This is a genomic window from Pontibacter mucosus, assembly GCF_003054055.1.
GTDB lineage: Bacteria > Bacteroidota > Bacteroidia > Cytophagales > Hymenobacteraceae > Pontibacter > Pontibacter mucosus.
The window spans coordinates 346029-403699 of the sequence record NZ_QBKI01000005.1; the positions used below are offsets into that span (position 1 = coordinate 346029).

The following is a 57671-nucleotide window of genomic DNA, read 5'->3' on the forward strand; positions in this document are numbered from 1 at the left end:
GGTGCACTTGCGAGGTTTGCCGTTCTGTGGACTACCGCGACAAGCGCCTGCGCGTGTCGGTGCACCTGCAGGTCGGTGAGAAGAGCATTGTCATTGACTCCGGCCCCGATTTCCGGCAGCAGGTACTGCGCGAGCGCATCAAAACACTGGATGCCCTGGTATTTACCCACGAGCACAAAGACCACACCGCCGGCCTCGACGACATCCGCGCCTACAATTTCTCGCAGCACAAGGATATGCCCGTTTATGGCGAGGAACGCGTACTGGAGCAGCTGAAGCGGGAGTATTCCTATATCTTTGCGGACTACAAATACCCGGGCATACCGCGGGTGGAGTTGTACCCTATCACAGTGGAGCCGTTTGAGGTGGAGGGGGTGCCGTTCATACCTATCCGGGTGATGCACTACAAGCTGCCAGTGCTGGGTTTCCGTATCGGCGATTTCACCTACATCACCGACGCCAACTACATCTCGGAGGAGGAAAAGGAAAAGATACGCGGCTCGAAGGTAATTGTGCTCAACGCATTGCGCCACGAGCACCACATCTCGCACTTTTCCCTGAAAGAGGCCGTCGCCGTACTGGAGGATCTGCAACCTGAACAGGCCTACCTTACCCACATCAGCCACCTGATGGGCCTGCACCGCGAGGTTGAGCTGCAACTCCCTGATTTCATCCGCCTCGGCTACGACGGCCTGCAGATCGAAGTATAATTCTTTGACAAAGGACTGTGTGACATAGGACAAAAGACTTTTGTTGGTTTGTCATAGCGCGTTAATCAAGTATAAATATCCTTTGTCTTTTGTCATTGAGTCCATTGTCATAAAAAAATGCATCTGAATTTTTACTTTTTGCGGCAACTGGCACAAGCCCTGCGTACCAAGGTGGTAGGCATGCAGGTAGTCACGGCTTTCAGCCAGCATAAGGCCGAGCTTATACTTGGCTTTGCCCGCGGACACGAAGAGCTTTATATCAGGGCCCAGCTGGGACCGCACTTTACCTCCCTCTCCTTCCCCACCGAGTTCAAAAGGGCCCGCGCCAATACCATCGAGCTGATGCAGGAGATGCAGGGACAGACGGTGGAGGACGTGGTGCCACACCTGAACGAGCGTAGCTTCTACTTTATACTTTCCGGCGGTTACACGCTGCTGTTCAAGATGTTCGGCAACCGTTCCAACATCGTGCTTTACAAGAAAGGGGAGGCCATCAGGCTGTTTCTGAAGAAATTTCCGGCTGATGCCGAGCTTGACCCGCTGAAGATGGACAGGCCGCTGCAGCAGAACTTCGCCGCCTTTGCGTCTGCCGATGGGAACTTGCGCAAAGTATACCCCACCTTCGGCGATGTGCCCGCTTTATACCTGGAAGAACGCGGCTTCAGCCAGGCCACGCTGGAGGAGAAATGGGAGCTGGTGCAAAGTATGCTGGATATCCTGGAGGCGCCGGAAGTATACTACATCATCCGCTTTCAGGACAAGTTGCGCCTCTCCTTATTACCGCTTGGTGAGGTGGTTTATACTTTTCAGGAGCCTTTGGAGGCTGCCAGCCAGTTTACCCGTTTATACTTATCCGAAACGGGTTTTAAGCAGCAGTACGAGCAGGCAAAGCAGCAACTGGAGCGCAAACGCTACGTAACCCAGACGGTGCTGGAGCAGAGCGAGGAGAAGCTGCAGGAGCTGCGCCACAACCGCTCCTACTCCCAGACGGCCGACGTGATCATGGTCAACCTTACTAACATTCCGCCGCGCGCCACCGAAGTAGAACTCTACGACTTTTATACCGACCAGACCCGCACGTATACTTTAAAGCAGCACGAGACACCCCAGAAGCATGCCGAGCGCCTCTACCGCAAAGCCAAAAACCAGCACCTGGAGGTAAAGCAGCTGGAAGAAAAGGCCGAGCGTAAGATGGAAGAACTCATCGTGCTGGAGGATGCCCTGCAGGCACTAAGCGAAGTGGAAAATTACAAGCAACTGAAGGTCTTTCTGCGGGAGTACAACCATCTGCTGGGCAGCAAGCAGCAAGAGCAGGTTCAGATTCCGTTCCGGGTATTTGAAAGCGAGGGATTCAAGATACTGGTAGGCAAAAGCTCCCAGAACAACGACGAGCTCACCCAACGCCATACTTACAAGGAGGACATGTGGCTGCACGCCAAGGATGTTTCCGGCTCGCATGTGGTGATCAAGTACCAGGCAGGGAAAAGTATACCGAACACGGTGCTGGAGAAGGCGGCGCAGTTGGCAGCGTACTACAGCAAGCGCAAAACCGATTCACTGTGCCCGGTGATTTACACGCCGAAGAAATGGGTGCGTAAGCCGAAGGGCTCGCCCCCCGGCGCTGTGGTGGTGGAGCGGGAGAAGGTGTTGCTGGTAAAGCCGGAGAATCCTTTTGCCAAAGTATAGCGGGCTGCTGAGCGCTGGCTTTCTCTCACTGCTGTAATACTTTAGCTGCTGCCATTTCCTGGCACAAGTCTGAAGCCAATTGCTGGCGCGGGTTTGAAACCCGTGTCTAACTATGGTGTTGGGTTTGCAACCCAACTGGCTTGAAAAGCCATACTTATGCTTCTGCTATACTTCCCTGAACCACCGCTTCCTTCAGCTTGACACAAGCTATCCTTACTAGCTTCTGTTTATCCTCTAGTTCCCACAATCGTCTCGTTTCATCTCTGGCTTTGGAGCCCTCAAGGCCGAGAGGCCTCGCCTTCGGGCATCGCGCGGTGTGCCTGAAGCTGCCTCCGCTCTGCTCCGGCTGCCTCACTTCGTTCGGCACCGCAACATGCACAAGGCGCTCAACCCAAAGGCTGGGATAGGATTCGATAGCCCCTGCTACTACTACTGTCCCCTTGAGGGGACCATAGGGGTGTTAATACTTCGGCAACGAAGCTAATACGTCAGCCAAAGCAGTTACAAGTTCCCCTCCTTGGACAGGGAGGGGTAAGGGGTGGTTGGACCCGGCGTTGCAGAACTCTTCCCTATTGCTAAGGGAGTGGCTAAAGACAGTACAGAGCAGACAGGAAGTTCCAGTACCTGGAGAGTTATACTTTTACACCCCCAACTTCCGCAGCGCCAGCAGGCAGAGGGCGATGGAACCGGCTACGTTGATTTTCCCGCTCGTCACCATACTTTCTACTTCCTGCAGGGGTACCTTCAACACCTCGATGTGCTCGCTGATATCCAGGTCTTGTTCGGCTACTTGGCAGGCATTGCGGGCTATGAAGTAATAAATCTTGTTCGTGTCTTTGGTAGGGTTGTCGATTACCTCCAGCAGTGGCTCCAGGTGATCGCAGGTATACCCGGTTTCCTCCAGCAGCTCGCGGTGGGCGGCTTCCAGGGGCTCTGTTTCGTGGTCGTCAATCACGCCACCGGGTAACTCTATAAATATGTTGCCCGCGGCGTGTTTGTACTGCCGCACAAAAATCACATGGCCATCCTCGGTAAGCGGAAAAACCAGTACCACGTTCGGGCGCACGCTCACGTAGTAGTCATCCATCACATGGCCGTTTGGCAGCTCCACCTCATCGCGGCGCAGTTTATACCACTTCTCGTTCACCACCATGGCCGATTTCCGGATCTTCCAGGGCTGGGGTGCTTTACTCTTATCACTCATACTTGCAAGTTATACTTTATCCACGTAAAAAAGCCACGCTGAGAGCATGGCCTTGGTTTATACTTTGTAACGACTACTTTGCTACTCCTTTTTCCCGTTCCGCCGCACCATGTACTCGTTTTTGCCGGATACTTTTTGCTGCACCGCCTCCTGCCAGTCCTGACCGGTGGCCGAGAGGTACTCCGACTCGTTCCACAGCTGGCTTTGTTTCAGTTGATCATCTGCTTCGAGTATATATAGCTCATGGCCTGGCTGTGCCTTCAGCCGAAAGCCGCAGGAGCGCATCATGGCCAGTATGGCGGCATGGTTAGGAGCCCACCAGTTGGTTACATCGCCGGCCATCCGTTTTTCGATAAAGGCCATTTTGGGCCAGCCCTCCTCCAGCATGCGCTTGCGATCGTTTAGCTCCATATCCTCAGGCACCTCGGCCTGTTCCTGACCGGGCATGGTCAGGGTCTGGAACACCAGCTGACCGCGGCATTTGTGGGAGAGAATATCAAGCGATAGCAACGGGTAGCGCAGGTGGTAGAGCACGCCCATGTACCAGATCAGGTCGAACTGCCGATCGAGGCGCGCTACATCATACACCTGCATCTGCCTGAATTCTATTTTATCCTCCAACCCGAATTGCCTGGCCGCCCACTCCGCTTGCCGCAGGTAATGCGGATCCACGTCGATGGCCAGCACGTTGGCGCCGCGCTTGGCCAGTTCTATACTATAAAAGCCGGCGTTACAGCCAATATCCAGCACCTCCTGCCCCGACAGGTCCTGCGGGATAAAAGGCTCCAGTTCCAGCCACTTAAACCTGGGGAAATCGCCCAGAAAATGCTGGGGGGCCGTCTGCTCTCCGTTAGGCAGGTGCAAATTATGAAACCAGGGTGCCAGCGCTTCTATCTCCGACATATATTCTACTCTTTTATGATTTATATGTGAGAGCTTACGCAGCTGCAGCAGCTAATGATGCATAAAACAAAACAGCCGCCCCGGCACTTGGCAGAGGCGGCTGTTTATCAGTTCTATACGTGGTGTTTATACTTCCTGGCCTACTTCCGCATTCGCGAAAGGATTCTCCAGGGTCATCAGTTCCTCGGCATAGCTAACCAGCTCCTTGGCGCGGTGAGCGGCCGTGTGGTGCGCCAGCACTTTCTTACGGGCCCGCTCCCCAATCAACTTGCGCTCCGATTTGCAGATCTCGCGCAGGTAGCGGAGTGTGTCCCTGGCGTCGTTGGAGATCAGGATCTCTTCCTCTGGCTTAAAGATGGTTTCCAGTCCCTCCCAATAGTCAGAGATTATCGGGGTGGCGCAGGCCGCCGCCTCAAAGAGGCGCACACTCGGCGAGTACCCTGCTTTCACCATGTCGGCCCGGGTGATGTTGAGCGTAAAGCGCTGGCTGTTGTAAAAGTTACGGTGCGCGGAAGGTGGCAGGTGCTGGATATGCTCCACATTCTTCGGCCATTTTATACTTGCCGGGTACTGCGGCCCGGCCACCACAAAGCGCCCGAGCGGCCACTGGCGGGCAGCCTCCAGCATCAGCTTGTCGAGCGGCGGCTGGCGGTCGTCGGAGTAAGTGCCCAGGTAGCCCATGTCCCACTTGCTCTCTAACAGCTCAGGATAGTATAGCTTTGGATCGATAGAGCAGTAGAGCGGCCTGGCCATAGGCGAACCGTACTTTTGCTCCAGCACGTCCAGGATAGGCCCTCCCGTAAACGATAAGTATAAGTCATACTTCGGGATGAGGTTTGGGTGCAGGTACTCGTAATCGCCCCGATCCAGTTTAGCTAGTGTTACCGGTGTGTCGATGTCGTAAAAAGCCTTGATACCGCGGGCCGTTTTGATGACCCACTCCCCTACCGGCACCCCTTCCGGTACATACGATCCGACGATTACCATGTCGGCCTCGCGCACTTCCTCGGCAAAACCGCTCTTCAGCTCTTCCAGGGAGCTATAAAGCTCGGTGCGACAGAACTCCGGGTTGGGTAAATCACGGTTTCCGGCATACCAGGGAACATCCCGCTCCAGAAAAGTAACCTGATGGCCCTGCTTATTTAGCTCTCTTACCAGACCTCGGAACGTGGTGGCATGGCCGTTGCCCCAGCTGGAGGTGATGGATAAGCCAAGAATTACGATATTCATGCTAATGCTTTATTTTTAAATGTAACTTTCGCGTACAGCAGTTTTTCCAGTTGCTCTGCACGATGCTGATAGGTGTGCGCAGCCAGTACTTTCTTATACGCAGCTTCTCCGATTGCTTTTGCCTTTTCTTTAGATAATTCTGCTATAATCTTAGCCACGTCGGCTCCGCTGTGGGCCACGAGTATTTCTTTTCCGGGTTCGAAGAAGAACTCAATGCCCTCCCAGTAGTCGGTGATAATGCAGGCACCTGCCCCCGCCGCCTCAAAAACGCGTGTGGCCGGCGAGAACCCGTAGCGGGCCATACTTTCGCGGCTGATGTTGAGCACGGCCATGGGCGTGCAGTTAAAGGCATTGTGGTCGTTGGTGTATACGTGGCCTGTGTAGTGCACGTTATCCGTCATCTGCTTATCACCCCAGCCGCTGCCGCCAATAATAAACTTCTTATTCAGTTCCAGGGCTGCCGGCTTAAGGAAGAACTCGTCCACGCGGGCCTCGCGGTCGGGCAGGCGGTTGCCCAGGAAGGCCAAATCACAGACAAAACGCGGGTCAGGTTCCACGGGGAAGTGCGTGGTCGTATCCAAGGCATTGTAAACCGGCACGCATTTTTTTGCGCCCAGCGCCTCGTAGGCATTCACCACGGGGTTGCCCCCGCCATAGGTAAGCACCATGTCGTAGCGCGGTATCAGCGGCAGGAACGGGTCGCTTGGGTTGTGGTGCACGCGGTCTAAGGTGGCCGGTGCGTCCACGTCCCAGAACACCACCAGCCGGTCGTCGGTCTGCAGCTTCAGCACTTCGCGCTCCAGCAGCTCGTCGAACACACCCACACCGCTGGCTTTTACCACCATGTCGGCGTGCTGGGCGTCCTCCAGGCACTCGTAAACGCACTCCTCCGTGGCTTTGTAAACCACTACTTTGGCCCACTCCGGGTCGTCCATGTCGCGGTTCTGCTGGCGGTCGTAAGCATCGGGCTCGTAGAAGGTAATCCGGTGGCCACGCTCGCTCAGCGCCCGGATAATGCCCCTGTAGTAGGTAGCCGCGCCGTTCCAGTAGGCTGACACCAGGCTGGAGCCGAAAAATGCTATTTTGAGTTTGTTATTGTTCATGTAAAACTTGCGCTTTGGGGGTGAGATAGATTTTTGATTCGGCTATACCCAGTTCCTCGCATACTTTCTCCAGCTCGTTTACACGGTGGGCACAGGTATGGCGGCTGCGGATCGTTTCCAGGCCACGCGCGGCCAGGGTATTTGCTTTTTCAGGGTTGTGAAGTATAGCTTGCAGGTGCTGTTTCATCTCCTCCCCGTTTCGGGCCACCAGGAAATCCTCTCCGGGCGTGAACAGATGCTCGGCATCATCCCAGGGTGAGGAAATGAGCGGGATACCGCAGGCCATGGCCTCGAAGGGGCGGATGGTCGGGATGCCCGGCAGCGCCTCCACGTAGGGCCGGCGCGGCACGTGCACGGTTACTTTATACTTGGCAAACTCCTCCGCCGCTTTGTAGTTAGGCAGCCAGCCCCCATAGGTTATCCCGGCATCCGCCAGGGCTTTGCGGGCATGCTCCGGGTAGCGCACGCCGTAGATTTTGGCTTTCAGCCCCAGCTCCTTCACAGGGTTTATCAGGAACTCGTGCAGCTCGGCCGTACGCTCCTCGTCGCCCCAGTTGCCAATCCAGATCAGGTCGCCTTCATACGTCTCTTGTTCGCGTGGGTAAAAGACGGAGGTGTCGGCGGCCTCATGCCAGGTCCAGGCTTTCCGGGTCCAGCCTTCCTGCAAGTATAAATCGCGTATCTTCTGCCCGAAGGCCAGCACGCCATCGTAATGGCGCAAATCATACTTGGCCATACTTTCGCGCTCAGTCACGGCGCGGTGGTGGGTATCGTGGAAGAGCAGTCTATACTTGCCGCCGTTGGCCCGGTGTTCCCCGATGCGCTTTACCAGCTCGTGCTCGTTCCACTCGTGCACCAGCACCAGGTCGGCTTCGGCTAACACATCATCCAGGTTTATACTTTCCAACCTATAAAAGTTGGTGCTGAGGCCAGGGTAATACGCCTGCAGCTCGTCGAGCTTCTCCTTTCCGTAACCTTCTACCAGATTTTGCAGGCTCCAACCGTTCTCCGGCTCATATACCTGCACCCGGTGCCCCCGCCCCTCCAGCTCCCGCACAATGCCACGCAAAAAGTGCGCGTTGCCATGGTTCCAGTCAGAAAGTATAGAGTGGTAGAAAAGGACTATATGCATTTCGTTGTTGGTATGTTCGTTTTGGATTTTAGGGATTTGAAGGAGAAACTGAGTGAAGAAATACGTCTTTCAGTGCTGTCATCTTGTAAAGATCCTGGTGGCGTTGTCGCAAAGCAATCGCTACTGGCTAACAAGATCCTTTCAGGATGACATGGAAAAAGGTCAACGTATAAGTTTCACGCATCCACTCATTCAGAATTATACTGTGACTGTTTGCTTGAGCAGCTGCCGGTACACGTGGTCGTAATCCTGGCCCATAGGGTCGGCGGTGTAACCATGGGAACGCTTCACGGCGCGGCAGGCCATGATGTTGCGGCCAAACTCATCCTCAATCAGGTTCTTGATCGTGTCGCGCAACTCGTCGGCATCGTTCGGGTTCACGTACTTGGCCGCGTTGCCCCATACTTCTGCCAGGCTATCGGTTTTACCCACCACCAGCGCGCAACCCGACATGGCCGCTTCCAGGATGGTCAGGCCGAAAGGCTCATACTTGGCAGGCAAGGTATAGATTGAAGCTCTTGACAGCCAGTCCGATACTTCTTTCTCAGTCAGTTGGCCCAGGAAGTGCACATTCTCCAGCTCTATCTCTTTTCCGGTAGCCGGATGGCGCGCATCGCCGGCAATGTATACCGGCCAGGGCAGGTCGGAGGCGATGTGTGCAAGCATGGAGATGTTCTTTGCCTCATCCCACACGCGGCCCATACTGAACACGAAGGGCTCTTTTCTCCCGAACTGGAAGCTGTGCTGTCCGCGGCCGTTGTACACCACTGTGCTGTTCTGGAAAGGCCCGTACAACGCCTCCGCCTGGTGCAGCATGGCCTGTGTTGGCGCCACCACCATCGTGGCGTTCTGAAGGCCTTTGGTCACCATTTCCTTGTACTTTTCCCAGGCCTTCGGGGCCTCCTCGTCCTTCACGGCCCTCCACCACGACAGCACACAAGAGTGCACCACCACCACTGTAGGCACGCCAAAGTTGAGGGCGCCATGCACCAGTCCGTTCAGGTGTACCAGGTCTGGTTGTACTTCTTCTTTGAGTCTGAGCAGCCACTGGCCCGCCTGCTCTACGTCCTGCCAGGGTTCGTCCATCCACTCCAGTTTGTAGTGGCTTTCGTAGAGGGTCATGTTGTCGATGTCCTCCACCTGCTGCCGCTGCTCTTCGGTGAGCGGTGCGCCCATGGTAGCCAGGGCCACATGAGTCTTAAAAGGAGCCAAAGCCCTAATCAGCTCCAGCGCATAGGTCCAGACACCGCCTACGGTGTCGGCCGTCATCAAAATCTTTGAGGGATGTTGTGCCTCCATACTCCTATCTTCCGTAAATATTATCTTCCGTAAATTTTATCTAATACTTCTGCTACTTTTACATACTCTTCGGCTTCCTCGCTAAAACCTTCGCCCTTGGCTACTCGCTCAGCCCAGGCCACGCCGGCACGGCCCATCCACTCGTCAGGCGGGGCGCAGAGTTGCTCGGTTTTGGTGCCGTAGTAGCGCTCGGCCACAAAGTCGTAGAAGGAGCCGTTTACGTTTTTAAACGCCACGCCCCCGTTTGTGCCGTAAAAAGTGGCGCTGATAATGGCCTCTTGTCCGGCCGGCAGGTTCCAGGAGCAGCTCAACTGCAGGAGCGTATTGCCCTCCAGTTCGATGTGCGCGGCGGCATAGTCCTCTACTTTGCCTTCTGCCATACTTATCGGTTTGCCTTTGGCGTAGAGATGGCTCTGCACCTGCTTTACCTCCGGGAAATTCATGCTCCACAGGGCCAGGTCCACCAGGTGCACGCCCAGGTCTATCACGCAGCCGCCACCCGAAAGCTTTGGCTCGTAGAACCAGGCTTTGTCGGGGCCATAGGCGTTGTGGAACACCAGCTCGATGGCATAAATCTGCCCCAACTCGCCACTCTGCACCACCTTGTAAACTTCCTGCATGGCCTTGGTATGGCGATAGGATAAGTCTACCCCTAGGAGTTTATTCTGCGCACGCGCAGCCTCTACCACGCGCTTGGTCTCCTCCACATTGCGCCCCAGCGGCTTCTGGCAGAACACGTGCTTGCCTGCCTTTAGGGCTAGGGTACTTTGCTCGGCATGAAAGGCGCTTGGCGTAGCGATAACGATTCCGTTCACCTCTGGCTGCTGCAGCATGGTCTCCAGCGAGGACACCTGCTTTGCCCCAGGCTCACTTTTCAGTGCCTCTTCGGCGTTTTGGGGTGCTGTATCGGCGATATAGGCTACCTCTCCGGCCTTATACTTTGAGATTGCTTCCATCCGGTTACGCCCGATCCAGCCAACGCCCAGGAAACCGAGCCTTGGTGTATGACCAAAGGTAGTAGAAGAAGATGCTGAAGGGGCTTCCGCCTTGTCAAGTATAGTTTCCGTCATGTTCAGTAGGTTATAAGGGCTTTCACAAAACCGTCCGGGCGGCTTGTGAGGTGTTCGAATGCTTTTGCAATTTCTTGTAACGTATAGGTGTGAGTGTAGAGCTTTTCCGGGTTCATCCGGCCCGACTCCACAGCCGCTACAGCTTCTCTTATGCCTTTGATGTACTCTTTCGGGTCGCGCTCGTGGGCATTGATCACGTCCAGGCCGCGCCAGTTCCAGAGCTGGATGTTCACCTGCCGCATGCCGTCCTGATGGAAACCGGCGATCACCAGCTTGCCGCGCTCGGCAGTAAGCTCACCGGCCAGGTTCAGCGGCCACTCCTTTCCGGTGCACTCTATTACGCGTTCGCAGAAGTTTCCGTTTGTTAGTTCCTTTACTTTTTCTATAATTTTATAGTGATCATCCATTTTAATCACCTCGTCTGCGCCACATTCTTTTGCAACTTCCAAAGAGAACTCCCGCTGCGACACGGCAATAACCCGTGCTCCGGCATCCTTGGCCAGCTGAATCAGGAGCGCCCCCAGGAAACCGATGCCCAGGATGGCCACCGTCTGCCCGGCCTGCAGGTCGCTGCGGCGGAAGATGTTCATGGCGCAGCCCAGCGGCTCACCGGGGAAGGGCTTATCCTGCAAAGAATCGGGCAGTTTCACCACCTTATCGGCATCGGCCACATCATACTCGGCGTAGGCGTTGTAAGACAAAGCAGCCACGCGATCACCGGGCTGCAACTGGTCTACCCCTTCGCCTACGGCGTCTACCACACCCCAGCCTTCATGGCCCGGGTTGCCGGCCGCTACTGGGTAGCTGAACCACTCGCGCCCCTCCCACACCGGGATGTTGGAGGCACAAAGGCCGCAGCCCTGCAGCCGGATGCGCACCTGCCCGGCTTTTGGCTCGGGCAGGGCGGTTTCCTCTATTTTTATACTTTGCGGCGCTACCAGCACGGCGGCTTTCATGGTGGTGGCGTGGGTGCTGGGCACTGCTGGTTTATGTGTTGTAAGCGTTTCTTGCATCATGTTAAGCTACTGCGGCTTTGTTTACAGGTTCTTCTTCTTTTTCCAACAGGGAGGAAAGCGCAATCGGTACTTTCAGGCCGCGGTGCTCGCACAGCCACTGGTAAAGCCTGGCTACTCCTTCCTGCACGTCATGCTTCGGATACCAGCCCGTCGCCTCCCTGAATTTGCGGATGTCGGACACATAATAGTGCTGATCGCCCGGACGCCAAGCGCCGAACTGAAGAGGGACTTTAGCCCCCCGGAACTTGCCGATAGTTTTGAGCAGCTCCAGCAAACTCACAGTGTTCGCAGGTCCTCCGCCTATGTTAAAGGCTTGTCCTTTTATACTATCCATGTGCTCCTGCGCCAGCAGGAAAGCATCCACCAGATCCTCTACAAACAGGATATCCCGCACCTGCTTGCCGTCGCCATAGATGTTGACCGGCTCGCCCTCGATGGCCTTGATGGCAAAGTGCGCCACCCAGCCCTGGTCTTCGTTGCCGTACTGGTGCGGGCCGTAGATGCAGCTCATCCGGAACACCGTCATCGGCAGGTTATAGGTGCGGGCATAGTCTATCACGTACTGGTCGGCGGCACCCTTCGAGCAGCCGTAGGGGCTGTGGAAATCGAGATGGCGCCTTTCGGAAATGCCATGTTGCTTGGTACCGGTATCGGCCGGGTAGTAGCGCGATCCGTTGGAGACAAACTCCATGTCCTCCAGCCCTCCGTATACTTTGTTTGTGGAGGTAAACACCAGTGGCGGCGGGTTTTTCTGTTGCCGGATCGCCTCCAGCACGTTAATGATACCGCGCGCGTTTATTTCAAAATCATTGATAGGAAAATTAAGGGAAGTGGTAACGGCCACCTGAGCGGCAAAGTGAAAGACCTGCTCGGCACGCTTCATTACCTGGCGCACGGCCTGTAGATCGCGGATATCGCCCACGTGTACTTCCAGCCTGTCGCCATAGGTGTGGTGGAGCCAACGCAGGTTCTCCTCCACCCCGTCGCGGCTAAGGTTATCGAACACCAGCACGCGCTTGCCTTGCCCCAGCAGGCGCTTGGCCAGGTTTGTGCCCACAAAGCCGGCCCCTCCCGTGATAAGGATGTAGGGTTCGGTGTTCTCATCCAGGCTGCGCTTCAGGTAGTTGAGTTCGCTAAGCTTCTCGATGCCGTGGCGTGCCCAGAGGCGGTAGAGCAATTTGCTGCTTCCGTCCTCGCGTTTCAATCCGAAATAGTACTCCCGCTCGTCCAGGTGAAAGCCGCCAACAGTGGGCAGTTCCAGGCTTAGGTCTTTTACAGCGTACCAGTAGATGCGGGCAACGTCGGCTTTTAGCACCTCTTTAAACTCCTGCAACTGCTTAAACTCATCGTGCTGCCAGGTAGAGAACCCGGCCTCCGTGATCCAGAGCTCGGCTTTGCAGTTGTTGCGCTCCATTACCTCGCGCACGGCCTGTATCCTGTCCTCCCAGCCGTCCCAAAGCTGATCGAACACATACGGGAAACCGTGGACACCCACTGCGTCGATGTATTGCATCACGCCATGGTCGTACATGGTCTGCAGCCAGTTCGGGTCTATCGGGCTCATGCCGCCGAGCAGGGTTTTCTTGCCCAGTTGCTTGCACCAGTAGGCCGCGCCTCCTACCATCTCGGCAAACTTGTTCCAGCCGTAGTCGTGGGTAAAATCATACTCTGTGATGTTGTTCGGCTCGTTCCAGAGCTCCACCCACTCAAAGTGATCCCCATGCCTGGCGATGAACACATCCAGAAAATCGGCATACGCTTTCTTGTCCTTGGGTGGGGAGGAGGTGCGGGGCTTCTCGCCTATACTTGGCGGGGTATACAAAAAGCAGGGAAGTATGCGTACCTCCCTAGCCAGCGTCGGGATGAGCCAATCGTACCATTCCTGCCCTTCGGGGGTATAGTAGTCGGCCCACGAAACACCGGTGCGCAGCTCTTGCACCCCCAGCTCCCTCAGGCTGGCCAGCGTTTCTTCTACATGCTCATACTCACCGGGTCTGAACCACTCCACCAGGCCCACCACGGGGAGCGTTGGCTTGCTGTTCAAAGTCTTGTCGTCTATTTTCATACTGATTTGAATCCTTTAATTGATGTACACGGAAGGGTGATTAAACGGTGAGGCCGCGGGAAGCCAGCTCAGCACTCGCCTCGCTGACGCGGTCGTAGGCGATCTGGCCCTCAAGCCAGCCAGCCAGCTCTTCCAGACCGGCGTTAAACTCCACCTGCGGGTAAAAGCCCAGCACTTCCCTGGCCAGCGAGATATCGGCGTAGCAGTGGCGGATATCCCCTACCCTATACTTGCCCGTTATCTCCGGAAGGAGGTCTGACTTGCCCATCACCACCGCCAGGCGCTCCCCAATCTCGCGGATGGTGTAGTTGTTGCCGCTGCCCACATTAAACACGCGCCCGTTCGCCTCCTCCTTCTCCATGGCCAGGCGGCAGGCCAATGCCACATCACGCACATGCACAAAGTCCCGCTGCTGGTAGCCATCCTCGAAAATCATCGGAGAGTTGTTGTTCAGCAGGCGCGAAGCGAAAATGGCCAGCACCCCGGTATAAGGGTTCGAAAGTGCCTGCCGGGTGCCGTACACGTTAAAGAAGCGCATGGCTACGGTTGGAATATTGTAGGCACGGCCCACCATCAGGCAAAGGCGCTCCTGGTCATACTTGGAGAGGGCATATACCGAGGATAAGCTAGGGGCTTTTGTCTCCGGGGTAGGTACCGGCTGCAGCTGCTCGCCTTGCGCATTGTACAGTTCCCAATCGGCTGCTTTCAGCTGCTCCAGTGGCCGCTCCTGCGCAGTGGTCTGTTCACCCGCGGCGCTTTTGTAAAGCCCCTCCCCGTAGATGCTCATGCTGCTGGCCACCACCAGCTTCTTCACAGGCTTCTTGATAAGGGCCTCCAGCAACACCGTGGTGCCTATGTTATTCACGTCGGTATACTCGCGCAGCTCGTACATACTTTGCCCTACCCCTACCATCGCCGCAAAGTGGAACACGTAGTCCACACCCTCCAGCGCACGTGCCACATCCTCCGGGTTGCGTACATCCCCAATTAGCAGCTCTACGTCTTCATGCAGGTACGCCGGCCGCTGGCAGTCTTTGCCATGTACCTGCTCGCTCAAATTGTCCAATGCTCTTACGGCATACCCCTGCTGCAGCAGTTCATCGGCCAGGTGAGAACCGATAAACCCAGCGCCGCCGGTAATCAATACCTTGTCTTTCATAGTTTTAAGTTTACTTTCTGTTTAGTTTGTACTTTTATTTTGGGTGCTGATATGGTTAGATAGGCTCTAGCCGGAGTTAAAACACCTGCGCCGTGGGCCTGAGGGTGATGTTGTTGATGGATACTCCCGGTGGCTGACGTAGGGCATATAAGACGGCATCTGCTACTTCTTCGGGGGTGAGGGCACCATACCCTATACTTTCCACCGTCTGGCTGCCGGATAGGGTATTTTCGAAAAAGGCAGTGTCGGTAACTCCCGGTGCTACTACCGTTACCCGGACATTGGGCAATACTTCCTGCCGCAGCGTTTCGGCAATTACCTGCAGGGCGGTCTTGGTAGCAGCGTACACGCCTCCGTACGCGTAGGCCTGTCCTGCCGCTACCGACGACACGATCACGACATCGCCGGCGCCTGCCTCCTGCATGCCCGGTACAAAAGCCCGGATCAGGCGCAGGGTGCCCATCAGGTTGGTGTTGATTACCTGTTGCCACTTTGCCGGGTCTCCCTCCGTAAGTTTCTCGTGCACGCCCAGGCCGGCGCTGCACACAAGTATGTCTGGTGCGCCCAGCTGTTGCTGCACCGCTTCGAAAAGGTTGTCTATGGCTACGGCATCGGAAACATCACAGGTGAGGCAGATGCTTCCTTGGGGTAGGTTATCGGTCAAGTGCAGATCGGCAATGGCAGTTTGAACTCCGTCTTCAGTGAGCTGCGCGGCAATGGCTTTACCTATGCCCGATCCTCCTCCGCTCACTATCGCTCTCTTACCCTTAAGTTGCTGCACGTCTTCCGTTTATTTTTGTCCTCCTACTAGAAATTTATGTGGGTGCTGAAAATTGTTAGGTAGAACGTAGCAGATGGAAATAGGGTTGTAGATGCTGCCGCAAGGCTATATAAAAACAGCCTAATTGTTGTGTTACTGCGCTTATGGAGGGATAAGGCTTTAAAAGATACCACACGCTACACCTTTTCCATTGTACTGATAACAGGTTAGTATGCGCCTGCTCGCAATCAAAAAACTGTTTACTTTGCACCAATCTCCAGCTAAAACATTGTTCTATGAACTTTCCCCAAGACATCCTGCTCCAGGACGATCGCGTGCTGCTGCGCCGCTACCTGCCTTCAGACTTACCTGAGTTAGCCCATATCGCTTTGGATGAGGATATCTGGCGCTTTATGCCTACCCGTATCAGCAACCAGGCGGAGTTGCAGGAATGGGCAAGCAACGTAGAGAAAGGCTACGCCACCGGCACCCGCTACACGTTCCTTATCGTGGACAGGGCCACCGGCAAACTGGCGGGCAGCACCAGCTACGGCAATATCTCGCTGCCCGACAAGCGGCTGGAAATTGGCTGGACCTGGCTGAGCAAGGATTACCGCGGCACCGGGCTGAACCGCCATTGCAAGTTCCTGCTGCTGCAGCATGCCTTTGAGGAGCTACGCATGGAGCGGGTAGAACTGAAAACGGATGTGCTGAACCTGCACTCCCGCCGGGCGATGCTGAAGATTGGCGCCACGGAGGAGGGCATCCTGCGCAGCCACACCCAGATGCACGACGGGCGCCGCCGCGACACGATCTACTACAGCATCCTCCGGCCGGAATGGCCAGGTATAAAACAGCAGGTATTTGCAGATTTAGCTCCGGCCAACATTTCTTAGAACCCAAGCAGCCGCCAAGTGGTATGCAAGGGGTAGGACCAACAGGGCTTTCAATTGGATACTTCCCCCTACCGCATTTTCCTCATCCGCCACGCCAGGCCTAAGGTGGAGCGAAAGGGCTTTTTTAACGCGACGGCTGCCCGGCAGTACATCTCTGACTACGACACCGCCCAGGTGGAGGCCTTTGTACTGCAGCACGAGGCGATACCTTTTAAGGAGATAAAGAAAGTATACTGCAGCACGTTGGTCCGCTCGCAGCTAACGGCACGCGCCATTTTCGGGGAGGACGTGGAACTGCACATCGACGAGACTTTCCGGGAGTTTGAGCGCCGCATTTTCACGCTGCCCTGGCTGCACCTGCCCATCAAAGTATGGCTGCTGAGTGCCCGCCTGCTCTGGTTTCTGGGCTTCAACAACCGCGACATCGAAACCTTCCGGCAGGCTCGCACCCGCGCCAGAAAAGCCGCCGAACTCCTCGACCGTGACGCCCGCCGGAGCCATACCACCGTGCTGGTTGCCCACGGCCTGCTCAACAGCTTTATCCGGCGCGAGTTAAAGCGCCTGGGCTGGCAGGAAAGTATAAAAGGCGGCAGCGACTTCCTTTCTGTAGATATGCTAATCCTTCCTAAGTAAATTTATACTACCCTGCGGGCAACTTCAATCTCGATATATAGTATAATTTAATCACACAATATAATTATAGCCAAAACAGCTGGCCGGGGCAAGTATAAACTACCTAGAAATGTTCCCCTCCGCTACCCCATCAACCTGGTTCAGACCGTGGCAGCGCAGACGGCATTGCCTTACCTGATAACCAGATAAGCCCAATTTCATACTTATTAATCAAACCCATATCCTATGAAGAAACATGTACTGCTCCAATTCCTGCTGCTCCTGCTGGTGCTGCCCCTTGCCTGGGCACAGACGCAGACGGTATCCGGCAGGGTAACCTCTGCTACCGACGGCGCTGCCTTACCTGGCGTTACCGTGCTGGAGCGGGGCACCTCAAACGGCGTTACAACCGGCGCTAACGGTGAGTATACTTTAACTGTGCAGCCCAATGCCACCCTAGTCTTCCGGTTTATAGGTATGGCGACGCAGGAGATTGCCGTGGAGGGAAGGACAACAATAAACGTAGCCCTCGGCTCGGACCAGCAGCAACTGGGCGAGGTAGTAGTGGTTGGCTACGGCACCCAGCTAAAGCAAGAGCTGACCGGCAACATCGCGCAGGTATCCGGCGAGGACATCGCCAACATTCCCACCCCCTCGCTGGAGTCGGCGTTGCAGGGCCGGGCAGCCGGCGTGTACATAAACCAGGGCAGCGGCAAGCTCGGCCAGGGCATCAACATCCGTATCCGCGGCGCCGCCTCCGTGTCGGCCAGCAACCAGCCGCTCTATGTGGTAGATGGTATACCGGTCACCTCCTCCGACCTGGGCACCACCAACGCAGAGCCGCTCAACCCCATTGCCGACATCAACCCCAATGATATCGCCTCGATTGAGATCCTGAAAGACGCCTCGGCGGCGGCCATTTATGGATCCAGGGCTTCCAATGGTGTGGTGATCATCACCACCAAGCGGGGACAGGCGGGCAAGACCAATATCACCTTCAACTACTACACCGGCTTCAGCCGCCCCACCAAGATAAGGGAGTTTTTAAACGCTGAAGAGTATATCGAGCTTTTCTCGGAGGCCATTGAGAACGTGGGCGGCGACCCGGCCACGGTATTCGCCAGAAACGGGCTGGACATCAATTCCCCCTACGACCAGAACTGGGGCGAGGAACCCTTCAGAACCGGCAGTGTGTCGCAGTATGAGGTTGCGCTGAGCGGCGGTAACGAGAAAACGCGCTTTTACATCAACGGCAACTTCAACACCACCGACGGCATCCTGGTAGGAAACGAGTTCGACAGGGCCTCGGGCCGCTTCAACATCGACCACAGCATCAGCGACCGCGTCCGGATTGGCACCAACGTCTCGCTTATCCGCACGCTAAACCAGCGTGTATCCGACGACAACGCCTTTTCCAACGTTATTCAGCTGAACGCCCTCCCCCCTATCCAGCCCAAGATAGACCCGGAGACCGGGGAGCTCAACCGCAGGACCTTGTACTATAACAACCTGATAGACCAGCGTGACGGCTTCAACGATGCCCTGACCTACCGCACCATCAGCACGGCTTTTCTGGAGGTGGACGTGCTGCAGAACCTGCGCTTCCGTACCGAGCATGGTATCGATTTTCTGAACCTGCAGGAGGAGCTGTACCTGGGCAGGCAAACGCAGGATGGCGGCCCTTCGGGCTATGGCTACAACTCGCAGCTGACCTCCTCCAACTATAACACCAACAACACGCTGACCTACAACAACACCTTTGCCGATGCGCACAAACTGGAGGGCCTTTTAGGTATCAGCTACCAGCGCGCCAACACCAGCTCTGCCTCCGTGGAGGGGCGCGGCTTCCCAAGCGACAGGTTCCAGAAAATCGCCAGCGCTGCCCGTATCACCAGTGGCTCCTCCTCTGAAACGGGCTATGTGTTTGCCTCTTATTATGCCCGCGCCAACTACGTGTTCCGCGACAGGTACCTGTTCAGCGGCAGCGTGCGCGTGGATGGGTCTTCCAGGTTCGGGTCCGGCAACCGCTTTGGTGCTTTCCCGGCGGCCTCTGCCGGCTGGATCCTGACACAGGAGCCGTTTCTGGATGGGTCGAGCCTGTTTAGTTTCCTGAAACTGCGGGCCAGCTATGGCCTGACGGGTAATGCCGAGATTAGCAACTTTGCCCCGCTGGCACTTTACAGCGCCGCCGCCTACGAGGAACTGGCCGGCCTGGTGCCCACCAGCCTTCCTAGCGATGACCTGCGCTGGGAAAAAACGAAGCAGCTGGATGTGGGCATCGACTTCGGCTTGTTCAACGACCGGATCACAGGTGAGGTGGACTACTACATCAAGGACACCGACGACCTCCTGCTGAACCTTCCCATCCCGGGCTACAACGGTTATACTGTTATCACCAAGAACATCGGTAAGCTGGAAAACAAGGGCTTTGAGTTTGTGCTGAACACGCAGAACCTGGTGGGCGCATTTACCTGGAACACCAACTTTAACATTGCCTTTAACCGCAACAAGGTAACCGACCTGGGCGGCAACACGATTTTCGGCAACTCCAGGGGCCTGGGCCAGATACGAGAGGGAGAGCCGATGGGCGTGTTCTGGGGACCAAAGTATGCCGGTGTGGATCCGCAGAGCGGTGATGCGCTGTACTACATTGAGGCCGGCAGCGATGAGACGACCAGCAACTACAGCCTGGCGCAGGACCAGCGGCTGGGCAACCCGAACCCTAAATTTACCGGTGGCTTCACCAACAACTTCTCCTTCAAGGGCTTCGACCTGAACGTGCTGATGCAGTTCGTGTCCGGAAACGATGTTTTCAACATGGCGGGCTTCTTCCAGTCGGTAAACGGCGACTATTTCGACAACCAGACCAAAGACCAGCTAAACCGTTGGCAGCAGCCAGGCGATATCACCGATGTGCCGCAGGCCCGTTACCTGGCTAGCAACGGTGGCGGCAGGTCGTCACGCTGGATGCAGGATGGCTCCTTCCTGAGGATAAACAACGTGAACCTGGGTTACCGGCTGCCGGCCACCTTCACCGAAAGGATCGGGCTTGAGTCGGCCAGAATCTATGTGCAGGCAACCAACCTGGCCACCTTTACAGACTACGACGGCTATGACCCCGAGGTGAACACCACCTACTTCGGGCGCAGCAACGTGAACCTTGGCCACGACTTCTATACCCCGCCGCTTGCCAAGACATTTACCATTGGTGTAAGCATTGGTCTGTAACCCTAAACCTGAGAAGACATGAAACTGAGACATAAATTATTTGCCCTTCTAGCCATACTTTGCCTCGGCTCCACCGCCTGCGAAGAGTCGCTGGACATAGACCCCAAGCAGTCGATTAACGCCAGGGACGCCATCACCACAGTGGATGATTTGCAGGGCGCCGTGATTGGGATGTACGCCATACTGGGAGGGGGCGAGCTTTACGGCACCAACCTCCTGCTCTTGCCCGAGCTGCTTGCTGCGGAGGAGAACATAGCCTGGTATGGTACCTTCGCCAGCTACCGCCAGGTGGCCAATAAAACCATGACCTCCGACAATGCCGATGTGCAGCGTACCTGGGTGGCTGCCTACGCGGCCATCAATCAGGCCAACATCATACTGAGCAAGCTCGACATCGTGAGCGACCCTGCTACCCGCGACAGGATTGAGGGGGAGGCGCTTTTTGTGCGCGGCATCATGCACTTTGAGCTGGTAAGGTTCTATGGCAAGGCTTGGAACGACGGTGACCCGAACACCAACCTGGGCGTACCGATCCGCACCACCGCCGTTACCACCGAGGAGCAGGCCAGAACCTTTGCCCGCCGCAACACCGTGGCCGAAGTATACGCCCAGGCTGAGCAGGATCTGGAGCGCGCCAAGGAACTCCTGCCCGAGCTGAACGAGGAGCGGGCCAACACCTACGCTGCCAGCGCCTTCCTGGCCCGTATGCACCTGCAGCGCCAGGATTATGCGGCCGCCCTCGAGGAAGCTAACCGCGTGATTGAGGAGGGGCCGTTTAACCTCAACCCGAGCGTGACCGCCATCTTCCGCAACGATAACACGGCCGAGTCTATCTGGGAGATACAACAGAACGACCAGAACAACGCAGGCACCGCCAACGACGGCCTCACCACCTTTTATGCCGACCTGGAGGGTATTGGCCGCGGAGATGTTGCCGTGCTTTCCTATGACCTCTACGAAGAACAGGACACGCGCCTGACCGAGCTGATTTATGAAGGCTTCCTGTATGGCGACATTCAGTCGGGCAAGTGGACAAACTTTGGGCAGAACATACCGGTGGTGCGGCTCGCTGAGATGTACCTGATCAGGGCGGAGGCTAACTTAAGACTCGGATCGGCAGTAGGCGCCACCCCGCTGGAGGATGTGAACCTGATCCGGGGCAGGGCGGGCGCTACCCCGCTGAGCAGCGTTACCTTGGAGGATGTGCTGCTGGAGCGGCGCCTGGAGCTGGCTTTCGAGGGCTTCAGGATACACGACGTGAAACGTAACGAAGAAACCTTGGACGGCGGCAACTACACCATCCCCTGGGACTCGCCGGATCTGGTGCTGCCTATTCCGAGAAGGGAGATTGATGCCAGCCAGGGCGAACTGACGCAGAACCCAGGTTATTCCGGCTAAAATATTTTTACACAAAAAAAGCGGCTCTTATACTTTTCAGAGCCGCTTTTTTATTTTTTCTCTTTATTAACTAAACTTTTAGTTTTTAAACTAAGTATATAGTTATATATTTACCTCAACACCCATACTTTATACTTCTATGAAAGAACTGACCAAGGCCGAGGAAGAGATTATGCAGGTACTCTGGAAGCTGGATCGGGCTTTTGTGCGCGACATTCTGGAGGAACTGCCCGAGCCGAAACCTGCCTACAATACCGTGTCTACCATCGTGCGTATACTGGAGACAAAGGGCTTTGTGGGGCACGAGGCTTTCGGCAAATCGCACCAGTACTTCCCGCTGGTGGAGCAGGACAAGTATAAAAGCTTCTTTTTGAAGAACTTCATGAGCGGCTACTTTGGCGGCTCTTTCGAGAAACTGGTTTCCTTCTTCGCCAAGGACAATAACCTCGATGTGCAGGAACTGGACCAGCTGCTGCGGCACGTAAAACAAGACCTGGACGAAAACGAAGAAAGCGATGGAAGCACTACTTAATTATACGCTGAAGGTAAGCATCGCCCTGCTGGCGTTGTACCTGTTTTACTTCCTGGTGCTGCGGGGGCAGAACAGCTTTCGCTTTAACCGGGCTTACCTGCTTGTAGCCCCCATCATCGCGCTGCGGCTCCCATTAATCCAATGGCCTGCCATACTTGCCCCGGATGCCGCCGTTTCTGAGATACTGCAGGCTGTGCAGCTTGGCGAGGTGGTCGTAACCGGTTACCGGCCTGAAGCTATGGCGGCAACAGATATAGCCTCTTCCCTGAGCCCTATACTTGTAGCTTTATACTTTGTCGTCATGGCGATTGTGCTTTTTAAATTGGTGCGGCAGCTGTGGCAAATCCGGCAACTGAAGGCACAGGCTATACTTGCCAGGCAGGCCGAAGGGATAAAAGTATACCACCTGAGCAGCCCATACCCAGCCTTTGCTTTTGGAAAAAACATCTTCCTGAGCAAGCAGCAGGAGCAGCTACACCCGCAGGAGCGGGAGCAGGTGCTGGCCCATGAACTGGCGCACGTAAAGTATGGCCATACTTGGGACGTGCTGCTCTATGAGGTGCTCTCGGCCATACTTTGGTTTCACCCTGCTGTGTGGCTATTAAAGCAGGAGCTGCGCGATGTGCACGAATACCAGGCCGATGCCGCCGTGGTGAGCCGACACCAAACGCAAAAGTATACCTCGCTCCTCTCCAGGGAGGCCCTGTTAAGTATGGGTTTGCCGGTGGGAAGCTACTTTACTAAGCCTCAGGTGCTCAAGCGCCTGCGCATGCTGCAACTGCAAGGGCACAAACCCGGTTGGGTACGCCCGCTGCTTGCCGCCCCGCTCCTGCTGGCTTTAGCTTTTCTGCTCGCGCGCCAGCAAGCCACCGCCGAAAACCAAAGTATAACTGCAGCCCCCACCTCTGAGGTACTCCCGGCTGTAACCCTTCCAGACGCTGAAGCGAATGCTCCATCCGGAGAACGGCCTTATACCGGAGAACGGCCTTATACCGGAGAACGGCCTTATACTTACGTGGAGCAGATGCCACAATTTAAAGGTGGTGATGTGGAGATGATGAAGTTCCTGGGCATGAACATCCGCTACCCTAGACAGGCGCAGGAGGCCGGCGTAGAAGGTTTAGTAGTTTTAAGTTTTGTTGTTGACCGGGATGGCTCTTTATCCAATTTCCAGGTATTAAAATCCCTGGGCCAAGGTACGGACGAGGAGGCCCTGCGTGTGGTGGAAAGTATGAATGGCAGTTGGGAGCCCGGCAGGCAAAACGGAAAAGCCGTACCGGTACGGTATACCCTGCCCATCCGCTTCGCCATCAAATAAAGTATAAATCACCCTTTCTGAAATTCCATTTTCAGCTCCTACCGGGCTGATACAGGATAGCTATTGCCTTTTCCAAGTATAAAAACAAACCCCTCTAACCATGAAAAAGAAACGTACCCTCTCCAATCTGGCTGCTACGGCACTGTTAAGTATGGCCCTGCTGGCCGCTATCCCTGCTGCTTTGGCCCAAACAGCAGACAAACCTTATACTTATGTGGAGCAAATGCCTGTATTTAAAGGCGGTGACGCAGAAATGATGAAGTTCCTGGGCAGCAACATTGTCTACCCTGCCGATGCCGTTAAAGCCGGTGTAGAAGGGCTGGTGGTGGTGTCCTTTGTAATTGATGCCAAAGGTTCTGTAGACGACGTGAAGGTGGTAAAATCGCTCAGCACCAGTACCGATGCCGAAGCGGTGCGTGTCGTTAACATGATGGACGGGAAGTGGCACCCCGGTAAGCAGGATGGCAAAGAAGTAGCTGTCCGGTATACGTTGCCGCTGCGCTTTGCCATGAAAACCGCTCCCGCCGAGGCTGCAGCCACAGACCAGCAGCCGCAGTTCAAGGGTGGGCAGGAAGCGCTGATGCAAACCCTGCACCAGCACCTGAAAATGCCCGAAGAGGCCAAACAGGAGCACCTGAACGCCCGGGTGGTGGTGAAGTTCACGGTAGAGAAAGATGGCAGCGTCTCAAACATCAAACTGGCCAGCACCAAGCTAAAGAAAACCATAGGCCCCGGCGCCAAACTTGATTACATGGACGCCGCTACCTTTAACCTGCAGAACAAAACCATACTGGCCAAGCTGGCAGAAGCCGCCGCCGAAGCCGTAAAAGCCACCTCCGGCCAATGGCAGCCAGCGCTTAAAAAGGGGCAACCAGTTGCTGCAGAAATAGTGCTTCCGGTGCAGTTCTTAGGCTCCGGGGCAGATCCCACAGGCCATTCCTTCGATTCGTCAGCAGGCCAACGGGCAGGAAGCTATTCAGCCAAAGCGCAACCTTCGGCTTCTTCTACCTCCAACAGAGAATTCCCTCAGGGACTAGCTAAATTCTTTGCCAAAAACCTCCGCTACCCCACTACCGATGCAGAAACTGTTATTGAGATAGAGTACGAGGTGATGGAGAACGGAACGCTACACTACGTATTCGGAAAGAACCAGAGCAGAGCGCTGCAGGATGAAGTCCTACGCGTTTTGAAGTATGCCAAAGATGAAGGGCATATACATTATAACGGGCAGGGCCTGCAATCACTGGCCGTGTGGTTTAAAATCGATGACGGCACCACGAAGTCTTTATCCGAAAAAACCATGTACGCTGATGTGGTGGTGACGAAGTATAAATAGTCACTTTACTTTTAACAGTCAGAGATAAATCAGAATTTTTGCATCCAGAAGTATGGCTAATCGGCTGCGAAGTATAAAACGCATCAATTTATACTTTGCAGCCGATTAACCTGAGCTTCATCTGCATAATTATCCTACCCTTAACACTATGACGAAAAAACTTACTACCCCCTTACTTTTCATCTGCCTGCTAACCTTCACCTTTTGTACTTCTAAGCAATATGCCGTTTCCTCGCAAAGCTACAGAATAACAGGCACCGTAACAGGGGTAGAAGACGGCACCTGGATCTACCTCAGGAATGCGGACAGGTTTAATAATTTCCCTTTAGCTGACTCCGTACAGGTTAAAAAGGAGCGTTTCGAGTTCCGGGGCCGGCTGGTTGATAAAGTGCTATTCACCATACTTGGTTTCAAGGGTCCTGTCTATGCCACGGATGGTAAAACAGTAAGAGACATACGTTTGACAGATGCGACAATGCTTTGGCTGGAAAACAGTGAAATCACCATACAGGCTGAAAAAGGCAATATGCCTCATGCGCGTATAGAAGGCTCTCTAACGCAACAGGACTTCCAGTTACAGATCTCAACACCTACCAAAGCGTTTATACGAAGTAACCCGAATACCTCCTACTATGGTGTGTTTGCATTGAATAGCTACAAAGAAAGCTGGGGGAAGGAAGTTACGTCCGAGCTATACCAGCTGCTATCCGAAGAAAAGAAAAACACAATCTATGGAAGACAGATCGCAGACTACTTAGGCAATGGCCAGAATTAGGAACAAGTAAACCACAAGGGGCATTTATCCCGGAAAGTATAAAATCTTAGCTGCAATTTACCCACCCCTACCCCCTCCGAGGAGGGGAATTAAATTACAGTTGCTGAAATTCCCCTCCCAGACCGGGCTACCAATAGGATACAAGTATAACCTACCTCCTCTACCGCCCGCTTTCAGCTCGTGGTTATCCATAGCCGCAAGCTTTCAGCTTGCGGGAGCCGCTATTTATACTTTCGCCAGTTGAAAACTGGCCCCATAATAGCTCCAAGTTGAAAACTTGAAGCAGTAATAAACTTGGGTGCTTAGCGTAACCTCGGAGGGGCGGGGGTGGGTTTATACAACAAAAGTATAAAGCCCTACCGAGTTATTCAGTAGGGCTTCCATTTAAGTCAAGTTGAGCTGGAAGGTTAGAAAATCTAAAAACGATTAACTAGCAACCAGTAACGAATTACTAAAAATTCCAATCCTCATTAATGATGGCCATGGCGTAGTGGGCCGTCATATCGAACTGGCAGGGCACCAGGGACACGTAGTTGTTTACCAGCGCCCATTCGTCGGTGTCCTCGCCTTTGTCGTGGTTCACGAAGCTGCCCGTCATCCAGTAGTACTTGCGGTTGTGCGGATCCAGTCGCTCATCGAACTCCTCCTGCCACTTGGCGCGGGCCTGGCGGCATACTTTAATGCCTTTTATCGGCTCGTCGCTCTTCTTCGGGAAGTTCACGTTCAGGGCCGTGTTCTCCGGAATGCCGTGCTCGATTGCCTCACGGATGATCTTCTCCACAAACTCCTCGGTATGGCTAAAATCCGCCCCGTGGCCGTAGTCGCAGAGCGAAAAACCGATGGCAGGGAGCCCCTCGATGGCCGCCTCGATAGCTGCCGACATCGTGCCGGAGTACAACACGCTGATGCTGGAGTTGGAGCCGTGGTTGATGCCGCTCACCACCAGGTCAGGCTGGCGATCTTTGAGCACGTGGAACTTGGCCAGCTTCACGCAGTCGGCCGGGGTGCCGGAGCACTCATAGGCCTCCACGCCCAGGTCTTCTAAAGCAATGGATTTATCTAAACGGAGTGTATTTCCAATGGTGATGGCGTGCCCCATACCAGACTGCGGCGAATCAGGAGCCACTACAACTACCTCCCCTACCTTCATGGCCACCCGCACCAGTGTTCGGATGCCCGGGGCCGTTATGCCGTCGTCGTTGGAAACTAAGATTAAAGGTTTAGCCATTTTAACTTTTATAAGTTGATGTATGATAATAAAAACGCATTTGTAATAGTTGCTAATATACTACAACCAGAAGCTGCACATCAAGGTTTATACAATTAAATAACACAGAGGCTAGCGCAACATGTTGAAGAATATAGTATATGCGGTACTGCTAGGAATAGGTATGGCGGCTTGCCTCTCGCAGCAGGAGGAACAGGACGAAACGGCTACAGGCGCCACCGGGTCGTCTATACCTCCGGAGGTGCCCGATGAGACCGCTGCCTCTCCGGACTCATCTCTTTTTGTGATAGAAAACAAGCAGATAGGCAAGCTCCGGATTGGCATGCCCATCGACGAGATGCGGGCAGCGGCAACAGCCGGTTTCCGGCTAAATGACACTACCCTGCAGCAGGAAGGCATGCCCAGCACCGCTTATATACTTCGGCAAGGAAACCAGGCGAAAGGCCTCCTGATAGAGCAGACTTGCGACGACGCCTGTAAGGTGTGGCGCATCAGTGTGCTCAACCCAAAGTATAAAACAGCCAAAGGGATACATGTGGGCTCCACCTACGGCGAGCTGCAGCAGGCGTACAAAATCCGCGCTGTTACCTTTGAGGAAGGCCGCGTGGTAGCCCAGGCTCCGGACGCAGGTCTAAGTTTTATGCTAGACCACAGCAGCCTGTCTTCTGAGGAACTTTCCCGGCTGAATGCTGCCACTGCGCCAAAAAATCTCTTAATCGAACGAATCTTAGTATATTAGACTGTTGCTATGTTCGGGGTAAATTCCTATACTTGCCCCTATGGCTATACTTCGCGCAGGCTACAAAACAAAGAATTTCGGATTGCTGCTGCTCCGGGTGGGTATCGGGGTAATGTTTATACTTCATGGCTGGCCAAAAATGGCGGGCGGCATGGCCCGTTGGGAGGCCATTGGGCAGAACATGCAGCTGCTGGGCATTGATTTTATGCCGGTGTTCTGGGGTTTGATGGCGGCCGTTGCAGAGGTAGTTGGCGGTGGACTGCTGGTGCTGGGCTTTCTGTTCAGGCCCGCCTGTGCGCTGCTGCTCATCACAATGCTGGTCGCTACCCTGCGCCACGTAGCCGGCGGCGACGGATTTGGCGGCTACTCCCACTCCCTGGAGGCTGCCATACTTTTCGCCTCGCTCCTCTTCATCGGCCCGGGCAAGTATAGCGTAGACTATAAGTTCTTCCAGAAAGATAAAAGCAGAGGCCGCAGGTATTACGCCTAGTGTCCCAGAGGACAAAGGACAAAGGACATAGTATACTCTGTTAAGACGCATCAAATTGCGTCTTTTTTGTTTCCATACTTCCAATCCAACGATCGCAGGTCTCCAGTATTACTTCAACACAGGTTGCCGATTTTGTAAGAATTGTTGAGGGAAAGACGCAACATATTGCGTCTCTACACCCTTCCCTCCCAAACTCTTTAACTCCTAAACTCCCAAACTCTCCCCACTTTCTAACTTTTTAACTCTCTAACTCCCCAACTTTTCTTATCATTGCTCCTTGATTAAAACTGTTAAACCAACCTATGCTCACCACTTTATTACTTGCCACCCTGCTCAGCACGGGCACGCCGGCACAAGGCAAACCCGACCTGAAAACCCCTTACGAGCAAGGCAACGGCAACCAGACTGCCACTTACGAGGAAGCCATCGCATGGTACCAGAAACTCGACGAGGCTTATGACGAGGTGAAGATGATGCCTTACGGCATGACCGACGTAGGGCGCCCGCTGCACCTGGTCATCGTATCCACGGACAAGGACTTTGACCCGGCCTCTATCCGTCAGAAGAACAAGCGCATCCTGCTGATACAGAACGGCATTCATCCGGGCGAGCCGGAGGGCATCGACGCCACCATGCTCCTGGCCCGCGATTACCTGCAAAACAAGAAGCTGCGCAAACAGCTGGATAACGTGGTGCTGGCCATCATTCCGGTATACAACGTCGGCGGCGCCCTGAACCGCAACAGCCACACCCGCACCAACCAGAACGGGCCGGAGGAGTATGGCTTCCGGGGCAACGCGCGCAACCTGGACCTGAACCGCGACTACATCAAAACCGACTCACGCAACGCCCAAACCTTCCACCAGATCTTTCGGGAGTGGGACCCGGATGTGTTCATGGACAACCATACTTCCAACGGGGCCGATTACCAGCACGTGATGACACTCATCGCCACGCAGCACAACAAACTGAACCCTGCGCTGGCCAAGTACCTGAGCGGTAAAATGGTGCCCACGCTGTACGAAGGCATGAAGCAGGATAAATTCCCGATGGTGCCATACATGAACCACGCCGGCGAGACTCCGGACCAGGGTATCATCGGCTTCATGGAGTCGCCGCGCTATGCCACGGGCTATACTACACTTTACAACACGATTGGCTTTGTGCCCGAAACGCACATGCTCAAGCCCTTTGACCAGCGCGTGAAGGCCACCTACAAACTGATGGAAAACATGATCCAAACCATCCACCGCGACGCCGACGAGATCGGCAAACTGCGCCAGCAGGCCAAGCAGCAGACCCTCACGCAAAAGCAGTTTGCGCTTAACTGGCAGCTCGACACCACTAAGGTAACGCAGATTCCTTTCCTGGGCTACGAGGCAAAGTATAAGCCCAGCGAGGTGAGCGGCCATGAGCGCCTGTACTACGAGCGCAAGTCGCCTTACAGCAGGAAGATCAATTACTATGATGAGTTTGTGCCGACCGTGACGGTGGAGAAGCCGGTTGCCTACATTATCCCGCAGGCCTGGCACGAAGTGATTGAGCGCCTGAAACTAAACAAAGTGCAGATGCAGCAGCTACAGCGCGACACCACCCTGACGCTGGACTCCTACTACATCAGCGATTACAAGACCAGCCAGCGCCCTTACGAGGGCCACTACCTGCATTACGATGTGCAGGTGGAGACCAAGCGCATGCCGCGCCAGTTCTTTAAAGGCGATTACGTGGTGTACCTCAACCAGGAGGCCAACCGTTTTCTGGTGGAGGTGCTGGAGCCGCAGGCCGTGGATTCCTACTTCAACTGGAATTTCTTCGACTCCATTCTGATGCAGAAGGAGTATTTCTCGAGCTACGTGTTTGAGGACCTGGCTGCCCGGTACCTGAAGCAGAACCCCGAGCTGCGCAAGCAACTGGAGGCACGAAAAAAGCAGGACCCCGAGTTTGCCAAAAGCGCACGCGCCCAGTTGGATTTTGTGTACAAAAACACGCCGCACTACGAGTATACCCACCAGCTATACCCCGTAGGCCGCCTGATGCAGGACGTGAAACTGCCGCTGTAAAGTATAAACTGAGTATAAAGTATAGAAGCCACTCTCCCGGGTGGCTTCTTGCATTTCAAGAGTATAAGTCCAGGTTGCGATGAACCCACCCCTATCCCTCCCAAGAGGGGAATTTTACTCGTGCATGTTATTCCCCTCCTCGGAGGGGGCAGGGGTGGGTTTACCTATTTAAGAGAGTAATAAATCCCAGTTTGGCTTATGAGTATGCCCTGCAGCGACGCCGGCAGAAAAAATCTGAAACTTATGTGGCGGATAACATGTTTTGACATTAAATTTGCATGTACATACATTATTTATCAAAACAAATATCACTCTAATGAGTCTTTTACAGCATTTGAACTGGCGCTACGCAACCAAACGCATGACGGGAGAGCGTGTGCCACAGGAAAAAGTAGATTATATACTGGAGGCAACCCGCTTGTCGGCTTCCTCTATGGGCTTGCAGCCTTATACTATTCTGGTAGTGGAAAACCCGGAACTGCGCCAGCAAATCCAGAAAGTGGCCTATAACCAGCCGCAGATTGTGGAGGCATCGCACTTGCTGATTTTCGCGGCCTGGAACGATGTGACCGAAGCCGAGGTGGATGCGTATATGCAAAACATTGCCGAGGTACGTGGCATTCCTGTGGAGTCGCTCGCTGATTTCAAGGCCAGCCTGATGAATGGCGTGGTGAGCCGCCCCCAGGAGCAGAAGTATGAGTGGGCCGCCCGCCAGGCGTATATTGCCCTGGGCACTGCCCTTGCCGCCGCTGCCGAGCAGGGCGTGGATGGCACCCCGATGGAAGGCTTTGACCCGGCCGGCCTGGATGAGCTGCTCAACCTGAAAGAAAAAAGCCTGCGCAGTGTCGCCCTACTGGCACTCGGTTACCGCCATACCGAGGCTGACTTCCTGGCCACGGCCAAAAAAGTGCGCCGCGACAAGGAGCAGCTTTTCGTAACTCTGGACGAAGTATAACAAGCGTATTCTAAAATATAAAAGGCCACCGGAGAGGTGGCCTTTTCTGTTTTTGATGGAATTTATACTTTTTGAAGGTGTACCCCCAAGAATAGGACAGATATATTCTACTTACAACGCCTTAAACTATCTGTCATTCTGTTAAGAAACTTGGTGGAGAAAGAGGGCCCCTACCCCCGGAGGTTAAGCTTCTGCATCTTACTACCAAGATCCTTTCAGGATGACAAATGAAATGACTGAAATAGCTATACCCAGAGGAAAGGTAAAGGGTGGATTTATCGCAACTTAAGTTTTATACTTCTATCTCCCCCTTCAGGTACGTTACCGCCTTGCCTGTAATCTTTACCCTGTCGCCCGCAATTTCGCACTGCAGCGAACCTTGCCGCTTGGAGAGCTGCCTGGCGGCCATCACCTTTTTCCCAAGCCGTTTACTCCAATAAGGAGTCAGGGAAGTATGCGCAGAGCCGGTCACAGGATCCTCGGAGATGCCTACCTGCGGGCAGAAGAAGCGAGACACGAAATCCACCTCGTGGCCCGGGGCAGTGACGATAACGCCTCTGGCAGGCACGGTGTTGATGAGCGCAATATCCGGATCAAAGCCTTCCACATCCGCCTGCGAAGTATAAACAAGCAGGTAATCGGTCTTGCCTTTGTAGGTTTCCTGTGGGGCTTTGCCCAGCGCGGTTACCAAGGCCTCCGGGGTTTCGGCGGGTTCCAGCACATCCACCGGGAAGTCCAGGGTCAGGGCATCGTTGTTTCGCGTCACTGTCAGCAAACCGCTTCTGCGCGAGTGGAACCGGATCTCTTCTGACGGATGGCCATAGTAGGTGAACAGCGCATGCGCGGCAGCCAGGGTGGCATGGCCGCACAAATCCACCTCCACCGTGGGCGTAAACCAGGTCAGCTCATACTCCTCCCCTTGCGGCACTACAAATGCGGTTTCGGCCAGGTTGTTTTCGGCGGCTATCTGCTGCATGGTTTCGTTGGGCAGCCAGGCATCCAGCACGCACACGGCGGCCGGGTTTCCGCCAAAAACCTTATCGGTAAAGGCGTCAATCTGGTAAAGTTTTATCTTTTTCATACTGATGAATTCTCTGGTAAATATCTTTACCTCCAAGGTAGAAAAAAAGCGATACCTTCCATACTTCCCGCGCTCCGGCATCAGCACAAAGTATACTTCTGAAAACTTAGTAGCCACCGAGTTTATACTTAGCCAACAGCTCAACATCAGCCTATACTTTCAGTAAAACAAAGTATAAATTACAGTGATGGAAGTACCCAGGGGATTAGAGCGGATGATGGATTTCGGGCTGGTGGAGGCGCTGCTGGGCCGCCGCTCGCGCCGTTTCTTTATGGGGGCCGAGATTCCGGACGGTGTTTTTGCCTACAAATCGAAGCATGCGCCTGTGCCGCTCTCGGAACTGGAGAAGCTGCTGGTAGTGGCGGCCTGCGCCGGCAACACCAGCTGGCACCACATGATCTTCCGGGCCGAGCGCTACGCCCCGCACCTGTCCAACTACGCCGGGGCTGCCGGAGGCCGCACTTTTCCTTCCGCGGCGGGCTTCCATACCAGCATGACCTTCTTTACCGACGACGAGGGGGTGTACGTGCTCGATAACCGCGATGCACCCGCCAGCGCCGACCGCGACAGCGAAGGAAAACTGAACCTGGATGCGGTGGTAAACGCGCTGAAGGGTCAGGTTAAGAAGCTGCAGGACAGCCGGGTGGGTGTGCCCTGCCAGGTACCTTATGTGGAGGCGCACAATACCTGGGTGGTTAACAAGCCGGGCACGCTGCTGGTCATACCCGTGGGCGATTTGTCGCAGCACGTACTGCTGGCCATTTGCTATATGCTGCAGAACGGCATGGTGCTCACCGACGACATCCACAAGCGCCCCATCCCCGGCATCGAAAAGTATAGCCGCCTGGCCGACCCCGGCAGCGTATGGCCCATCACGTTCCTGGAGCAATGGTCGATGGCGGAGCTGACGGCCGAGCTGAGCACCAGCTGCTACGCCGGCGCCCTGATGCTGCAGGCCATGGGCCTGGGCGGCTGGATGTTCGATGGCGTGGACCCGTTCAGTATGCTGGGCGCGAGCGGCAATCCGGCCGTGCCGGGCCTCGGCTTTCGGTATGACACCAACGAGCGCTGGCCCTACCCCAACCCCACCGGACTGCAGAACGTGATGGAAGGTTATTGCCCGCCGCACTACCCCGACATGCGCGCCGCCGTAGAGGCTGTCTGCAACCGGAAATTTGGGCAGGGAGGGCCCTTTAATGCAAGTACGCCCGGTCCCTGGAAAGAATCCGGAAAGGTAAGGGGCGCGGCGGAGGTGCACTCCGAAGAATTTAGAGAGTGTGTGGCGTTGCAGGCGCAGTATATCTACGATACCTTTGGCAAATTCCCTGGCACGGTGCCCTCCATTCTTGTGATTACCTACCTGCAGGCCCACCACCTCGACCTGGACTTTTACGACACGTTCTACAAACCGGGGGCCTACCTAAAAACGCACGCTGACCATATGTCCAACTGGCATTAACCCTCCCGGCACCCGCCGCTGCTCCTGCCTATATACCATCACCTAACTATATAATAAATGCTGCGTTATATAGGCATCTGAAAGTATAAAGGAGCTATGGAAAAGAAATACCAGGATCTGGAAATTGACGAAGATCTGGAGCTGGAACGAAGGACCTGGACCGTTCAGCGCATTAGCTGGGTGGTGTTGCTGCTGATCATCCTGGCGGCCTTGCTTGGCTTCACGGGCCGAGGCGGCTTATTAGATGTAGGCAAAGGCGTTGCGGCTAACTCTTCCCATTCGGTGGACCTGGAATATGAACGCTTCCTGCGCCAGGGAGTTACCAGGGAGATAAAGGTGAGTCTGCGCCAGGAAACCACCTCCATCCTGTTCAGCAACGGGTTTTACGAAACACAGCGGATAGAGCAGGTGGTGCCCGAGCCCCAAAAAGAAGAAGTAGGCTCCGAAGGAATAACCTATACTTTCCACGGCGTAAAATCGCCCAGCCTTATCATCTTTTATGTAACGCCCCTGAAAGCGGGTAGCCTGAACTATACGGTCACGGGATCAGACAAGGAACCGGTCTCCGTCACGCAGTTTGTATATCCTTAACCTGATTCACTCTATGGAAACTATCGTCAGAGGGATTATAGTATATATTTTCCTGCTCATCATCTTCAGGATAAATGGCAAGCGCGCCTTAACAGAAGCGACGGTGTTTGACTTTGTCCTGCTTCTGATCATTGCTGAAACCACGGAGCAGGCGTTCCTGGGGGAAGACATTTCCATGACGGGCAGCCTGCTGCTCATCATGACGCTCATCATGCTCGATGTCATCATGTCGCTGCTGAAGCAGAAGTTCAGCCTCTTTGAAAAAGTAGTGGATGGGGGCCCGCTTATACTTATGGACAACGGCAGGTTACTCTACGACCGCATGAAGAAGGAACGAATAGATGAGGAAGACATTCTGGAGACGGCGCGCGAACTGCAAGGCCTGCAACGGCTGGACCAAATCCGGTATGCCATTCTGGAGAAAGACGGCAAGATCACCATCATCCCGAAAGAGTAGGCGTTGGCGCGTAGTATAAAGTATAAACTCTGGTTGCAACTAACCCATCCCTTAGAGCTACGCTCGCTAACTCAAAACTCGCGTTTTGGCCAGTCCAGAGGAGGGAAGTTACTTTTACAGAAAAGTCCCCCTTTGAAGGGGGCAGGGGGATGATAATCGTTCCCGATTTCCCCTCCTTTGGACTACCGAGAACGAGAGTTCAAAGGTAGCGAGCGCAGCTCTCAGGGGTGGGTTTACACCTTAACCAAAGTATAAATCCCGAATCGGTCTATAAAGTATAAATGCCTGATCACTTAGCCAGGCGAAGTATGGCTACGGATTGGATTAGCTGTAAGAGCCTTCTTCAGACTCTTAGCAACCCACGAAACGCCCTGGCAGCATAATAGGATTGCGCACCGTTGTGGTATAAAAAAACATGGTCGTAGCGGCGGTCACAGAAAAGGGCGCCGCCTAGTTTTCGTATCGCGTCAGGTGTTTTCACCCAGCTGGAAGTTTTCAAATCAAAATTGCCGAGTTGCTGCAGGTCCCGGTACTGTTCTTCCGTCAAGATCTCGATGCCCATGACAGCAGCCATATCCACCGCGTTGTTCTCCGGCCTGTGCTCTTTTCTGGATTCCTGCGCCTCCCGGTCGTAGCAAACGCTTCTGCGCCCTTTGGGGCTCTCCGCCGCGCAATCGTAGAAGATGTATTCCCCCGTCTTTTCATCAAAACCCACCACATCGGGTTCACCGCCGGTTCTCTCCATCTCCTGCAGCGACCACAGTTTGGCCGGCCTGGTTTCCAGCCTTGCCTGCACGTTCGCCCACTCTATACTTTTGTGGCGGTTCATGTGCTTCTCAAAGCGGGTTTTTAAGGTGCTGAGTAGCGCCTCGCGTTGTTCTGCTGATAGCTCTTTCGTTGCCATGGTGTTGCGGGTGTGTTATGTTGGTAGGGTTATGAATTACTTTTGCCAATAATACTTTCTATGAAACTCTCTCAGTGGGTCTGAGAACCAGCCGTTAAAATAGTCATCTCTTTGCAAAGAAATTCAAGAGCAGGAGCCACTGTATATTAAGCAGTTACACTCTTAACTTCACTTTGTCCGTTATTATAAATGCTATTCCGCTGATGGATATTCTGAAAAATAGATGTCCATCCCTATTGTTCCCATTATAGCCATTGATTTGGAATTTAAAAACACCACCTCCGCCTGATGCATCCTTTCTTATATCAAAACCAATGTCAGCAACATATTGATTTGGCGCCAAATCTTTGCCTTTCCTAACCAACCAAGTTTCAAGAGTATCAATTTGCGTAGGCAAATCCCAAACTCCATCACATAGCCAATCCACTTTTTCAAATGTTTCCCGGATGAAGATATTTATTGGCATACTTGATTCCTTTTAATTCTTTGAAACTAAAGCAATCTACAGAATTCCTACTCCTTCTACACAGCCAAACAGAACCAGCCTAACTAATATACTATATAAAGTTAAGTATATAAACTATCAGCAACTACCTGTAAAGTATAAATGCCTCGCAAACCGATTTTCCCAAGTACACCTATCTCAATTTCCCAGACAGCGTCCGCTACTGAACAGGAATTGTTCAATAATGAACAAATGCTATTCCTGTAATCCTCAAAAACGAGCCGTCAGGGCATTTTCTAATTTCCTGGCACACCAATTGACAAAGTACAATAAAAGCGCTCTTTAATTTAATTAAAACCAGACATAATGAGACAAACTTAAACCTTACCTACCGCTTAAAAAACCACCACTCATTCTATTACCACACAAAATAAAACTATTAATCATGAAAAAGTTAAAAAGTATGTTACCCAGCTTGCTGCTGGCTGCTATGGTTGTGCTTACATGCAGCGGCTGCGATAAAGACGATGCTAAACCAGCCGATCCCACTGACCCGACCACTCCCTCAGATGGCGGGGGAATAGAAACACCTTTCACCGCTATCCCGGCGAAATTTGTTGGGACCTGGTTTATCGACCACAACCAAGGCCCCCTTTCTGCCAACTGGGAGGATGGCACGTTTCAGGGCGAGCAGGGCTTCCGCGAATTCAGGACGATTGTGATGACGGCAGACGGGAAAAATGCAGTGGAGTATACTTCCGATGTATACAATGTGGGAGACGAGGTAAAGCAGCGCCTCTACAAGATGACGGGCACCCTGGAGCACAAGGACAACACCATCACCTTCCATGCGAAATCAGGCAAAATGCGGGTATTCAGTAACAAATACACCGGCTACAAGGAATTGGATATCATCGCCAAGGATGTACAGGCTTATAAAACAATTTACATTAATCCGGAGGCCTCCACTTATACCAACACTCAGAACTTCATGACAGCCAAGCGGGTGGATGGCGATATGCAGCAGTCGGTGCGGTTCAAAAAAGTGGAAGGTGGTACCAGCACGCCCAACAACCCGGGTGGCCTATACTCACAGCCACCAGCAAACGGCACCTATGTACAGATAGGGGATAAATACTACCCCACTGTCACTATCGGAAACCTGGAGTGGATGTCGGTTAATTACGCCGGGCCGGGTGGTTTGAGTGACTCCGAGAATCCGGAGTATGGCTCTTTCCTCAAGTACCAGGACGTAAAGGATATTCAGGTACCTGCCGGCTGGCGGCTTCCGACAAAACAGGATTACCTGGCGCTTTTGAAGTCGCAAGGCATTGTGTACGATGAAGTTTGGGAAAGCACGGACGGCTCTGATGTACAATCCAAGCGGCTGCTGGGCCAGTTGATGGCTGCTACAGGCTGGCTGAAGCAGGATGGGTACGCCAATAATAAATCTGGCTTTAACGCAGTGCCCGCCAACCTGATGGTAACCAACGGCAACCCGCATGGCAAAGGCACCAACTGCCTGCTCTGGACGTCCAACATCGATGAAGAAGACAACCCGGTGGTTTTCAAAATCATTCAGCTGCCAAGCGATACGTACTCCTCCTTCTCTGGCCAGCCGGTTGGGTACAACCCGCCGCACATTCCGGTAAGGTTTGTCAGAAACAAGTAAAGCCAATGGGCTATTAAACAAGACAGCCACCCCAATTGGGGTGGCTGTCTTGTTCTTTACCAAAGTATAAATGCTTAGTCGCGCAGGTAGGCCGAGTACATCCACACCGACTTCTCCTGCTCGCGGATGTAGTCGCTCATCAGGGCGTTGGTACCTTCGTCGTCGGCGTCGGCAGATAGCGCCAGCAGCTCGCGCTCTGTCTGAATCAGCACCTTAAACCCGTTCAGCACCTCACGCACCGCCGCATTGCCATCCGAAACATTGGATACTTCCTTTATAGTAGCGTTCTCCAGGTAGGCCGAGAAAGAGTGAAAAGGCGTATGCCCTAGCGTCAGGATGCGCTCGGCAATCTCATCTACCTTCACGATGGCATCGCTGTAGAGCTCCTCGAACTTGGCGTGCAGTTCAAAAAACTTATCGCCCGAGATGTTCCAGTGAAAGCCCCGCGCATTGATGTAAAAAAGCTGGTAGTTGGCCAGCAGTATGTTTAGTTTGTCAGCAAGTTGTTTCGCCTTATCGGCGTCAATTCCAATCAGGTTTTTATTAGCCATAGTTTTAAATGCTTTTATATATGAAACATATGTATACTTTCAAATTAGCCAATCTGCAAGGCGCGGCCAATGATAAAAATCATACTTGCCTACGCATCTTATACAGACAGGCCTCCTTATATACAACTACGGTTCCCGGGGAATGTTTACTGCTCTTACTTTAGCATGGAGGCGGTATAAGGATTTGACAGAAGCTCCTCAAACAGCTCCCAACGCTTCTGCGGGTTACTGTCGGTGCCGCCGTTGGATTCTATGTACTGGCGCACCAGTTCCCTGCCCAGGTTATAGTTAATTACATAGCTGCGGTACTTGTCCATGAAGCGGGTGCGCTGCAGGGCGCGGTCTTTTTGGTAGAGGTTATACTTTACCAGCATGTCGGCGGCCTCCTCGCGGCTGATCTCGCCGTTCAGATAGCGCCTGGCCGCTTCGTTTCCGGCAAAATCGAGCTGCCCAATGCTGGCAAGTATGGCATAGTACCGATCCGCCTCCGCAGCATTCAGACCGGCCAGCGGGAACAGCACCTCCTTTTCGAACGTCAGGCGCTCCTGTGCCGGAAAAGCTACCTCGATGCCATAGTTAGCGCTGCCCTCGGCAATCAGGCTCTGCGGGCTGAACAGCGGGTAAATCGAGTACTCTTTCCAGCCTTTTCTGTCCACCAGGTTCTGCTCCAGCAGCACGTTAAATACATGGTGCCCGGGGTAGCCCTCGTGTGAGGCCAGGTCGATGGCGCGCTCAATGTAAATCGGGAAATCGGTGTTGATTTGAATGAGGCTGTAGCCTTTGCCCTGATAATAATTGTAGCCCGACCAGGCTTTGTCCGTCACGAACTCCAGCTTAAAATTCTCGTGCTCCGGCAGTTTGTAGTGAGCTTTGGTACGGTTACGCGCTTCGGCAATGGCAGCCTTAAACACGGTGTCCAGTTTGGCTTTTGGAATCTCAAACTGCGCACGGTAGGCCTCCCAGCGCTCGCTTATACTTCCCTTGCCCGGCAGCTGGCGGTCTATATTGGCAAGGATGGAGTCGAAATAGGCAAGTTCGTAGTGCGGCGGCTCGGCGTCGTAGAGCAATTTGGCTTCCTCATCAAAGCGATACTTTTTGCCCTGCATCATCTCCACTTTTGTAATGGCGGCCAGCACCTGCTTCTGGAACATGGCCAGGCGGCGCTGCTCGTCTGCAGACAAGTTAGTAGGGTCCTGTGCCTGCAGCTGCTCCTGTATCGCCCTGAATTCGCTGAGAAACTTTGCGGCAGGAAGCGAGTCTGCGGCTGGTTCGGTCGGCTTCCACTCCTCCGGGCCGTAATAGGCATCCACGATATCGCTGTCGTACTGGCCCAGTTGGAGCAGCGCTTTCACGTAGCGCTCAGCCAGTTGGTCCATGGTGGCTGCTTCGGTCGATTCTGTTTGGGTGGAGGTGCAGGCCCAGCAAGCTACGGCCAGCAAGAGCAAAAGTGCTTTTTTCATAGTAGGGTGGTTTGAGTTGGTTAAGGATTGGAAGAAAGTATAAATTGCCTGGTTTATACTTTGGATGATGGCGCAGCCAGGTTATACTTTCTAGTTACTGAGTAGGTAATCCATACTTATCTTTTTTGGTAAAATCCGCTTTACTGAAGTTTAAGTCAAAGAAGTTGAAGCCAATGTTTATAGTATAAGACTCCTGCCCTTCCAGGTAAAAAGTATAGAATTGCCCGTCGGTTTCTATGGATTTGATATGTTCTTTTGTAGCATATCTTTTTCTGCCACGTGGTACCCACAGATAGTTTTCTCTGAAGGATACCTGAAACCGGGGATTAAATTTTTCCTGGCATCTTTTCCCCATGCGCAGGTAGTTCCACAAAAGAAACCCTTCCGACTGGGTCAGGTCCAGTGTTTTCCCTCCCTTTGCGAAGGACAAAAAGTGATGTTTAACATAAACCGGCAACTCCTCTTCCTGTAGTTTTTTCAGGTTTATACTTTGGTACAGGTAACGCAGAGGAATATTTGCCCAGACTAACTCCACAGGACCTGCATTACCATAATCACTGACGGTCTTGAAGATCTTACCATCTTTCAGAAAAGTCACGGAGATTTCTTCCTGATCAGTACCTCCTGCAGAGAACTTTGTAGAGATTGTATCAATACTAGCCTTTCGGTAATTGTCCTGCAATTCCTTGTAGATAGCTTCGGGAATGGTACTGATATAAAACCCTTCACTTGTGGTAAACTCCTCACCGAAGAAAACCACTTGCCCATCGGCTGTGATAAGGGTACTGGAGATAGGGCATGTGCCAAAGCAACCTGAGGTAGACAGCACGATGGCATCGAAGGTTGGGGCTTTTTCGAGGTGATAGGTGGATCTCTTATAATTACTAATTCCCTGCTCCCCCTTGAACGATAGAGTATCTTTAGTTAGCCGGGCTATTGAAAAATGAACCCATGTCGAGTCATACGGCATGAAGATCAGAAGCGAATCACCAGCTATTTTATACTTGGTTTTGCTTCCCAGAAAATAGTATCTTCTGTTATTATACTCATCTTCTCCCACATCAGCTCTTCTGTAGTACCCTTGCTTTAAATCCACTTCCCCATTGGGCAGAAAAGTATAGCCTCTTTCAATACTTACTCGAGGCGGAGGAATGGTTGAATAGCTTACTTCAGCCTCGTACCTCACAAAACCAGCCGGCACCCATTCCCCGATCAGTTGCTCCTGCAACTGTCTCTCCTGCTCTGTTGGCTCATCCTGTTTGGGATGGCAGGCAATTAACAGGAGCAGCAAGAAGTATAATAGGAGGTTTTTCACAAGTATACAGAGGCTGTATTTAAAGCTGCCCAACTGGATGAAAAGCAATGGCACAAGCAAACGCCTGCGCCTTTAAAGTATAAATCACGGCTTCCCTACACATCCACCGAGTCATACACGATCACCTTCGACCACAGGTGCGAGTAGTTTTCCACGAACTGCAGATGCACAGGGTGTTTCTGGTAAACTTCCTGCTGCTCCAGGTTGTCGAAGAACAGCAGCCACGACACGGCGTAGCCCCGCTCAATCACATCGCGGTTGGTGCTGGCAGGTACGCCTATTTTAGCCAACCTTATTTCCTTAATGGCCTTCAGCGTATTCAGCCCTTCTATCAGTTTGGCTTTGTCCGCTTCGGAGTCGGGGTTATGGAGCCAGAAGTATACGTGGTGCACAAAGCTGTTTTTGGGCTTCTTCTGCGCACTGGCAAACAGGGGCATCAGGCCCAGCGCGCCGGCAAAAGAAAGGAAGGTCGTGTTTCCGAGAAAGGATCTTCTGGATAGTTTTTTCATCGTGTTCAAGTATGTATAGCTAAATTTCAGGTCTGTATAAAGTACTTTTAAAAGTATGGATTTACCCTTTCACAGCGCCTAGCTGCTTGTCGGCGGCTGCGCGGGCCTTTTGCATCACGCTCTCCAGGCTCACCACAGTTCCTCCCTGGGCTTTGCTCTCGTCTGCGGCCTCCATAAAGGCGAAAATCTCCAGCGTTTCCTCCGGGCTGATGGGGGCTTTGCCTGTGCGGAAAAATTCGGCAATCTGCACTACCAGCGGGCGATACCCCTCCCAGGGACCGAACGTTGCCACCCCCTTCTCCCCAAAGGCGGTTCCGCCAAAATCGTGCGCGCCGGCACGCAGGCCTCTGAAGGTGCCGAGCCTGTCGTTCTCCCACACTCCTACCACCACATCCGCCCCTTCGGTGTAGGTGCGTTGCACGCTCTTGCACCCGGTTCCCAGCACCGTGAAAAGCGCTTCCACGCCGTGCACACCATACCAGAACAAGTCCGGGTGCGTTTTTTCGATAACCGCCGGGCTATAAGCATCAGCCCCGAGCACTTTCCCTATTTTTCCGTTTCGGATTTGCTGCGCGCTCTCCATGTACCTTAAAGAGGAAGCCGAGAACACGGGCACTTTATACTTTTCCGCCGCCTGGAAAATGGCGACCGCATCGGCCAGGGAGGCCGCGATGGGCTTGTCGATAAACACCGGTTTGCCTGCTTTCAGCACCGGCAGGGCCTGCTCCAGGTGCAGGCGCCCGTCGTTTGTTTCCAGCAGCACCACATCCACTTTGCGCAGCAGGGCCTTGATAGAATCTACAATCTCCACCCCCATGCTGCGCATTTTCTCCGTGGCTGCGGGGATGGTGTTCACGCTGAACTCGATGTCGCGGCTGCCATACGGGTAAGCGGCCACTACTTTAAAACCGGCTACATCGCCTGCAGCCTTCGGGTCGTGGAAGATTTCGGTGAACTTAACGCTGTGTTCGGTGTCCAAGCCGATAATGCCCACTTTAATTTCCCTGGCAGGCTTGTTTTGGCCAAAGGCAACAAGGCTGCTGCCCGTCAGGCCAAGCCCGATGCCGGCAACGGTAGCTGTTTTAAGAAACGTACGACGGTCTGTAGATGCGTGCATAGGCAACTTTTTAAAGTATAGTTCAGGGCCACTTCTCCCGCTTAGGAGTTTGAGTGGGGTATTTATATAAGTATAAAATTAGGCAAGCCGCACCACCTGCCCTGTCCGCACCGACTCGTCGCAGGCAAAGGCAATGCGCAGGCTGTTCACCGCGTCCTCCAGGTGCTCTGTCAGGTCCAGGTTTTCCTGTATGGCTTTGAAGAAATAGCGCTGCTCGCGGTTGCAAAGCTCCTGGTGGTCCGGCTCGTCCTCCAGGTTTATCCAGGTGTCCTCCTGCAGGAACTGGTTATGCTTGTCCACGCCGGCATGATGAAAGCGCAGCGCCTCGGTTTGGGTATGCGCCGCCACTGAGTCAGACTTTCCGGCTCCGCCAGCGTCTCTCGCTACTATTGACACACAGCCCTTCGGCCCGATTACGTCTTTGATGAAAAAGGCTGTCTCGCTCATCATCGGTCCCCAGCCGGCCTCGTACCAACCCACCGAGCCGTCTTCGAACCGGATCTGCAACTGGCCATAGTTGTAGTTGTCCTCCGGGATTTCATCCGTAAGACGCGCCCCGATAGCGCTCACCTGCACGGGCTTGGAGCGCGTCATCTGGCACATCACGTCGATGTAATGCACGCCGCAGTCCACAATCGGGCTCAGGCTCTTCATCAGGTTGCGGTGCACGTCCCACATGCGGCCGTGGCTTTGCTGGTTCAGGTTCATGCGCATCACCAGAGGTTTTCCCAACTCCTGGCTTAGCGAGATAAACCGCTCCCAGGAAGGATGGTGCCGCAGAATATAGCCCACCACCACTTTCTTGTTGGCGCGACGGGCGGCTTCCACTACCCGCTCGGCACCCGCCACGGTGTCGGCCAGCGGTTTCTCCACAAACACATGGCAGCCCTGCTCCAGGGCTTGGATGGCATAGGCTTCGTGGGTGTCGGGGTAGGTGGAGATGCAGACCGCGTCCGGACGTGTTTCGTGCAAGGCCTCTTCGTAGTCGCTGAACAAAGGATAACCGCCGCCAAGCTGTTCGTTCAGGGCTTCCTTGCTGGCGCCGGTAGAAACCAGGCCGCAGATTTCAAAACCATCTATAGTATCGTAAGCCAGCGCATGCGAGGCGCCCATGTTACCACAGCCTATTACCAGTATGCGCAAGGGCGTTGTTCCGTGGGGCATAGTATAAATCTTTAGTGTTGTTTTAACCTTCAGGGTGAGAATCGTACTTATACGTATAAATATAGGAATTATGACGAAACAAACAACAACACCCTACTTCCTGCAGCCCCACGGCAGGAACCCAGCAACACGGAAACTTCTTTTGCCGGTGTATGCGCGGGACTATCTAAAAGGTAAATAAGCTGATTGGATGAAACGCCTGAGCAAAACAACAGGCATAGCAGCGGGCACGGCCATACTTATAACCTGGCGGCCCGAGCGGTGGTGAAAATGAAAGAATGCCCCGCCTTACTTGCCGGTGCAGCCGGAGACGGAAAAGGTTTTAAGGCATGTTTTAATGGTGACAGGATGGGGCTCATCGAAGACTGTCAAATCTTCGGTGGTGCAGGCGTAGAATTCGGTACAGTGGTCAAATTCACTACTGGTGTCAAGTGTGAAGTAAAAGCTGTCGCCGACTCCTAAACAGCTGTTCTTCGGAAAATTACTGAGCAGCACAATGTTTTTATACTTTTTCCCCTCAAAGGTGGACGTAGTTCCGGTACTGGCATTCAGCAGCTGCACATATACCGCCGAGGTACACCGCATACCCTTTACCACCTTACCTTGCAGGCATTTGCCTTCCAGGTCAGCCAACACCTCTTCTACCGGCCTGGCATCGTTCTTCTCACAGCCTGACAGTATGGTAAACAGCGCAAGACCTGATAGAAGTATACTTTTTTTCATATTGGCAGAAGCTTGGTTTACCTGATGACCCTTGCAGCCCGGTAAGGGTTGCATTACAATAACTTACCTGCAACGTATGAGAAAATATACAACAAACATCTATATTTATACTTTGAAATATAGCTGACACAAATCAACCGCATGAAGAAAACACCTTATCTGTATACTTTGCTGGCTGCCTCCCTGCTTAGCTTTAGTGCCTGCAACAGCACCACCTCTACCTCCGCCAGCGCCACGACCGATGCCATAGCTAGTGCCGCGCAGGCCGCTGCTGCCCCGGAACTTGATTTGGCAGGTGCCAAGGCCGCCTACATCAGCTATTGCTCGGGCTGCCACGGCGAGGAACTGGAGGCCTTTGCCGACCGCAAATGGAAGCACGGCAGCTCCGACGAAGACCTGTTCAAGGCTATCAAGCACGGTTACCCGGACGAGGGCATGCCAGCCTTTGCCGAGACGTTCTCGGATGAGCAGATAAACGGGCTGGTGGCCTATATTCAGCAGGGTATCAAAGGAATCAAAGCCTATGATTTTGGCAATGAGAAAACTGTAGAGGCCGTGCAGCAATCAGAAGAGCAGCAGTTCCGCCTTGATACCGTAGCAACAGGCCTGGATGTGCCCTGGGGTATGGCCTTCCTGCCGGGTGGCGAAATGCTGATTACAGACCGCTCGGGTAAACTTTTCCGCCTCTCCAAAGACAGGAAACTGCAACAAGTAGAAGGCGCTCCGAAAGTGCTGGCACAGGGTCAGGGCGGTATGCTGGACGTGGAGCTGCATCCTGATTTCGCAAAAAACAACACGATCTACCTCTCCTACTCTGCCGTGAAGGAAGAAGGCGGCCAAACCCTCTCCTCCACCGCGGTAATGCGCGCCAAGCTAAATGGCACGAAGCTTTCGGAGCAGAAGGTGATTTTCGAGGCGCTGCCCTACAGCAGAACCCGCCACCACTATGGCTCCCGCCTGGAGTTCGATAAAGACGGCTATCTCTACATTTCGGTAGGCGACCGCGGCAACCACGATGAGAACCCGCAGGACCTGGCGCGCCACGCCGGCAAGGTGCACCGCGTGAAGGACGATGGCAGCATCCCTTCGGATAACCCGTTTGTGAACAAGCAGGGCGCTGTAGCAAGCACCTTCTCCTACGGCCACCGCAACATACAGGGGATGGTGCTGCACCCACAAACCGGCCAAATCTGGACGCACGAGCACGGCCCGCGCGGCGGCGACGAGGTAAACATTGCTGAGAAAGCCAAAAATTATGGCTGGCCGATTATTTCCTACGGCATCAACTACAACGGCACCGTGCTGACAGAGCTCACCAAGAAAGAAGGCATGGAGCAGCCGCTGCACTACTGGGTACCTTCCATCGGCCCGTCGGGGATGGCTTTTGTAACCGGCAGCCGCTATAAAAACTGGGAAGGTGACCTGATGGTAGGCTCCCTGCGCTTTCAATTCCTGAGCCGCCTGAAGATGGATGGTACAAAAGTACTGGGCGAGGAAAAGCTGCTGAAGAACATCGGGCGCGTACGCGACGTGAAAATGGGACCGGATGGTTACCTGTACGTAGCCGTGGAAACGCCGGGCACGATTTACAGGCTGGTGCCGGTGGAGTAAGTTTATACTTGCCTGACTAAAGTATAAAAGCCGCAGCTACGCATAGGTAGCTGCGGCTTTTGTTGTATTAAGGTGAGATGATGGCCCGTATACTCACTTATGTGATGGCAGGTTGCCATCTCCTCCCAAAGCAGGCGTTATCACCGACAATTTATACTTAGGACCGAAGCCACAAAGTATAATTTAATACATCGCCGGCTGGCCTTTCTTCGGTGTGGAGGTGCGGATAAACTCACGGATATCCTCGTTGGCTTTTACCAGGTCCTCTTTGCGCAGGTACATCATGTGGCCGCTGCGGTAGCCTTTGTAACTCAGGCGTTCTTTCAGGCGGCCGCTGGGGTCGAGTTGCCACATGCTATACTTGGCATTGAAGTAGTCGGTGGCGCCATCGTAGTAGCCGGCCTGAAACAGCACGTGCAGGTACGGGTTCTGGGCCATGGCCTGGCGCAGGTTCTCGCCGGTTTTGTTGTTATTGCTGTTCCACGGGTGCACCGGACCGAACATGTTATACTTCACATCGGTCTTATACTTTAGCTCGTCGCGCAGGTACATGTTGATGGCCGGCGTAAAAGAGTGCAGCCAGGAGGTTAGCTCGGCGTTAAAGTCCGGACGCACGCCGGCATCCTGACGGTCCAGGCCCTTGTAGCGGGAGTCGAGGCGGCCAACGGTGTAGCCCTGGTCGCGGAGCAGCTCTTTCCAGAAAAAGCTCGGCGGCACGTCGAGGTTGTGCTGCAGTATACTTTGCTCCGAAATGCCGGCGTAGCGGGCCATCCTGGCGGCCATCTGTTTTTTCTGCGCCTCCTCCAGGAAACCGCCTCTGGCAATTGCCGGGATAAGCTCGTTGATGGTGAATTCCTCCACCTCGGGCAGCAGGTCGGTCAGGTCTTTCTGTTGCAGGTCTTGCGGCAGTTTTTGATGGTACCAGGCTGTGGCTACAAAGTATGGCAGGCGCAGCGCCGCATCTACCGGGCCGTTGCGCTCAATGCCCAGCCCCGTCGGCGATACCAGGATAACCCCGTTCAGGTACATCCAGTGCGAATTCTGCAACTCATGCGCCAGGCCCGCCACGCGTGTGGTGCCGTAGCTCTCCCCAATCAGGTATTTAGGCGAGGCCCAGCGGCTTTTGCGTGTTACAAAAGTATTAATCCACTCGGCCAGGTACTTTACGTCGGCCTGCACGCCGAAGAACTTCTCCTTCAGCTTGTCCTTGTCCACGCCCTCGGCCATGCGCGAGTAGCCAGTGTTTACGGGGTTCACAAACACGATGTCCGCCACATCCAGAATCGACTCGGGGTTCTCGCGGAAACCGTAAGGCTGCACCGGGTAGCCTTCGTCATCAATATTGAGCAGGCGCGGGCCGGTATAGGCAATGTGCATCCAAACCGAAGCGGAGCCCGGACCGCCGTTAAACGAAATTACCAGAGGGCGCGAGGCGCGGTCCTTCTCGTCCGAGCGCTCGTAGTAGGTATAAAACAGGCCGGCGATGGTTTTGCCGTTTTCGTCCCATACGGGCTGGGTGCCGGTGGTAGCGGTATAAGGCACCCGCTGCCCTTTAACAGTTACCTGGTGTTTGGTGGTTACGGTGGAATCGGGGTGGATGGCGCGCTGTGCCGCCGCCGGAAGCACTACTACGGCCAGAAGCAGGGCCAGTGCCAGAAGCTTTCTCATCTTTTACTTTTTATACTATGGATTCAAAAAAAGCCCGCCAAGCGGTTGCCCGGCAGGTTGAACCTACAATATAGAAAAAATGGAATAGATAGTTTGGGAGTTTAGGAGTTAGAGAGTTTAGGAGTTAGAAAGTTAGAAGGTTAAAGGGCATGTAACTAATAACGAGTAACTAATACCCCTATGGATTCATCTATGCGCAACGGACCTACTTGCCATGTAGCGTAAATTCCCCTCCTTGGAGGGGCTAGGGGTGAGTTTGATGGCAAAATCATGGCAGATGCGCACAATTAACCTGATAATCGTATATATAACAACTACTTTCTACTGAATACATAACAGCCAATTTTCTCCGGGTGGTCCTGCACCAAATCCGCAGCCTTAGCGTGGCGCAACATCCAGAGCACGAGCAAATCACCGGAGGCGGCAATAGAGAAAAACAGCCCGAAGAGGAATAGCAGCAAGGTACCGGTAACCATACCTGCCAGGGCCGGCAGCAGCCCCATCACCAGTCCGGGCATGATACCGCCCAGCACGTAAGGCCGCAGCGGCAGCACCTCCTGGCAATGGCAGTAGGGTGTCAGGTAGCGCCAGTGCACGCAATACTTTATCGACTTAACCCCACTTTTGCAGAACACCGCCCAGGTGAGGCCGTGCAGCAGCTCGTGCACCACCGCGCCCAGCACAAATACCAGCAACATCAGGAAAGGGTAAACCAGCACCAGCGTGCCCTGCTTCAGCACGAAGCTTTCGATGGCCTGAAAGCTAAACTGCTCCGGCCACAGCAGCACATAGGGCACCATGTACAGCACCAGGATAGGCAGCATAAAGACCAGCGCCTTTACGTTAGCCTCGGCGGCGGTCATCGTCAGTTCCGACTTTTCGTACAGAGCCTCGTTCTGTAAGTATACTTCTGAATTCACTTTCAATTTTGATGTTACGGCAGCAGGAAATCTCCCACCGCCTCACTTTTACCTTTTGGTTTTCTGGCGGGTGCTTTTCCCTTTGCCGGCGCTTTCGAAATGTATGGTGTCGAGGTTGAAACTGCCGCCATCAGCCTTTATCCGGAGCACATTCTGGCCCTGTACCAGCGGCACCTTAGCTAGCCGGATGGCTTGCCAGTTCTGCGCCCCGCCGGTATTCGGCACCACTGCAGCGGCAGCAGCCACAGCCCCGTTATTCGAAAGAGAAACTTTCCCACCCTGCGTATCAGACGATACCTGCAGCACGAGGTTATAAGTACCTTTTTGGGGTACATCCAATGTATACTGCAGCCACTCCCCTTCTTCAAAACTGCTCACATAGAAGCCGCTCTGCCCAGCTTCAATATCCACCCCGTCGTTGCGGTAAACATGCCCTTTGTTCCAGGGGGTGCGGGGGCCGCCGGTAGAAATGTAGTAGTTGGCCGTGTCCTTGTCGAAGTAGGCATAACCGTTGCGGCCCAGGTCGTAATCCACAGCTTTTAGGGTAGTGCCAGCGGCAACCTGGTGCGTTTTAAAAGGCTTCGTCTCTGTTGTTTGCACCTGGCGGAACATGGCGTCCACCACGTCCTTATGATAAATGCAGTTTTCCAGCTTCGTGTTTTCGGCCTGCTGCATCAGGGCCTGGTAGGCTTCGGTGGCAGTCGGTTTTGGCCCTTTGTTTTTCCAGTAATCCAGGATACGTTGGTAACCCGGGTCTACTTTCACCTCCAGCGGATTGTTAAAGCCCATCTTTTTCAGGGGCCACCAGCACCAGCCGATGCCGTTGCGCTCTACCAGGCTGATGGCTTGCGTGAACCATACATTGGAGTTCTCGCCGGTTTCGCCCAGCCAGACCGGCACGTTATACTTGTCGCGGTGGTCCAGCCAGCCCTGTATGGCGGCCTGGTCGTTGTAGTTCCAGTACTTATGAAAACTGAGCACCGTGTTATCGTCCCAGGTGGGCAGCACGCCCCTGTAGTTATTGCCCCAACAGTTGCCTTCTATTACAATCATGTGCTTCTGGTCCACCTCCCGGATGGCTTTCGTAATGTCCATCATTAGCTTCCGGAGCGGTGCATTCTGCTCTTCGTTGCAGCCGTTCTTATCCTCGGGGTTGGTAAAGCCCCAGTTCGGCTCATTGATGATGTCGTAGGCGCCTAGCCAAGGCTCATCGGCATAGCGATCGGCCAGCTTGCGCCACAGCGCCACTGTTTTCTGCTGGTTCTCCTCGCTCTCCCACAAAGAGGGCTTGCCGGGGTCGCGGTCGGAGATGTTGAGGTCGTTGCCCTGGCCGCCGGGGGCTGCGTGCAGGTCCAGGATGAGGTACATATTGTTGGCCTTGCACCAGGCCAGCAGGCTGTCTGTCATGGCAAAGCCCTTCTCCAGCCAGGTGTTCTGCCCCTTCACGGGCTCCTGCTCCACCGGCAAAGTATACAGGTTATAGTGCATGGCCAGGCGCACTGAGTTAAAGCCCCAGGCCGCCATCGAGTCGATGTCTATCCTGCGGGTATGGTTGGCGAGCCAGGCACTGTAAAACTCCTCCGTTCTTTCCGGCCCTACCAGCTCCTGAATCTTTGCCCTGAGCACGTGCTGCTGCCCGGCCACATCGCCTGTGCGCATCATATAGCCCTCCTGCAGCATCCAGCCGCCCAGGCCCATGCCGCGCAGGAGCACCTCCTCCCCCCGCTCGTTTACAATTTTTGTTCCTTCTGTTTTCAAAAAGCCCTGGCTATTGGCCGTTGTCGTGGCTAAGCAGCAGAAGGTGGCCCATAGAGTGAGTCGGAGTAGCGTTATTATCATCTGGCTTGCAGGAAAGATTGAAAAAGTATACCGGATTATGCTCTTAATATACCATAGCCCCGGCATTAAATGAAATATTTTCCTGCAAACCAGTCTGTGTTTCTTCCTATGCTATACCAGTTCCTGTAGTTCCGTCAGGGCGTCTATACCTGGCACCTCTGCCTCCACTTTTCCAAAGCCATAGCGGGCAAGTATAAAAGGCACTCCCGCCTGCACGCTGGCTGCATAATCGCCTTGAGTATCGCCGATATAAACGGGCCGCTGCAGGTTGTGGCGCTGCACGACAGCCCTGATGTTCTCGCTTTTGGGCAGGCTTTGGTCGCCGTAGCAGGCAATGTCGGTGAAGTAAGATTGCAGGCCATAGTACTGCAGAAAGGTTTCGATGTAGCCGCTCTGGCAGTTGCTCACGATGAAGAGGTTGTATGCTGTTTGCAGCAACTCGAGTGTTTCCTGCAGCTGCGGGTATAGCTCGCCGCCCCGTTCCTGCAGGTACGCCAGCTCCAGCCTTGCCGCCGTGCGCTGCAGCTGCTCCCGCTGCTCCAGGTTCAGGTCCGGAAAAAGTTTGTGGTAAATCTCATCGTAGGGCATGCCCGCAATGTTGCGGATATCCTGTTGGATGAGTTGCAGGTCTACAAAATCAAATTGCGAGGAGGCATCGTTCCAGGCATCGGCGATGGTTTGGGTAGAGTCCCAGAGGGTACCATCCAGGTCGAATATCAGGCTGTCGTAGCGGGTGTGTGGCATGCGTAAAGCTAAGGGTATAGGGCAAAGGTAAGGCTTTTGCCAGGGAAGTATAGCCAGTCACTTCTAAAATGGCGCGTTTATACTTCCCTGCCCTATTTTATACTTCTTTGTAGCCTTATTTAAGCGAGTTGTAGTAGTTAACGATGGCCATGAGGTGATGCGGCTTCTCGTAGGTCAGGCGTTTCTCGTTCACATACTTCCGCACCTCCCTCGATTTGTTGCCGAACAGCCGGTGCAGGTCCCGCTTCACATTCCGCAAGGTTACTATCTCCCCGTCCGGAAGCTCAATGTAATACAGCGGCTTGATGTACTCTATCCATTCGCTGCCCGGCACATAGTTCTCGGAGGCGTACAGATGGGTGCTGGCGTACATCGGGGAGGTTGGAGACATATCTTTTCGCAGGTACTCCTCCCGCATGATCAGTTTGAGGGTACCCTGGTTGAGCTGCTCGAAGAAGGTGGGCTTCTTAAAATCAGTGTAATCGCGGCCAAGGTTCCACATGAGCGAGAGGAACGTATAAGCCCGGCCACTGGGTTCTTCCTGTGCCACAAAATATTGCACGTTTACAGGAGCATACAGGCTCTTAGAACCGTCCTCATGCAGTACACTCACCACATCCTCGGTGCGGTAAAACGTAATGGGGCCATAGATCGTGTCCCCCGAAACCAGTACAACTTTGCCCGAAGGCCATTCCTGCACATCTATACTTGGGCGGTACTGCGCATGTACTGCTGTAGGCGGCAAGCAAAACAATAGTAAAAGGAAAGAGAATAGGGCAAGTAACAAAGTATGGTTTTTCATAGATTTAGGCAGTAACTTCAAGTCATTTAGATACAAAAATCAGCAATCAACAGCACGGTTTCACCCTCACTAACAGTTAGTTATACTTTTTGTATGATTTTCAGAGAGAAAGGTTGCCGGATTGCCTTACGCAAACTACCCCAAGACTAAAAAAACCTGCCCGGGCAGCAGATGCGTGCTACCCGGGCAGGTTTCTTACCAAGTACAAATCTATACTATTCGTTATTTATCAATCGTCATGTTCTTCAGGATCAGGTGCCCCAGCTTGTCGCGCTTGGTGGTCAGGTACTTCTGGTTGTGCTCGTTTGGCATTACCTCAATCGGCACGCGCTCCACCACCTCCAGGCCGTAGCCCATCAGGCCGGTGCGCTTGCGCGGGTTATTCGAGATGAGGCGCATTTTGGTAACGCCCAGGTCGCGCAGGATCTGTGCCCCCACGCCATAGTCGCGCTCATCCATGCCAAAGCCAAGCTCCAGGTTGGCCTCCACGGTGTCCAGCCCCTGCTCCTGCAGCTTGTAGGCTTTGAGCTTGTTCAAGAGCCCGATGCCGCGGCCTTCCTGGTTCATGTACACGATCACGCCCCTACCCTCTCGCTCTACCATGCGCATGGCCTCGTGCAGTTGTGGACCGCAGTCGCAACGGCAGGAGCCGAAGATATCGCCGGTAACGCAGGAGGAGTGCACGCGCACCAGCACAGGCTCGCCTTCCTCCCAGGTGCCTTTTACCAGGGCCAGGTGCTTGGCACCGTTGCTGCGCTGGGTAAAGGCGTACAGGTCAAAGAGGCCATAGTCTGTTGGCATCTGCACCACAATCTCGCGGGTGATCAGGCTTTCCTTCTTCAGGCGGTACGCAATCAGGTCTTTAATGGAGATAAGCTTGAGGTTGAAGCGCTCAGCCACTTTCACCAGGTCGGGCACACGGGCCATGGAGCCATCCTCGTTCATGATCTCGACCAGCACCCCTGCAGGCGCCAATCCGGCCAGGCGAGCCAGGTCCACGGCGGCCTCTGTGTGGCCGGCGCGGCGCAACACGCCCTCTTTCTTGGCTTTGAGCGGGAAAATGTGCCCCGGCTTACCCAGTGACTCCGGATCAGTGTTCGGATCAACAAGCGCCTGTATGGTTTTGGCACGATCGGAGGCGGAGATGCCTGTAGTACAACCATGCCCAATCAGGTCCACCGACACGGTGAAAGGGGTAGCATGCAGGGCCGTGTTGCGGCCTACCATCAGCTCCAGCCCCAGCTCATCGCAGCGCTCCTCGGTGAGCGGCGCGCAGATTAGGCCTCGCCCGTGGGTAGCCATGAAGTTTACGATTTCGGGGGTAATCTTCTCGGCGGCACAGACAAAATCGCCTTCGTTCTCGCGGTCGTCGTCGTCCACCACAATCACCACCTTGCCCTGGCGTATGTCCTCAATAGCAGACTCGATGCTGTCAAGGGGCCTGATATCACCCGTTGTATTGATTTCCATATATTCTACTTTATTACCCGCCCCTAAGAGGTGCAGGACTGTTAATCTGTCTTAAAGCTGTACAAAAATATAAAGATTATCCTTCAATCCGGCTATTTTATCTGATAACAGTTTTGGGTGGGAATTAGTTGAAGACGGCGGGGATTTCAGGTTCAGACTTCATACAATTGCTGGCGTCAGCATCTGCTTGTACCTTTCCTGAGCAGCTACTTTTCTCCGCTGAGGCGAGATTGCAACCCTTGCTGGCGGGGGGGGCAACCCAACTGGCTTGAAAAGCCATACTTTATACTTCGACAGTGCTGATATACTTGCAGCTATACTTTTATACTAGCTGGTTTATACTTTCGCCGGCGTGAGTTCGCAGCCCGTGTCTTTTTACACTTGCTGCTATACTTCCATAGCCGCCGCTTCCCTCAACCTGAACCAAGCTATCCTTTCTAGCCTCAGTTTATCCTTTAGTTCGCACAAACGTCTCGTTGCATCTCCAACTTGGCTCCCTCCTAGGCTGGGAGGCCTCGCCTTGGGGGTAGGGGCCCTCGCCTTCGGGCATCGCGCGGTGTGCCTGAAGCTGCTCCTCGCTCCGCTGCGGGCTGCCCTACGGGCACCCCAACATCCACAAGGCGCTCAACCCAAAGGCTGGGAAGAAGTTCGATAGCCACTGCCCCACGCTGTCATCTCGACCTATAGGAGAGATCTGATTAGAATTCCAGCCAGATCTCTCGCTCAGCTCGAGATGACAGTGAAAGTAGTAAGTATAAATTCCCCTCTTGTGGACTGGCCAAAACGGGAGTTTTGAGCTAGCGAGCGCAGCTCTTAGGGGTGGGTTTATACTTTGTAGGGACAGGTCGCGACCTGTCCGCGCAAGGACAGCAAATATAAAACTTATACTTCAGCCAAAGTAATAACAGAGCTCCCCTCCTTGGCTAAGGAGGGGCCAGGGGTGGTTGGACCCGGCATTACAAGTATAAGTCTCTGATATCCTTAACAAGGACTGGATAGTTGTCAAACTAAAACACCACGATCCCCAGCATATCGCCGATCTGCTTGTGGAGCTTCTTCAGGTTCATGACGGTTACTAGGCGGTTAACCTGCTCCTGCGGGTCGGTTACCAGCTTCAGTTTCTGAGTCTCCTCGTCTATCATCAGTTTCAGGTACACGAACTTGAGGCGGAGTACGGCGCGCTCCGTGCCGTAGGGCAGCAGGTCTGTTTCATGGGGAACAAAGATCTGGTGCGTGGCCCAATTCGGGCTAAGCTCATAAGGGTCGGAGAGCAGGTGAATGGCTTCCGTACGAATCTGCTCGTCGGGAAAATTGATGAAGTCCTCTGCCACCGGCACAACGCCCTGGCTGAGTTTGTCGGCTACCACATCCACGAAGCGCTTGTAGAGCGGGGAGCGGAACTCGATATCTTCGAGCTGCTCGAGCATGTACTGGCAGGTTGTCAGGCCATCGTCGAGCAGGCGGTCGGGGTAGTTGAGCAGCATGCGCACAATCTCCCGCTCATAGCGCTGCAGCACATCGGCATCGGAGGCAGGCTTTTCCGGTTCCTCTTCTGGTGCTGGCGGCGCATAATCAAGCTCCGGGCTGCCGGTTTTGTGCTGTTGGTGCCGCCCCTGCAGGTGCAACTTGTTGTACTCCGATATGAGCACCTGCTCATCGATGTCGAAAATAAGGCTGCAGCTGCGGAAGAACACCGTGCGCTTGATTGCATCCGGTATTTTAGAGATGGAGGCCACGATCTCCTTAATGGCCTCGGCCTTTTTTACCGGGTTGCCGGCAGCCTCCTCCGCGTAGAGACTGGTTTTAAAAGAGATGAAATCCTGGGCATGTTCCTGCAGGTAGGCCTTAAAGGCTGTGTCGCCTACTTTCTGAATGTAGGAATCCGGGTCTTCTCCTCCCGGAAAGGTGACCACGTTCACGTTCAGGCCCTGCTCCAGAATCAGGTCGATACCACGCAAAGAGGCCTTTATACCGGCCGCGTCGCCGTCGTAGAGGACGGTGATGTTCTGGGTATAACGCGAGATGAGCTTTATCTGCCCTTCGGTAAGCGAGGTTCCGGAAGAGGCCACCACATTCTCAATGCCGCCCTGGTGCAGCGAGAGCACGTCCAGGTAACCCTCCACCATGTAGCACATGTCCTGCATGCGCATAGCCTGCTTTGCCTGAAACAACCCGTAGAGCACGTTGCTCTTGTGGTAGATCTCAGACTCCGGAGAGTTGAGGTATTTGGGGCTTTTCTTGTCGTTGGATTTAAGGGTACGGGCGCCAAAGCCTACCACGCGCCCCGACACGTTGTGGATCGGAAACATCACGCGGCCGCGGAAGCGGTCATACTTCTTGCCGTCTTCCCGCGCAATCGTAAGGCCCGTAGCTTCGAGGTATTGCTGCTTATAGCCCGCCTTCAGCGCCGTGTCGGTCAGGTCAGTCCACTCATCCAAACTATAGCCCAGTTCGAATTTTTTAATGGTGGCAGCACTCAGGCCGCGTTGCTTTAAGTATGACTGGCCGATCGCCCCCTGCTCATGTCCGTGCAGGCGCTGCACATAATGCTTGGCGGCAAAGTCCGACACGATAAACAGGCTGTCGCGCTCGCTCTGCTCCTTGGCGTACTCCGGGTCGTGCTGCTCCTCGGGTACCTCAATCTGATACTTCTTGGCCAGGTACTTAATCGCCTCAGGGAAGCTGGTGCCCTCGATGTCCATGATAAACTGCACCGAGTTGCCCGCCTTGCCACAGCCAAAGCACTTGTAAATGCCCTTGGCCGGGGAAACAGAGAAAGAGGGGGATTTCTCGTGGTGAAAGGGGCAGCAGGCCCACATGTTCTGTCCCTTCTTCTTGAGCGACACAAAATCGCCTACCACCTCCGTAATATCGGCCTGGGCAATAACCTGGTCAACTATTTCTTTCGGGATGAGGGACATGGGCAAAGGTATTAGGGGATGACAAAGATAAGGGTTCTGTTGGATTTTGATTACCTGATTTTTGCAACGCGGCTGGCTTGATGGCTATGCGCATAATCGAGCTATACTTTCATACTTGTCTGAATCAGGATTTTCAGGATGAATGGATAACCAGGAGTTTATACTTCTGCTATACTTTTATATTTGATCTATTCCCGCTGTTCCGGACATCCTTGTCCGGAACCAATGCTGCTGCGGATTTCCAAATCCGCAGCAGTCATACATTTATACTTCCCGGTTTATACTTTCTCTGGCGCAAGCTTCCGCTTGTGCCTTAGCCGCCGCTTCCTGCATCTTAAAGCAAGCTGTTCTTTCTAGCCTCCGTTCATCCTCCAGCCTTACATCAGCTACAGTTTCACCTCTAGCTTTCTGCCCTCCCAGGCCGGGAGGCCCCGCCTTCGGGCATCGCGCTGTGTTCCCTCCTTGCCTCGCTTCCGCACGGCATGCCCTTTGCGGGCACCGGATATCTACAAGGCGCTCAACCCAAAGGCTGGGAACAAACTCGATAGCCACGGCCTTTGCTATGCAACAAGTACAGACTGTCCCCTTGAGGGGACTACAGGGGTGTAATCGCCTGCCAAGTTTATACTTTGCACAGACAGCAGCAATAATACTTATACCTCAGCAGAAGTAATGACAGGCTCCCCGCCTTAGACAAGGAGGGGCTAGGGGTGGTTGGATCCGGTGTTACAAGCACAAAATCAATGTTTAGCATGTAAAGTATAGAGAAACCCTTATTTTTGACATTATTCCTCTGACTATCACCCTATGAAGAATTGCTTTACCCTGCTTGCATCATTTATACTTCTACTCCTCGCTTCGGCTTTACAGGCGCAGAAACTCACCTGGGAGCCGCGCGAGGACCTGAACATCCTATTGCCTGCCTCCATCAAAGTATACGAAACCAACAGCACGCTGAGCGACGGGGCACCCATACGGGCCATGTATGCCCGGGTGGATTTGCGCGATAAGAACCTGAAGCTACGAGCCGTCGGGGACCCAACTAACCGGCAAACCACGCTGGAGCATTACCAGGATAATGACGCCATACTGGCCATCAACGGCGGTTACTTCGCTGCGACAAGGTCGGTGAGCCTCTATATTTCGGACGGAGAGCTTATTGAACCAGGCGTTTTCAAATCGAAGAGCGGCGTGCAAACGCGTGGCGCTTTTGGCATGGTCAACGGCAAACCTGAGATTGCCTGGACGCATAGCCCGTTGGAGAACCTGATCTACAAGTATAGCCATCCCAGCCAACCGGGTAAGCCTGAACCAACTGCCAAGACAGGCAAGCTTTGGTTGCCT

General features: G+C 53.9%; 51 protein-coding genes (2 of these 51 cut by a window edge). 22 read left to right on the top strand and 29 right to left on the bottom strand.

Annotation, left to right across the window (positions count from 1 at the left end; genetic code table 11):
- Positions 1–710: the 3' portion of an MBL fold metallo-hydrolase gene (locus C8N40_RS12045; protein ID WP_108212002.1), read on the top strand. The gene continues 52 nt to the left of window position 1, outside the view; 710 of the gene's 762 nt are visible here — the last part of the coding sequence; the start codon falls outside the window, past its left edge; the stop codon is at positions 708–710.
- 117 nt (positions 711–827) lie between these two features.
- On the top strand, positions 828–2396 hold the full coding sequence (locus C8N40_RS12050; RefSeq protein WP_108212003.1) for an NFACT RNA binding domain-containing protein: 1569 nt from the start codon (positions 828–830) through the stop codon (positions 2394–2396).
- Between the two features lie 640 nt (positions 2397–3036).
- On the opposite strand, the gene C8N40_RS12060 is transcribed toward C8N40_RS12050, so the two are convergent.
- The 11 genes from C8N40_RS12060 to C8N40_RS12110 all read right to left on the bottom strand — a co-directional run bounded on the left by C8N40_RS12060 (position 3037) and on the right by C8N40_RS12110 (position 15358).
- Entirely contained in the window at positions 3037–3600 is a 564-nt protein-coding gene (locus tag C8N40_RS12060) for an NUDIX hydrolase (protein WP_245905095.1), read from the bottom strand.
- 81 nt (positions 3601–3681) lie between these two features.
- Positions 3682–4503 (bottom strand): TIGR04290 family methyltransferase, encoded by an 822-nt coding sequence (locus C8N40_RS12065; protein ID WP_108212005.1) that lies wholly within the window; start codon positions 4501–4503, stop codon positions 3682–3684.
- A gap of 126 nt (positions 4504–4629) precedes the next feature.
- Complete coding sequence (locus tag C8N40_RS12070) at positions 4630–5733, bottom strand: CgeB family protein (protein ID WP_108212006.1); 1104 nt, start codon at positions 5731–5733, stop codon at positions 4630–4632.
- Complete coding sequence (locus C8N40_RS12075; RefSeq protein ID WP_108212007.1) at positions 5730–6836, bottom strand: CgeB family protein; 1107 nt, start codon at positions 6834–6836, stop codon at positions 5730–5732. Before C8N40_RS12075 ends, C8N40_RS12070 begins: the two co-directional genes overlap by 4 nt.
- Positions 6826–7968, bottom strand: a complete 1143-nt coding sequence (locus C8N40_RS12080) for a CgeB family protein (protein WP_108212008.1) — start codon at positions 7966–7968, stop codon at positions 6826–6828. The genes C8N40_RS12075 and C8N40_RS12080 overlap by 11 nt, the downstream gene beginning before the upstream one ends.
- Before the next feature lie 198 nt (positions 7969–8166).
- Positions 8167–9267 carry a glycosyltransferase gene (locus tag C8N40_RS12085; RefSeq protein ID WP_245905096.1) on the bottom strand — a complete coding sequence of 367 codons (1101 nt, stop codon included), beginning with the start codon at positions 9265–9267 and terminating at the stop codon, positions 8167–8169.
- A 20-nt stretch (positions 9268–9287) separates the two neighbouring features.
- Positions 9288–10337, bottom strand: coding sequence for a Gfo/Idh/MocA family protein (locus tag C8N40_RS12090; RefSeq protein ID WP_108212010.1), 1050 nt, complete (start codon positions 10335–10337; stop codon positions 9288–9290).
- A 2-nt stretch (positions 10338–10339) separates the two neighbouring features.
- A complete protein-coding gene (locus tag C8N40_RS12095; protein WP_211318096.1) occupies positions 10340–11353 on the bottom strand; it encodes an MDR/zinc-dependent alcohol dehydrogenase-like family protein in 1014 nt (337 codons plus the stop codon).
- A 1-nt stretch (position 11354) separates the two neighbouring features.
- Complete coding sequence (locus C8N40_RS12100) at positions 11355–13418, bottom strand: NAD-dependent epimerase/dehydratase family protein (protein ID WP_108212011.1); 2064 nt, start codon at positions 13416–13418, stop codon at positions 11355–11357.
- A gap of 40 nt (positions 13419–13458) precedes the next feature.
- Entirely contained in the window at positions 13459–14577 is a 1119-nt protein-coding gene (locus C8N40_RS12105) for an NAD-dependent epimerase/dehydratase family protein (RefSeq protein ID WP_108212012.1), read from the bottom strand.
- Between the two features lie 76 nt (positions 14578–14653).
- Positions 14654–15358: an SDR family oxidoreductase gene (locus tag C8N40_RS12110; RefSeq protein ID WP_108212013.1), complete on the bottom strand. Its 705-nt coding sequence runs from the start codon at positions 15356–15358 to the stop codon at positions 14654–14656.
- 275 nt (positions 15359–15633) lie between these two features.
- Here C8N40_RS12110 and C8N40_RS12115 point away from each other — a divergent pair, with 275 nt between their 5' ends.
- From C8N40_RS12115 to C8N40_RS12150, 8 genes are all read left to right on the top strand, one after another.
- A complete protein-coding gene (locus C8N40_RS12115; protein ID WP_108212014.1) occupies positions 15634–16233 on the top strand; it encodes a GNAT family N-acetyltransferase in 600 nt (199 codons plus the stop codon).
- Positions 16234–16287: 54 nt separating this feature from the next.
- Positions 16288–16866 carry a histidine phosphatase family protein gene (locus tag C8N40_RS12120; protein WP_108212015.1) on the top strand — a complete coding sequence of 193 codons (579 nt, stop codon included), beginning with the start codon at positions 16288–16290 and terminating at the stop codon, positions 16864–16866.
- A gap of 225 nt (positions 16867–17091) precedes the next feature.
- Positions 17092–20073, top strand: coding sequence for a SusC/RagA family TonB-linked outer membrane protein (locus C8N40_RS12125; RefSeq protein ID WP_108212016.1), 2982 nt, complete (start codon positions 17092–17094; stop codon positions 20071–20073).
- Positions 20074–20091: 18 nt separating this feature from the next.
- On the top strand, positions 20092–21471 hold the full coding sequence (locus C8N40_RS12130; RefSeq protein WP_108212017.1) for a RagB/SusD family nutrient uptake outer membrane protein: 1380 nt from the start codon (positions 20092–20094) through the stop codon (positions 21469–21471).
- A gap of 139 nt (positions 21472–21610) precedes the next feature.
- Positions 21611–22003 (top strand): BlaI/MecI/CopY family transcriptional regulator, encoded by a 393-nt coding sequence (locus C8N40_RS12135; protein WP_108212018.1) that lies wholly within the window; start codon positions 21611–21613, stop codon positions 22001–22003.
- Positions 21987–23321, top strand: coding sequence for a M56 family metallopeptidase (locus tag C8N40_RS12140; RefSeq protein ID WP_108212019.1), 1335 nt, complete (start codon positions 21987–21989; stop codon positions 23319–23321). The genes C8N40_RS12135 and C8N40_RS12140 overlap by 17 nt, the downstream gene beginning before the upstream one ends.
- Before the next feature lie 100 nt (positions 23322–23421).
- On the top strand, positions 23422–24657 hold the full coding sequence (locus tag C8N40_RS12145) for a TonB family protein (protein WP_108212020.1): 1236 nt from the start codon (positions 23422–23424) through the stop codon (positions 24655–24657).
- A gap of 148 nt (positions 24658–24805) precedes the next feature.
- A complete protein-coding gene (locus tag C8N40_RS12150; RefSeq protein ID WP_108212021.1) occupies positions 24806–25432 on the top strand; it encodes a DUF4369 domain-containing protein in 627 nt (208 codons plus the stop codon).
- A 451-nt stretch (positions 25433–25883) separates the two neighbouring features.
- Here C8N40_RS12150 and surE read toward each other — a convergent pair whose 3' ends face one another.
- On the bottom strand, positions 25884–26660 hold the full coding sequence (gene surE / locus C8N40_RS12155; RefSeq protein WP_108212022.1) for a 5'/3'-nucleotidase SurE: 777 nt from the start codon (positions 26658–26660) through the stop codon (positions 25884–25886).
- A gap of 121 nt (positions 26661–26781) precedes the next feature.
- On the opposite strand from surE, the gene C8N40_RS12160 reads away from it, so the two are divergent.
- The 4 genes from C8N40_RS12160 (at position 26782) to C8N40_RS12175 (ending at position 30904) form a co-directional block, all read left to right on the top strand.
- On the top strand, positions 26782–27399 hold the full coding sequence (locus C8N40_RS12160) for a mechanosensitive ion channel protein MscS (RefSeq protein ID WP_108212023.1): 618 nt from the start codon (positions 26782–26784) through the stop codon (positions 27397–27399).
- Positions 27400–27439: 40 nt separating this feature from the next.
- On the top strand, positions 27440–27889 hold the full coding sequence (locus C8N40_RS12165) for a DoxX family protein (protein WP_108212024.1): 450 nt from the start codon (positions 27440–27442) through the stop codon (positions 27887–27889).
- Positions 27890–28191: 302 nt separating this feature from the next.
- Positions 28192–29949, top strand: a complete 1758-nt coding sequence (locus C8N40_RS12170) for a M14 family metallopeptidase (RefSeq protein WP_108212025.1) — start codon at positions 28192–28194, stop codon at positions 29947–29949.
- 316 nt (positions 29950–30265) lie between these two features.
- Positions 30266–30904 (top strand): nitroreductase family protein, encoded by a 639-nt coding sequence (locus C8N40_RS12175; protein WP_108212026.1) that lies wholly within the window; start codon positions 30266–30268, stop codon positions 30902–30904.
- A 292-nt stretch (positions 30905–31196) separates the two neighbouring features.
- Here C8N40_RS12175 and C8N40_RS12180 read toward each other — a convergent pair whose 3' ends face one another.
- Complete coding sequence (locus C8N40_RS12180) at positions 31197–31985, bottom strand: PhzF family phenazine biosynthesis protein (protein ID WP_108212086.1); 789 nt, start codon at positions 31983–31985, stop codon at positions 31197–31199.
- Between the two features lie 4 nt (positions 31986–31989).
- Between C8N40_RS12180 and C8N40_RS22665 the strand changes: the two genes are divergently transcribed.
- The 4 genes from C8N40_RS22665 to C8N40_RS12195 all read left to right on the top strand — a co-directional run bounded on the left by C8N40_RS22665 (position 31990) and on the right by C8N40_RS12195 (position 34492).
- Positions 31990–32151, top strand: a complete 162-nt coding sequence (locus tag C8N40_RS22665) for a hypothetical protein (protein ID WP_170114088.1) — start codon at positions 31990–31992, stop codon at positions 32149–32151.
- Between the two features lie 21 nt (positions 32152–32172).
- Positions 32173–33444: a hypothetical protein gene (locus C8N40_RS12185; RefSeq protein WP_108212027.1), complete on the top strand. Its 1272-nt coding sequence runs from the start codon at positions 32173–32175 to the stop codon at positions 33442–33444.
- A 96-nt stretch (positions 33445–33540) separates the two neighbouring features.
- Positions 33541–34035 carry a hypothetical protein gene (locus C8N40_RS12190; protein WP_108212028.1) on the top strand — a complete coding sequence of 165 codons (495 nt, stop codon included), beginning with the start codon at positions 33541–33543 and terminating at the stop codon, positions 34033–34035.
- A gap of 13 nt (positions 34036–34048) precedes the next feature.
- On the top strand, positions 34049–34492 hold the full coding sequence (locus C8N40_RS12195) for a DUF421 domain-containing protein (RefSeq protein WP_108212029.1): 444 nt from the start codon (positions 34049–34051) through the stop codon (positions 34490–34492).
- Between the two features lie 343 nt (positions 34493–34835).
- On the opposite strand, the gene C8N40_RS12200 is transcribed toward C8N40_RS12195, so the two are convergent.
- Entirely contained in the window at positions 34836–35396 is a 561-nt protein-coding gene (locus C8N40_RS12200; RefSeq protein ID WP_108212030.1) for a DUF4256 domain-containing protein, read from the bottom strand.
- 154 nt (positions 35397–35550) lie between these two features.
- Positions 35551–35862, bottom strand: a complete 312-nt coding sequence (locus tag C8N40_RS12205; protein ID WP_108212031.1) for a hypothetical protein — start codon at positions 35860–35862, stop codon at positions 35551–35553.
- 424 nt (positions 35863–36286) lie between these two features.
- Here C8N40_RS12205 and C8N40_RS12210 point away from each other — a divergent pair, with 424 nt between their 5' ends.
- Positions 36287–37513 (top strand): FISUMP domain-containing protein, encoded by a 1227-nt coding sequence (locus C8N40_RS12210; RefSeq protein ID WP_108212032.1) that lies wholly within the window; start codon positions 36287–36289, stop codon positions 37511–37513.
- A gap of 74 nt (positions 37514–37587) precedes the next feature.
- On the opposite strand, the gene C8N40_RS12215 is transcribed toward C8N40_RS12210, so the two are convergent.
- The 7 genes from C8N40_RS12215 to C8N40_RS12245 form a co-directional block, all read right to left on the bottom strand.
- Complete coding sequence (locus tag C8N40_RS12215; RefSeq protein ID WP_108212033.1) at positions 37588–38064, bottom strand: Dps family protein; 477 nt, start codon at positions 38062–38064, stop codon at positions 37588–37590.
- A gap of 155 nt (positions 38065–38219) precedes the next feature.
- Complete coding sequence (locus tag C8N40_RS12220) at positions 38220–39524, bottom strand: hypothetical protein (RefSeq protein WP_245905097.1); 1305 nt, start codon at positions 39522–39524, stop codon at positions 38220–38222.
- 94 nt (positions 39525–39618) lie between these two features.
- Positions 39619–40839 carry a DUF6438 domain-containing protein gene (locus C8N40_RS12225; protein ID WP_146173561.1) on the bottom strand — a complete coding sequence of 407 codons (1221 nt, stop codon included), beginning with the start codon at positions 40837–40839 and terminating at the stop codon, positions 39619–39621.
- Between the two features lie 95 nt (positions 40840–40934).
- The gene (locus C8N40_RS12230; protein WP_108212035.1) at positions 40935–41348 is read right to left on the bottom strand and encodes a Dabb family protein; all 414 of its coding nucleotides are present in this window, start codon (positions 41346–41348) and stop codon (positions 40935–40937) included.
- Between the two features lie 61 nt (positions 41349–41409).
- The gene (locus C8N40_RS12235) at positions 41410–42465 is read right to left on the bottom strand and encodes a Gfo/Idh/MocA family protein (RefSeq protein ID WP_108212036.1); all 1056 of its coding nucleotides are present in this window, start codon (positions 42463–42465) and stop codon (positions 41410–41412) included.
- Positions 42466–42543: 78 nt separating this feature from the next.
- On the bottom strand, positions 42544–43629 hold the full coding sequence (locus tag C8N40_RS12240; RefSeq protein ID WP_108212037.1) for a Gfo/Idh/MocA family protein: 1086 nt from the start codon (positions 43627–43629) through the stop codon (positions 42544–42546).
- Positions 43630–43917: 288 nt separating this feature from the next.
- Positions 43918–44352, bottom strand: a complete 435-nt coding sequence (locus C8N40_RS12245) for a hypothetical protein (protein ID WP_108212038.1) — start codon at positions 44350–44352, stop codon at positions 43918–43920.
- 141 nt (positions 44353–44493) lie between these two features.
- Between C8N40_RS12245 and C8N40_RS12250 the strand changes: the two genes are divergently transcribed.
- A complete protein-coding gene (locus C8N40_RS12250) occupies positions 44494–45963 on the top strand; it encodes a PQQ-dependent sugar dehydrogenase (RefSeq protein WP_108212039.1) in 1470 nt (489 codons plus the stop codon).
- 183 nt (positions 45964–46146) lie between these two features.
- On the opposite strand, the gene C8N40_RS12255 is transcribed toward C8N40_RS12250, so the two are convergent.
- The 7 genes from C8N40_RS12255 to dnaG all read right to left on the bottom strand — a co-directional run bounded on the left by C8N40_RS12255 (position 46147) and on the right by dnaG (position 56327).
- Positions 46147–47631, bottom strand: a complete 1485-nt coding sequence (locus C8N40_RS12255; RefSeq protein ID WP_108212040.1) for a S10 family peptidase — start codon at positions 47629–47631, stop codon at positions 46147–46149.
- Between the two features lie 314 nt (positions 47632–47945).
- Entirely contained in the window at positions 47946–48551 is a 606-nt protein-coding gene (locus C8N40_RS12260; RefSeq protein WP_245905101.1) for a DUF3267 domain-containing protein, read from the bottom strand.
- A gap of 48 nt (positions 48552–48599) precedes the next feature.
- Positions 48600–50309, bottom strand: coding sequence for a cellulase family glycosylhydrolase (locus C8N40_RS12265; RefSeq protein ID WP_245905098.1), 1710 nt, complete (start codon positions 50307–50309; stop codon positions 48600–48602).
- Positions 50310–50501: 192 nt separating this feature from the next.
- Positions 50502–51134 carry an HAD family hydrolase gene (locus C8N40_RS12270; RefSeq protein WP_108212043.1) on the bottom strand — a complete coding sequence of 211 codons (633 nt, stop codon included), beginning with the start codon at positions 51132–51134 and terminating at the stop codon, positions 50502–50504.
- Between the two features lie 115 nt (positions 51135–51249).
- The gene (locus C8N40_RS12275; RefSeq protein ID WP_108212044.1) at positions 51250–51879 is read right to left on the bottom strand and encodes a hypothetical protein; all 630 of its coding nucleotides are present in this window, start codon (positions 51877–51879) and stop codon (positions 51250–51252) included.
- A gap of 279 nt (positions 51880–52158) precedes the next feature.
- Positions 52159–53406, bottom strand: coding sequence for a bifunctional 3,4-dihydroxy-2-butanone-4-phosphate synthase/GTP cyclohydrolase II (locus tag C8N40_RS12280; protein ID WP_108212045.1), 1248 nt, complete (start codon positions 53404–53406; stop codon positions 52159–52161).
- A gap of 1007 nt (positions 53407–54413) precedes the next feature.
- Positions 54414–56327, bottom strand: a complete 1914-nt coding sequence (gene dnaG, locus C8N40_RS12285) for a DNA primase (RefSeq protein ID WP_108212046.1) — start codon at positions 56325–56327, stop codon at positions 54414–54416.
- Positions 56328–56407: 80 nt separating this feature from the next.
- Here dnaG and C8N40_RS22445 point away from each other — a divergent pair, with 80 nt between their 5' ends.
- Complete coding sequence (locus C8N40_RS22445; protein WP_146173562.1) at positions 56408–56644, top strand: hypothetical protein; 237 nt, start codon at positions 56408–56410, stop codon at positions 56642–56644.
- Between the two features lie 490 nt (positions 56645–57134).
- A protein-coding gene (locus C8N40_RS12295) for a phosphodiester glycosidase family protein (protein WP_108212048.1) crosses the window boundary here: on the top strand, positions 57135–57671 show its 5' end (the start). Its footprint extends 3402 nt past the window's final position; 537 of the gene's 3939 nt are visible here — the first part of the coding sequence; the start codon lies at positions 57135–57137; the stop codon falls past the right edge of the window.

Coding starts and splice junctions, on each gene's coding strand:
- C8N40_RS12135 (WP_108212018.1), top strand. CDS start 21,611: ATGAAAGAACTGACCAAGGCCGAGGAAGAGATTATGCAGGTACTCTGG.
- C8N40_RS22445 (WP_146173562.1), top strand. CDS start 56,408: ATGGCTATGCGCATAATCGAGCTATACTTTCATACTTGTCTGAATCAG.
- C8N40_RS12145 (WP_108212020.1), top strand. CDS start 23,422: ATGAAAAAGAAACGTACCCTCTCCAATCTGGCTGCTACGGCACTGTTA.
- C8N40_RS12240 (WP_108212037.1), bottom strand. CDS start 43,629: ATGCCCCACGGAACAACGCCCTTGCGCATACTGGTAATAGGCTGTGGT.
- surE (WP_108212022.1), bottom strand. CDS start 26,660: ATGGCTAAACCTTTAATCTTAGTTTCCAACGACGACGGCATAACGGCC.
- C8N40_RS12070 (WP_108212006.1), bottom strand. CDS start 5,733: ATGAATATCGTAATTCTTGGCTTATCCATCACCTCCAGCTGGGGCAAC.
- C8N40_RS12230 (WP_108212035.1), bottom strand. CDS start 41,348: ATGAAAAAACTATCCAGAAGATCCTTTCTCGGAAACACGACCTTCCTT.
- C8N40_RS12235 (WP_108212036.1), bottom strand. CDS start 42,465: ATGCACGCATCTACAGACCGTCGTACGTTTCTTAAAACAGCTACCGTT.
- C8N40_RS12125 (WP_108212016.1), top strand. CDS start 17,092: ATGAAGAAACATGTACTGCTCCAATTCCTGCTGCTCCTGCTGGTGCTG.
- C8N40_RS22665 (WP_170114088.1), top strand. CDS start 31,990: ATGAATTCTCTGGTAAATATCTTTACCTCCAAGGTAGAAAAAAAGCGA.
- C8N40_RS12220 (WP_245905097.1), bottom strand. CDS start 39,524: ATGAAAAAAGCACTTTTGCTCTTGCTGGCCGTAGCTTGCTGGGCCTGC.
- C8N40_RS12095 (WP_211318096.1), bottom strand. CDS start 11,353: ATGATGCAAGAAACGCTTACAACACATAAACCAGCAGTGCCCAGCACC.
- C8N40_RS12195 (WP_108212029.1), top strand. CDS start 34,049: ATGGAAACTATCGTCAGAGGGATTATAGTATATATTTTCCTGCTCATC.
- C8N40_RS12165 (WP_108212024.1), top strand. CDS start 27,440: ATGGCTATACTTCGCGCAGGCTACAAAACAAAGAATTTCGGATTGCTG.
- C8N40_RS12175 (WP_108212026.1), top strand. CDS start 30,266: ATGAGTCTTTTACAGCATTTGAACTGGCGCTACGCAACCAAACGCATG.
- C8N40_RS12150 (WP_108212021.1), top strand. CDS start 24,806: ATGACGAAAAAACTTACTACCCCCTTACTTTTCATCTGCCTGCTAACC.
- C8N40_RS12075 (WP_108212007.1), bottom strand. CDS start 6,836: ATGAACAATAACAAACTCAAAATAGCATTTTTCGGCTCCAGCCTGGTG.
- C8N40_RS12185 (WP_108212027.1), top strand. CDS start 32,173: ATGGAAGTACCCAGGGGATTAGAGCGGATGATGGATTTCGGGCTGGTG.
- C8N40_RS12100 (WP_108212011.1), bottom strand. CDS start 13,418: ATGAAAATAGACGACAAGACTTTGAACAGCAAGCCAACGCTCCCCGTG.
- C8N40_RS12205 (WP_108212031.1), bottom strand. CDS start 35,862: ATGCCAATAAATATCTTCATCCGGGAAACATTTGAAAAAGTGGATTGG.
- C8N40_RS12160 (WP_108212023.1), top strand. CDS start 26,782: ATGTTGAAGAATATAGTATATGCGGTACTGCTAGGAATAGGTATGGCG.
- C8N40_RS12050 (WP_108212003.1), top strand. CDS start 828: ATGCATCTGAATTTTTACTTTTTGCGGCAACTGGCACAAGCCCTGCGT.
- C8N40_RS12190 (WP_108212028.1), top strand. CDS start 33,541: ATGGAAAAGAAATACCAGGATCTGGAAATTGACGAAGATCTGGAGCTG.
- C8N40_RS12250 (WP_108212039.1), top strand. CDS start 44,494: ATGAAGAAAACACCTTATCTGTATACTTTGCTGGCTGCCTCCCTGCTT.
- dnaG (WP_108212046.1), bottom strand. CDS start 56,327: ATGTCCCTCATCCCGAAAGAAATAGTTGACCAGGTTATTGCCCAGGCC.
- C8N40_RS12280 (WP_108212045.1), bottom strand. CDS start 53,406: ATGGAAATCAATACAACGGGTGATATCAGGCCCCTTGACAGCATCGAG.
- C8N40_RS12115 (WP_108212014.1), top strand. CDS start 15,634: ATGAACTTTCCCCAAGACATCCTGCTCCAGGACGATCGCGTGCTGCTG.
- C8N40_RS12215 (WP_108212033.1), bottom strand. CDS start 38,064: ATGGCTAATAAAAACCTGATTGGAATTGACGCCGATAAGGCGAAACAA.
- C8N40_RS12170 (WP_108212025.1), top strand. CDS start 28,192: ATGCTCACCACTTTATTACTTGCCACCCTGCTCAGCACGGGCACGCCG.
- C8N40_RS12255 (WP_108212040.1), bottom strand. CDS start 47,631: ATGAGAAAGCTTCTGGCACTGGCCCTGCTTCTGGCCGTAGTAGTGCTT.
- C8N40_RS12200 (WP_108212030.1), bottom strand. CDS start 35,396: ATGGCAACGAAAGAGCTATCAGCAGAACAACGCGAGGCGCTACTCAGC.
- C8N40_RS12085 (WP_245905096.1), bottom strand. CDS start 9,267: ATGGAGGCACAACATCCCTCAAAGATTTTGATGACGGCCGACACCGTA.
- C8N40_RS12060 (WP_245905095.1), bottom strand. CDS start 3,600: ATGAGTGATAAGAGTAAAGCACCCCAGCCCTGGAAGATCCGGAAATCG.
- C8N40_RS12130 (WP_108212017.1), top strand. CDS start 20,092: ATGAAACTGAGACATAAATTATTTGCCCTTCTAGCCATACTTTGCCTC.
- C8N40_RS12140 (WP_108212019.1), top strand. CDS start 21,987: ATGGAAGCACTACTTAATTATACGCTGAAGGTAAGCATCGCCCTGCTG.
- C8N40_RS12270 (WP_108212043.1), bottom strand. CDS start 51,134: ATGCCACACACCCGCTACGACAGCCTGATATTCGACCTGGATGGTACC.
- C8N40_RS12080 (WP_108212008.1), bottom strand. CDS start 7,968: ATGCATATAGTCCTTTTCTACCACTCTATACTTTCTGACTGGAACCAT.
- C8N40_RS12210 (WP_108212032.1), top strand. CDS start 36,287: ATGAAAAAGTTAAAAAGTATGTTACCCAGCTTGCTGCTGGCTGCTATG.
- C8N40_RS12180 (WP_108212086.1), bottom strand. CDS start 31,985: ATGAAAAAGATAAAACTTTACCAGATTGACGCCTTTACCGATAAGGTT.
- C8N40_RS12090 (WP_108212010.1), bottom strand. CDS start 10,337: ATGACGGAAACTATACTTGACAAGGCGGAAGCCCCTTCAGCATCTTCT.
- C8N40_RS12245 (WP_108212038.1), bottom strand. CDS start 44,352: ATGAAAAAAAGTATACTTCTATCAGGTCTTGCGCTGTTTACCATACTG.
- C8N40_RS12065 (WP_108212005.1), bottom strand. CDS start 4,503: ATGTCGGAGATAGAAGCGCTGGCACCCTGGTTTCATAATTTGCACCTG.
- C8N40_RS12105 (WP_108212012.1), bottom strand. CDS start 14,577: ATGAAAGACAAGGTATTGATTACCGGCGGCGCTGGGTTTATCGGTTCT.